Raw genomic sequence first — 57,671 nt, 5'->3', positions numbered from 1 at the left:
TCGGGCTGCTGCAGGCTAAGGTCAAGGTGGATTCCCGATAACCCCACTCGGGAATGACGGTGCAGTGACTCGGGAATGACGTGCGATGCACGCCTTGGGAGGTGGCCGCTTTGCTATATGGGGCTAGGGGAGTAAATGCCAGTCAGCCTTAACTGACTGGCATTACACCAATTAACGGTGCCGTTTTTTATGGCGATTTGTCTAACGAGAGTTCGCCAAGGTTTCAATGAAATCGCGTAGCATCTCCCAGAACTCCGCCACCGAGGCAATTTCCACTCGCTCGGCTGGCGAATGCGCACCGCGAATCAGCGGACCAAACGAAATCATGTCTAACTGTGGGTATTTACTTCCCAGGATGCCGCATTCAAGGCCGGCATGAATCACCTTGACCTCGGGTTCACGGCCCATTAATGCAGCATGCCGAGCGTTAAAGGTAGCAAGCAAGGGGCTTTGTGGATTAGGCACCCAGCCTGGATAGCCATTTTCCACTTTCACTCTGGCGCCCATCAGGCCAAATAGCGCCTGAAAACGTCCCGCCATCGCGTCAGTGGCACTATCATGCAGTGAACGCACCAGTGCACAAAGATGGAAACGTCCGTTTTCGACGTTTAATACACCTAAATTGTTCGAAGTTTCCACTACCCCCGGTACATCAGCACTCATGCGTTCGACCCCACAGGGGGCCGCATGCAGCGCAGCCAGCAGCATCGCACTGGCGTCCCGCGTTAGTGGTTCAGCGTCAGCCAGCTCCACGCGCTCAGCAGTAAGCGTCATATTGCTATCGCCACTGCCCAATTCAGCTTTTAGCGTACCAGCAAGCGTTTTCACCATCGCCAGCGCGGCGTCCAGCTCATCAGCAGGCAGAGCAATTTGCGCAAACGCTTCGCGAGGGATGGCATTACGCAGTGTGCCGCCATGGTAATTAACCAGTCGCGCACCAAAGGATTCCAATGCCCACAGCACGCGGACTAGCAGACGGTTCGCATTGCCCAGGGGTTTATCAATATCCATCCCCGAGTGGCCGCCTTTTAGCCCCGTCAGCGCCAGCGAAATCACCTGCTCATGGTCTTGCATCGCCGTGCTGGGGAGCTGCGCATTCACTACGACATCAGCGCCTCCCGCGCAGCCGATATAAACTTGGCCACGATCTTCACTGTCTAAATTGAGCAGCAATGCCCCTTCCAGCCAATTTTCAGCAAGATTGAGCGCGCCCCCCATAGAGGTCTCTTCCTCTAGCGTAAACAGTGCTTCTAACGGGCCATGCGTAAGCGCAGGGTCTTCCAATACGGCCAGAATAGCGGCGACACCAAGGCCATTATCAGCACCCAATGTGGTGCCATCAGCGAATAGCCAACCGTCTTTTTCATACGTCTGAATAGGATCGCGGGTAAAATCGTGGTCATGGCCTGCGTTAGCTTGCGCCACCATATCTAGATGGCCCTGCAGCACGATGCCTGGCGCGCTTTCACAGCCGGGCGTGGCTGGCTTACAAATGCGCAAGTTGCCAAACTCATCACGGTCGTGGGGTAGCCCCTGGGAATCGGCCCAGGCCTCCAACGTCGCCACCAGCGCGGCCTCATGACCAGAGGGACGCGGCGTATTACATAGTGTGCGAAAGTGCTGCCACACTAAACGTGGCTCGAGGGCTTCTAGATGTGCGTTCATGGAAACTCTTCATTATCGATAACCAGTTTACTTTACCCCTCCGGGCTACTGGGGAAAAGCGTGCGCTGTTCAATAATTTGTTGAGTCGCGCGACGAACCAGCCGCACTGACTCACCGTGCGCCTTTGCTAACGGCTGGTTTTGGAAGGCCCAGGTAACCAACTGCTGGTGGGCGATGTGCGCCTCTTGCCCTAACGGCCAATGGCTAGCCTCTCTGGCCAGCGCCTGAAGCGCCGTCCTTGCCAAGGCAGGGTCGCGGTGCGCATACGCCACATCGTCCACCGCCTGAAGCTCAGCGGTGCTAAGCGGCAAACGAGGCAAGGACGGCAACAGTAACGCGACGATCGGCGCGGGCAGTGTCGCTAATTCAAAGGCCAATAGCGTTATCAATGAGGCCGCAAAGGTATCACCCAGCGACGCCAGCACGGCTTGCCCTTCGCTGGTCAGCGCGCGCGCCACCATAATGGCGTACTCGCCGGTAGCCGCTTCTCGGGTGATGCCTAAACGAACAGGCGCAAACCCGAGTGCCAGCCAAAAACGTAGCAACGATGCTTCGGCACCAAAGGTAGCTCCGTAAAGCGCGATACCCTGCTGATGAGCGTTAGCTATATCCTCTTCTAACAGCCGGCGTCCTAACCCTTCACGCCGCCGCTCTGGATGAGTAGCAATGCGCGCTACTCGCCGCCAGCGAGAGGTTAACGCCTCACGGCTACCACTGTGAGCCGCCAACGATTGGGCCAGCAGATGGCCTTGAGGGCGTCGCTCACCACGCGCCACTTGCTCAGCAAGTGCAGCATTAAAGCCACCCTCTTCACGGGTCACCAAAACGGCCTGGGGTTCTTGTGATGCGATGATTGTGCGAATGGCGGTACCAGGGCCATCTAACAGCTGGCGTAAGTCACTAGGCGTGGTGCGATAGTGGGACTGCACCAGCAAGCCAAACAGCTTCGCTAACAACTCACGCTGCTTGGCTAACTGGGCCTGAGTCAACAGCATAGAGGCATTCTGGCAATGAGTACTGGCGTGTGCCTCAGGTAACGGAGCGTTGAGCAGTAGCAACGCTTGGATAGTCGCTTCTAAAGGATCTCCCACTGACCAGCGAACAGGGGTATCTAACGGTAACTCTCGCCATTGAGGAGCTGTTCGATTGAGCACCTCGCGAAAGCGTAGTGCAAAACCGCGCCCTGAGCCTTCATAGCCATGCACGGTGGTTGCAAACGCGATACGTGGAAAAGCAGCAAGCCAGTGGGCTAACATTGCCGCAGGAATGGCCGCTGCCTCGTCGACGAGTAAATAGCTGCCGCTACCGCCGAGTCTTGCCTGATCAACCTGTTCGTTAAGCGCATCAGGTGCAAGAAAACACAGTGAGCTGCCGCTCGGCAGTTCAAACCGCGCTGAGCTGAGGCGTTGGCCTTCCGGACATAGCGCTACTACGCGCGCAAACAAGCTTTCCACTGAACTGAGTCGAGGTGCCGTCACCACCAGTTGCGTCACGCTTTTTTGTAGCAGGCGAGCACAAGCAATCCCCAATGCAGCGCTTTTACCCCGCCCACGATCCGCGGTAATAACCAATGGCCGGCGGCGCTTTAGTTTTACTAGCGCATTCACTGCACGAGCCTGGTCAGCCGTCAAACAGTCTGCGTCGTCAAACGGAGCCGCACGCGAGTCTCGAATAGACAGCCTGGGCAGCGTGAGGCTACCGTCTACCTCCCAGCGAACAATAGTGCTCTCACCCGTCAACTGAAACGCTAACCGCTTAAGGTAATGAGCACTCAGCGAATCCCAACGCCACGGATAATCGGCAAAGCGGGCATAATCAGGATCAGGCTGTTCGCCCCAATTTTCTGGCGTGATAATGACCAATAACCCACCAGCACTCACGGTACCTGCTAATGCGCCGAGCGCATCTGGATCTAACCCTTGGGTACCACTAGCGTCTAGGACGATTAGCTGATGCTCCGCACCTAACCGTGTACGAGCTTTACCGGCTGGTAAACACGGCGCCACTGGCGTCTCATGCTCAGCGCCCACCCACAGCGGTGCCTGCCACGTTTGTGCATCCCACAACAGCTGCGCCTGCTGGCGGGCCTTATCAGGCGGCCCATATAGCCATACTAGCGCCCTCCAACTGCGGCGCTGCAAGCGGATGGCATGATGAACCAAGGCTGATACCTGCTTAATGGCAGCGTTGGGTTTGTCAACGCGGCAGCCTGATCTCATAGCAACTCCTGAGCTTGTGTTTTGCTTACAACTTTGGTTGTAGATTCGCGTAATTTTCAACGCTCTTAGAACTAACCATAAGGTTAAGAAAGTTACTAAAAAATATACAAATAATTGTTTTTAATGAGCTAAATTTCCCAACAAAACTTCTGCTACGACGTTAAATTCCTTGAGTTACTGATATTGCGCTGCAGCGGGGGGAGTGTGCTAGCTTAGCGAGGCAGCCTAGCGCTGTTTACTTTACGTAAACGTAAGCCACACTCACTGCACTTTCCTGCTTTCAGGTAATAAACACTAATAACGCCAACCGCCAAAGTACCAGGAAACATACAATGAAAAAGATCACTAAATTCGCACTAACCAGCCTCGCCGCTGGTGTCGCTTTCGCCGCTCTCACCTCCACTGCTCAAGCGCAGGAACAGTGGACAATGACGACTACCTGGCCCGAAAACCTTGACCTGATTAAGGTTGATCAGCACTGGGCAGAGCTTGTCAACCAGCTTGCAGGTGACGAAGTACAAATTAACTTCCGTGCAGGCGGCACGCTCATGCCTGGCACTGAAGTGTTCGACGCTACCGAAACCGGCGCTATCCAAGCCTCTGGCGATTGGCCAGGCTACTGGGCCGGCTTGAATCCAGCATTCTCTCCTCTGGCCACCACTACCAGTCTGTTTAACGGCGTGGATTACTTGAACTGGATTCAACAATGGGGCGGTTTTGAGCTCTATCAAGAAATCTACGGCCAGTACAACATGGTGTATTTGCCCTACGGCATTACCAACAACGAATCTGGCTTTATGGGCCGCACACCGATTGAGAGCATCGCAGACCTTGAAGGTAAGCGTTTGCGTCTATCGGGACGCGATCAGGGCCGGGTGCTCGAAGAGCTAGGCGGCTCACAGGTCACCCTGGCTGGTGGTGAAGTGTATCAAGCGATTGAACGCGGCGTAATTGATGCCGGTGAGTTCTCGACTCCAGGCGTTGATTTTAAAGCGGGTTTTGCTGAAGTTGCTGACTACTGGGCGACACCTGGCTGGCACCAGTCGGCAAGCGTTTTCGGCGTTATGATTAACAAAGACGCTTGGGATGCCCTGTCTGAAGAAACCCAGACTAAGCTAAAAATAGCTGCTGAAGCCACCATGGCTTGGTCACTTTCCTGGTCGGAGCGTGAATCTACCGAAGCGACCCAGAAGTTTATTGATGCGGGCGTCACCATTAACCAATTCTCAGAAGAAGACTTGGCGCGCATCCAGGAAATCACCAACGATGTCATCGTACGTGGCGCGTGTGAAAACTCCGACCACGCGAAGGTCTATCACTCCATGATTACCTATCTACAAGAGTACGCTGTATGGCGTGATGTTACTGCGCCATTCAACATGAGCCGTACGATGGACAACCTGCCCTCATTGGAAGAGATCGAAGCCTGCCTATAAGACGTTTAAGTGCCGCCCCTGCGCTGCAGGGGCGGTTATTGCTTAGCTGCGGAGACCTTCCATGAACGCGATTGCCAAGGCGATCGATGCAATTAACGAGCTGCTGGGCCGCATCATTGCACCGTTAATTGCCATCATTACTCTAATAGTGCTTTACGACATTGTGTCGCGCTTCTTCTTTGGCCGCCCTAGCGACTGGGCGTTTGATGTCACCAAAATGCTGTTCGGCGCTCACTTTATGCTGATGGCCGCCTATGGGTTGCGCCACCATGCCCACGTGGAAGTCGACGTTATTAAACGCCTGCTATCACGTAAAAAGCAGGCCGTACTCGATCTGCTCGGCTACTTGATATTCTTTGTGCCCTTCATTTGGCTGTTATTGACCTACGGCTGGCGCTTTTTCGAACGTTCATTCAGTCGAGGCGAAACGACCTACGGAATGGTCTCAATCCCGGTGTATCCGGTAAAAGGCGTTATCGTAGTCGCTGCTGTGCTTATCTTGTTGCAGGCGATTGCTATCGTTCTGCGCGCCATTATGCAGCTGCGTGAGGAGACGTCCGCATGAGTGCAGAACTACTGACGCTGGTGATGTTTGGAGGCCTTTTAGTTGGCCTGTTTATGGGTCACCCGCTTGCTTTTGTATTGGGTGGCATGGCGGTCATCGGCGCTTATTTAGGGCCGGGCATTAATACCCTGGGTATCATCATTAACAACGTCTATGGCAACGCCATGGACAACTATGTACTCGTGGCGATACCACTGTTTATTCTAATGGCGCGCTTCCTTAATGACTCAGGCGTCACCGAAAAAATGTTTGATGCCATGCGCTTGCTGCTGGCGAACCTTCGCGGTGGATTAGCGCTGACCGTGGTGGTTGTCTCTGTCTTACTTGCAGCGACCACTGGCATTGTCGGCGCGTCGATTGCCGTTATGGGCATGATTGCCTTAGTGCCGATGCTTAAGTATGGCTATAACAAAGAGCTGAGTGCTGGCGTCATCATGGCTAGCGGCTGTCTGGGCATTTTGATTCCCCCCAGCATTATGCTGATTTTGATGGCTAGCTACTCGCCTGTCTCCGTAGGCGCACTCTTTGCTGGCGCGTTAGTACCCGGCCTGATACTGGGAGTGATGTATGCCCTGTACGTGCTGGTAATCTGCTGGCTCAAACCTAGCTACGGCCCTAAAGTTCCGGCAGAAGAGCGCGCTGAAGTCAGCACAAAACAGCTACTGATCATGCTGGGCAAGTATGTTGTCCCACCAATGTCGTTAATTCTCGGCGTACTAGGGGCACTGTTTACCGGTGTGGCGACAGCGACTGAGGCATCCGCCATTGGTGTTTTTATTGCTTTCCTACTGTTTTTAATCTTCGGCGACCGCAAACTATCAACCTGTTACAACACGCTGATTGAAGCTGGCAAAACCACGACGATGGTGATGTTAGTGCTCGTCGGGGCCACCGCATTCACTGGGGTATTCTCGATTGGTGGCGGGATGACCGTGATCAGTGACTTTGTACTGGCCATGCCGGGCGGCACCGTTGGTGCTCTGCTATTAATGCTGTTCCTGGTATTCATTCTCGGCATGTTCCTTGATTGGACTGGCATTGTGTTGCTTAGCTTCCCTATCATGCTGCCAATCATTTCGCAGATGGGCGTGGATGTACTGTGGTTCGTCGTCATGGTGGCGGTGGTGTTACAAACCTCCTTCTTAACGCCGCCCTTTGGTTATGCGCTGTTCTATTTGAAAGGGGTGGCTCCACCTGGGGTCGAAATCGTCGACTTATATAAAGCCGTCGTGCCATTTGTGGCCATCATCCTTTTCGCCTGCATACTAATGGCTATTTTCCCTAGTTTGATTACGGGACTACCTAGTGTGCTGGTGGGCTACCAGTGATACCAAGCTACTGATGCCAAACGCACAACGTCCCCCCGCCTTGCGGGGGGATTTTTTTGATAGCCACAATGTTGGCTGCAGCCGCCTAACGCAAGTGATACTATTTGCAGCCGCTATTTTTTCGCATTGACGAGCCAAGCTGCCCCTCATCCAAGGAGACAACGACGTGTCTACGCCAGCTCGCCGCTCACCATCGGCCCTGCTTTCAGGTTTTGCGTCACGCATTTCACTATCGCTCAACCCTTGGTCAATCGCGCTTTTTTTGATCGCCCTTGTTGTCGCACTGCCTATTATTGTGGTTCTAAGCCATATTTTTGTGCCGACAGAGGGCGTTTGGCAGCACCTTGCAAGCACCGTATTACCACGCTACCTCTCTAATACGTTCTGGCTGGTGCTATGGGTTGGCATTGGCACTCTTATTACAGGCGCCGGGACTGCGTGGCTGGTGGTGATGTGCCGCTTTCCAGGCAAGCGCATATTTGAATGGGCGCTGCTGTTACCCCTGGCGGTACCAACGTATGTCATTGCCTACGCCTATACAGACTTTTTCCAAGTAGCAGGACCGCTACAAAGCATGTTGCGTGAATGGTTTGACTGGCGAGTGGGCGATTACTATTTCCCCAATGTGCGCTCACTAGGCGGCGCGGCAATCCTGATTACCTTTGTGCTTTACCCGTATGTGTATCTGTTAGCTAGGGCTTCTTTTCTTGAGCAGTCGGTATGTGTATTAGATGTAGGCCGTACCCTGGGGCGTGGCCCCTGGCGCTTGTTTGCCAGCGTGGCGTTGCCCCTCGCCCGCCCGGCATTAGTCGGCGGCGTTTCACTGGTATTGATGGAGACACTTAACGAATTTGGCGCGGTGCAGTTTTTTGGAGTAGATACCTTCACTACGGGGATCTATCGCACATGGTTTGGCTTAGGTGAACCCGTCGCTGCCGCTCAGCTAGCCGCTTGCTTGCTGACCTTCGTCATTGTATTGGTTCTTCTAGAGCGCTATTCGCGGGGTAAACGGCGCTACTTCCATACCACTAACCGCTATCAGCAACTACCGGAATATCAGCTGCGTGGCTGGCATGCAATGGGGGCTACCCTGGCGTGTTTGCTGCCTATTGTTATCGGCTTTTTGTTGCCCAGCGGCATTTTGCTCAATATGGCCATTAAAACGGGCGATAGCTTGTTCGGCACACGATTTATTGGCTTTGCTATGAATAGCCTGAGCCTCGCGACCGTTGCTGCATTGATTGCGGTAGGCTTAGCCGTACTTCTGAGCTACGGGGTTAGGCTCAACAATTCACCAAGCGCACGATTTTTCACCCGCATCGCCGCAATGGGCTATGCCATTCCTGGCTCGGTGGTTGCCGTAGGCATCCTGATTCCGTTTGCTTGGCTGGATAACTCGCTAAACATGTGGCTTCACGAACACTACGGAAAAATCATTGGTCTAGTGTTTAGCGGCTCAGCATTTATTTTGATTTACGCTTATGTCGTACGCTTTTTGGCCGTCTCGTTTAACGCGGTAGAAGCGAGCCTTGGCAAAGTAACCCCCAGCATGGATGCCGCATCCCGCACCTTGGGCCAAACCGCTGGCGGTACACTGCGCCATATTCATACGCCGCTGATGCGCAGCAGTCTCCTAGCAGCCGGGATTCTGGTATTTGTCGATGTGATGAAAGAATTGCCTGCCACGATTATCCTGCGCCCCTTCAACTTTGACACGCTGGCAGTACGCGCTCACAGCCTCGCCTCAGATGAACGCTTAGCTGAAGCGTCAACAGCCTCTCTGACCATTGTGGTAGTGGGCATCTTACCGGTGATTTTACTCAGCTTGGCAATGCGCCGGGCGCGCCCTGGGAGCCAGGCTGAGTAGTGGAAGCAAGCGCTGAACAGCAAAAATTTAACGCGGAAAGATAAATACCTGGGAGTGATCCAAGTCGATATCAATCGGCTGGCCCTCCTGGGGTAAAAACACGCCTGGCACACGGGCGTGAAGGTGGGCTTCCTGACCATCTTCTCCATGCGCACATAAGTGAATAAGGCTGGAACGCCCTAGCAGCTTAGCCATGACCACATGGCTGTGGCTATGCGACTCGACGGGCAAGTCACGCTCTTTGATACGCAGTGCTTCGGGGCGAATCATCACCTGAACGCTACTGCCTTCTGGCAACCAGCTGGCATCTACCGGCCCAACGGGCGTAGCGACAAAGCCCCCTCTAACAATGCCGCTTAACTCATTCACCTCGCCAAAAAACGTCACCACAAAGGGAGCCACTGGCGCACAATAAAGCTCACGGGGAGTGCCAGTCTGCACAATTTCGCCATCCCGCATTAGTGCGATGCGGTCTGCCATAAACATGGCTTCTTCAGGGTCGTGGGTCACTAGCAGGGTCGCAGAGCCGAGTTTTTTCAACACGTGCAGCGTATCGTCTCGGATGCGATCACGTAGCCGCGCATCCAGACTAGAAAAGGGTTCATCCAGCAACATTAATTTAGGCGTGGGTGCCAGCGCTCGCGCCAGCGCAACGCGCTGCTGCTGCCCACCTGACAACATATGCGGATAGCTCTCGGCGTAGTCGGCCATGCCGAGTTGAGCGAGCAGTTCCAGCGCACGCTCCCGGCGCTGGCTAGAGGGCAAATTTTTCAGACCGAAGGTAACATTTTCCAGCACGCTAAGGTGTGGGAACAAGGCTGAGTCTTGGAAAGCGAGACCAACATTGCGCTTTTCCGGTGGCACATGACGCTTACCGGGTGCCGCAATGGATAGACCATCAAGACTAACCGAGCCTTCCTGCACGACCTCTAAGCCCGCAGCAATCCGAAGCAGTGTGGTTTTGCCGCAACCAGAAGGGCCTAGTAAACACACAACCTCGCCTGGAGCGATATCAAGATCAATGCCTTTCACCACTTTATTAGCCGCAAACGTGTGCTGAATACCACGAAGCGACAGTGCTGATGCAGGCGCCGACACATCGGAAAGTGACACAGTGGCCGTCATTATTTCACCATTGTCTCGTCCACCCGCGACATGATAAACGCATGCCGCTGCGAACACGGTTGAAAGTTATTTGCATTCTATTTTCTATTGAGTAGAGATGCACGTTTCTTGCTAAACAGCAGATGCGTTTCATTAGCATTTAACTTGACGCCAACCATGAGAAGCGTTTCAATACGCCACGTCGCTAATGCAACTTATTATCATAAACATTCAGGGTATTTGTTATGAAAAAAGCACGTCTTACGGCTACCGTAGCTGCCATCATGGCAGGTTCTGCTTTTGCAGGTAGCGCGCTCGCTAACGAGGTCAACATTTACTCCGCCCGCCATTACGACTCTGATGAGATTCTCTACAAAGCGTTCACTGAAGAGACCGGCATCGAAGTTAATGTCCTGGAAGGCGACTCCGACCAGTTGATGGAGCGCATGCAGCGTGAAGGCATTGCTAGCCCTGCTGACGTAATGCTTACCGTTGACGCAGGCCGCCTATGGCGCGCCGAGCAGGACGGCCTTTTTCAAAGCGTAGACTCTGACGTGCTTAACGAGCGCCTGCCAGAATCAATGCGCCACCCTGAAGGTTTGTGGTTTGGCTTTAGCCAGCGCGCACGGGTTATTTTCTACAACCGTGAGAACTTTGACCCCAGCCAAATCACTTCCTATGAAGACTTGGCCGATCCGCAGTTTGAAGGCCAAGTATGCATTCGCTCTTCCAACAACATTTATAACCAGTCGCTGCTAGCGTCAATGATTGAGCATCATGGCGAAGAAGGTGCGGAAGAGTGGGCCCAAGGCGTTGTGAATAATATGGCGCGCGACCCAGAAGGCGGCGATACCGATCAGATTCTTGGCGTTGCGAGCGGTGAGTGTGACTTAGCAGTTGCAAACCACTATTACTATGTTCGCATGCTGCATTCCGATGAAGATGCCGACCGCGAAGCCGCGCGCAAAGTGGGGGTGATTTTCCCCAACCAGGATGACCGTGGCACCCACATTAACGTTGGCGGCGCTGGCTTAGTGGCTAACGCGCAAAACCCAGAAAACGGCATTCGTTTCCTGGAGTTCTTAGCCTCTGACGAAGCTCAGGAAGTACTGGCTGACCGTAACTACGAGTTCCCCGTCGTGGAAGGCATCAAGAAAAACCCGGTGCTGGAATCTTGGGGTGATTTCGCCAAAGACGATATCAACATCAGCATCCTGGGTGAAAATAACCCAGAAGCGATTCGTATTTTCGACCGCGTAAGCTGGCGTTAAGCTCTGCGGCTCTTAGGACTCAGGAGCCACAAGCCTAACTAAAAAAACACCTGCAGCTCAGCTGCAGGTGTTTTTTATTGGGGTGCCGGTAACGACCCCGTAACGCCGTTTAAGCCTTACTTAGCCTAGAGGGCTTAGCCTAGCGGGCTTCATGCTAGTGGTTACTAGTGAGCTTCATCCCAGTTGGCGCCGCTTTCGGCTTCAACAATCAGCGGCACGCTAAGCGTGGCAGCGGCTTGCATACGCGCCTGAACTTGCTCAATAAACGCCTCAACCTGCTTATCGGCCACCTCAAACACTAGCTCATCGTGCACCTGCATAACCATGAGGGCGTCAAAATCGCCTTCAGCAAGCCAAGCATCGACATCAATCATCGCTTGCTTGATGATATCTGCCGCCGTTCCCTGCATAGGCGCGTTAATGGCAGTGCGTTCAGCACCCTGACGGCGATTGCGGTTTTGCGAGTGGATCTCTGGCAGGTACAGCCGCCGCCCTAGCACGGTTTCCACAAAGCCATCTTCTGCGGCCTGGGTGCGAATACGATCCATATAGCGAGCAACGCCAGGATAACGGTCAAAATAGCGGTCGATGTAGGTTTGCGCCTGATTGCGATCAATATGCAACTGGCGCGATAGGCCCCAAGCGCTCATGCCGTAAATTAGGCCAAAGTTGATCGCTTTAGCGCTGCGCCGCTGGTCGGCAGAGACCTTTTCAAGCGCAGTACCAAATACTTCGGCAGCGGTCGCTGTATGGATATCGCGCCCTTCCGCAAACGCCTCTAAAAGCCCTTTATCTTCTGAGAGGTGCGCCATAATACGCAGCTCAATTTGCGAGTAGTCTGCCGCCACAATGCGGTAGCCTGGGCGGGCAATAAATGCCTGACGAATTTTGCGTCCCTCTTCGGTACGAATAGGGATGTTCTGTAAATTCGGGTCCGACGACGAGAGACGCCCTGTCGCCGTCACCGCTTGGTGATAGCTGGTATGCACTCGGCCAGTGGTTTTATTGAGCAGGCGCGGTAGCTTATCGGTATAGGTGGACTTAAGTTTCGCCAGCCCCCGGTGCTGCATAATCACCTTGGGCAAGGGGTAATCCAGCGCCAACTCCTCTAGCACCGCCTCTGCAGTCGAAGGTGCGCCTTTGGGAGTTTTCTTGATCACCGGAATTTTCTGCTCTTCGAACAGAATCTGCCCCAGCTGTTTGGGCGAACCGAGATTAAACTCACGACCGGCTAACTCGAAGGCTTCGCTTTCAAGCTCACGAATACGGCGCTCTAGCTGCTGGCTTTGCTCGTGTAGACGTTCGGCATCCAGTGCGACGCCATTGCGTTCAATCCGCGACAAGACGTTAATCAGCGGCAGCTCAAGATGATCCAGCACGTCCGCTAAACGCCCTTCCCGTTCCACCTGAGGACGCAGTATTTCTTGCAGCCGCAGCGTGATATCGACATCTTCACAGGCATAAGGAACCGCTTGCTCTAAGGCGATCTGGTTAAAGGTGAGCTGCTTGGCCCCCTTTCCAGCGATCTCTTCGAAAGAGATGGTTTTTTCGCCCAAATACTTTAGCGCCAGCGAATCCATATCATGACGCGTGGCGGTGGAATTCAACACGTACGAGGCTAGCATAGTGTCGGCAAGCGGCCCCACCACGCGAATATCATAGTTTGCCAGCACGGAAATATCGTACTTAAGGTTCTGACCAATTTTGGTTTTTTCAGGATCTTCCAGCAGCGGCTTTAATGCCTGCAGAACCTGTTGACGATCAAGCTGTGCGGGCGCATCCAGGTAGTCATGGGCCAGTGGAATATAGGCAGCTTCACCGGCCTCCAGTGCCAAGCCAACGCCGACAATATCGGCGTCCATATAATTCAGGCTGGTCGTTTCTAAGTCGAAGCAAAAGCGCTCGGCTTTTTTCAGTCGCGCTAGCCACGCATCAAACTCAGCTTGCTCAACGATGACATGGTCGTTTCGCTGGCTGGAAGCCGCGGCGCTATCAGTCACGTCATTAGCAGCGTTATCAGGTGCAGGCTCGCCCTTCTTTACGTCATCGACGCCCTCGTCGGTACCTGCCAGAAGCTCAGCCAACCACTGCTTGAACTCCATTTCTTTATAGAGTTCTACCAGCGCCTCGCGGTCGGGATGCGCAATATCCAAGTCATCCAGCCCCACGGGCAGCTCGCAGTCGGTCTTAATGGTTGCTAGCTGATAAGAGAGAAAGGCCTGTTCACGGTGCTCTTCCAGCTTCTTGGGTAACGTTTTCGCACCACGGAAGCTGAGTGTCTTGACGTGCTCAAGATCGCCGTAAATTGTCTCTAAACCACCTTCCATACCTTGCAACAGGCCAATGGCCGTCTTTTCACCCACCCCCGGCACGCCGGGAATGTTATCAACCTTGTCCCCCATCAATGCCAAAAAATCAATGATCAGCGAGGGTGGTAGACCAAATTTCTCTTTGACGCCTGTTTCATCGAGGGTTTCTTCTTTCATGGTGTTGACCAATGTGATGTGGTCATTCACCAACTGCGCCATATCTTTATCGCCAGTCGAGATCACCGCATCACGGCCAGCCTGGGTGGCATGATGAGCCAGGGTACCAATCACATCGTCGGCTTCGACGCCTTCAATGCACAGCAGCGGTAAGCCTAGCGCTTTTACACAAGCGTGCAGCGGCTTAATTTGGCTGCGCAGGTCGTCCGGCATGGGCGGTCGATGAGCTTTGTAGTCGCTGTACATCTCATCGCGAAAGGTTTTTCCTGGTGCATCAAACACCACCGCCATTGGGCTTTCCGGGTAGTCTTTGATCAACCGCTTGAGCATATTTAATACGCCTTTCACGGCCCCCGTAGGCTGGCCGTTGGAGGTCGTTAACGGTGGCAGCGCGTGAAAAGCGCGATATAGGTACGATGAGCCATCGACAAGCACGATTGGGGCACGGGCCATAACCAATTCCATTGTTAGCAACACAGTAAGAAGTCTATTAGCTATGATACGCGTTCACGGCAATGGCTGCAGAAACAACCGCTACGAATAACGCATTTCAAACTCACACAACGCTGCCAACTGACCCTGCAAGCCGCTACAATAATGGGCTTAGCAACCTGGGCGAGATTCTCATGGCTGTATTTACCCCGCTGAGCGACGTTCAGGTCGCCGCGTTTTTGGAAAAGTTTGATGTCGGCAGCTTCGTTTCGCTACAAGGCGTTGCCGGTGGCACAGAAAACTCGACGTTTTTTGTGACCACCGATCGTCGTGAGCTGGTGTTAACCCTGTTTGAACAGGGCGAACATGAAGAGCTGCCGTTTTTTGTCGAGTTGTTGGATTATCTGGATGAGCACCGTTTGCCGGTGCCCGGTACTATTCACGACCGCGAAGGGATTGCGCTACACAGTTTGGCAGGTAAGCCTGCTTTACTGTTTCCACGCCTACCAGGCAAGCATCCTAGCGCCCCCAACCTTGCCCAATGCCAAGCGCTGGGCAATACGTTGGGGCACTTGCATGTTGTCTCCCAGCGTTTTCCTGGCCATCGGCCAAACCCGCGCGACCTTCACTGGCTGCGAGCAGTGCATCACAAGGTGCTGACGTATATCAGCCCTGACGACCAAACGCTGATGAAAAATGAAGTCGATGACTTCGAAGGTGCCTTTAGCCAGCACGGCGAGCTACCGCAAGGAGCGCTTCACGGCGACTTATTCCGTGATAACACACTGTTTGAGGGCGACCAACTAGGCGGTATTATCGATTTTTATAACGGTTGCACCGGCGATTTGCTATTTGATCTCGCCATCGTCATTAACGACTGGGCAACCAATGAGGATGGCTCGCTGAATGCTGAGCGTTATGAAGCCATTCTGAGCGCTTACCAAGCACGTCGCCCTCTCACCGCTGATGAGCGTGAACTATGGCCAGCCATGTTGCGCATGACAGCGTTGCGATATTGGCTATCGCGCCTGCTGGTCGTCTATGTTGACCCACCAGCCCATGACCTAACGCCTCATGACCCTGAGCGTTTCCGAACCATTTTAAAAGCGCGCATTGCATTTGGCGCACTACCGCTCCCAGAGGTTTCTTGATGATCGAATCGGTGACCACCAGCGCCCAGGCCTTACGTGCCCGACGCACATGGAATATTGACCAATGGGGCAGTGGCTACTTTGATGTGGACGACCACGGGCAAGCCTTGGTTCGTCCGCTAGGTAGCGACGCAGAAGGCCCAGCATTGCCGCTTAGCGGGCTTGTGCGTCAGTTGCAGACTGCGGGTCTGCGGTTGCCGGTACTGGTAAGGTTTAGCGACATTCTGCACGACCGCGTAGAACAGCTGTGCGGTGCGTTTGATGTCGCGATGCAGGACATCGACTATCAGGGCGGCTACACAGCCGTTTATCCGATCAAAGTGAATCAGCAGCGCCGCGTGGTGGAAGAGATCCTCGCCACCTCCGAGCGGGGCAATGGTCGCGTAGGCTTAGAAGCAGGCAGTAAACCGGAGCTGCTGGCAGTGCTGGCGCTGTCGGATGGCGGCTCCTCGCTGATCGTCTGCAATGGTTATAAAGACCGCGAGTACGTTCGCCTAGCGCTGCTGGGTGAAAAGCTGGGGCATCGCGTTTACCTGGTCGTTGAGAAGCTGTCTGAGCTGGAACTTATATTAGAAGAGGCGCGTGAGTTGGAAGTCACCCCGCGTATTGGTTTGCGGGCACGGCTTGCCTCAGTGGGTAAGGGTAAATGGCAAAACACCGGCGGCGAGAAGTCAAAGTTTGGTCTGACTGCCAGCCAAATTCTTGACGTAGTCGCGACCTTGCGCGCTCAAAATGCGTTAGAGAGCCTACAGTTAGTGCACTTTCATCTCGGCTCGCAAATTGCCAATATTCGCGACATTCAGCGCGGTCTGCGGGAATGCGCCCGTTTTTACCAAAACCTGGTGAGCCTAGGGGCACCGATTGATACCGTCGATGTGGGTGGCGGTCTAGGAATCGACTACGAAGGTACTCGCTCACGTAGCTACTGCTCAGCCAACTACTCCATGCAGGAGTATGCACGTAACGTCGTTAGCGCCTTTGCGCAGCTGTGTCAGGAGGCTGACCTTCCCCAGCCTCATCTGATCAGTGAGTCAGGCCGTGCGCTAACGGCTCATCATGCCGTGTTGATCACCAACGTGATTGGCGAAGAGCGCGTTAATGATTCGCCTCCAGAGCGCTCTTCTCAGGAAGACCTCCAGGTGGAAGCCCTGTGGCGGGTTTTTGAGCAGTTAGCCGAAAGCCAGGAGCCCCGTGTCTTGGTGGAAGCTTGGCATGACCTTCTGCAAGCGGTTAGTGAGCTGCAAGACCGTTTCGTAATGGGCTTAAGTGATATCAATGCCCGTGCCGAAGGTGAACGGCTTTATATGGCAGCCTGTGCTCGCCTACGCGGCCAGCTTGATACCCGTAATCGCGCGCACCGGGAAATTATGGACGAACTGGCTGAAAAGCTAGCCGATAAGCTGTTCGTCAATTTCTCATTATTCCAGTCGGTGCCTGACGTCTGGGGGATCGAACAGATATTCCCTGTTCTGCCATTGAGCGGGCTAGACCAGCCCCCCACTCGTCGCGCAGTCATTCAGGATATTACCTGCGATTCAGATGGCCGCATTGATAGCTACGTGGATGGCCAAGGCGTGGAGAGCACACTACCGTTGCCCGAGTGGGCAAGCGATGACGAGCGTTGGCTAGGCTTCTTCCTGGTAGGTGCCTATCAGGAAATTCTTGGCGACTTGCACAACCTTTTCGGCGATACCGACTCAGTCGATGCCGCACTGGGTAAAGATGGCGAGTGGGTTCTGTCTAACCTACAGGCAGGCGATACGGTGGCCGATGTTTTAGCCTACGTGAATTTTGATGCTCGAGTGCTTAAGCAAAAGCTCACCGAGCAACTGATCACTAGCGGCTTCTCAACCCAAGAGCAGGCAAAGTTTGCCGCTAGCCTGAGCGAAGGCCTGGATGGCTACACCTATTTAGAATAGTACTTATAGAACCGTGCTTATAGAGCAGTGCTTTTAGAATAGGCCAACGAAAAAGCCACTGACATCGTCGGTGGCTTTTCGCATAACGGCTAACGCTTAGCTAGTGTTGGTTTTGGCATCATCGCCATCCAACTACTCTACTACGCTAGTGGTGATTTCTAACCCGCCGGTCAACGTTAAATGCAGCGAAGCCCCACGGGGCAATTCACCCACACCCGCAGGTGTTCCTGTCAAAATGACGTCACCCGGCTCTAGCGTGAAGTGACGGCTCATCTCTGCCACCAACGTCGGGATCGCGAAGATCATATCGGCACCTTCTCCGTGTTGACGCTCTTCACCATCAATCTCAAGGGTGAACACCAACGCGTTCCAATTGGGAACGCGGCTTAGCGGCAAGAACGGAGATAGTGGGCAAGCACCATCAAATGCTTTTGCTATTTCCCACGGGTGCCCCTTCTCTTTCAGCTTGGTTTGCACATCTCGCAGCGTTAAATCCATCGCCAGGCCAATGCCCACAATAGCACGCTCAGCTTCATCTTGGGTCGCGTGAGTCAGGGTCTCCCCCACCAAAAGCGCGAGCTCGACTTCGTAATGTATATCACCCCGTGAAAACGGCGGATCTAGGGGTTTAGTCAAGTCCACCACACTGGTGGCGGGCTTCATAAATAACAGAGGCTCACTGGGAACCGGATTATCCAGTTCTTTGGCATGGTCGGCATAGTTGCGGCCAACGCAGACGATTTTGCCCAACGCGTGGGGAAACTCCTGGCCATCGGTAAACTGTGGAACAAAACGCATGGCGGGTCCTCTCCTTCTCATTATGCGTGCCGCATTCGCAACGACAGGCGCAACAGTCTACCCCAGCTATGCGTATGTTCCACAACCTCTTCTATAGCATTTCATACATACCACCAGTGATACGTTAGATTATGCGTCGGGCGTCCAGCGATCATCAGGCCCATGCGCCAAAAAGCGAGGACGCTGCTTGGGAGCAGCAAACGGTGCAACACAGCGATTATCCGGACGGTTAAACACAAAGAATACGTTGCTGCGGGGGTCTGGCGACAAATTGGCATTAGACGCATGCAGCGTGTTGCAATCAAAGAGCAGCAATCCCCCTGCTTTACCTTTTGGCGCTTCAATACCATATTTTGCTACTAACTGAGTCAGCGCTTCTGGGCTGGGCACGCCAATCTCCTGTGCTTTAAGCGAGCTTTTGTGGTTATCCTCTGGTGTTTCCCCCAAACAAGGCACAAATTCCAAATGGGAGCCTGGAATCAGCATAAGCGGGCCATTAAATTCATGGTTGTCGGTCAAGATCAGTGAAGCGCTAACAGCATGCATACTCGGCATGCCGTCTTCCGCGTGCCACGTCTCGAAATCAGAGTGCCAATTAAACCCTTTACCTGCAAAACCTGGCTTATAGTTAATCCGTGACTGATGCACATATGGATTAGCACCAATGATCTGCCGGGCTGCACCTGCCAAGCGTTCGTCACTGGCCAGTTGACCTAATCGTTCAGAAAGCCTATGCACGGCAAACAACGAGCGAATATCGTGGCTTTCTGGCTCAGTAACGCTGAATTCTTGATCGCGATAAGCACTATTACTCATCAATAATGTCATTTCATGGCGAAGTGCCTCCAGCTCTTCACCTGAAATGAGGTTTGGAATAAACAAAAAACCTTTGCGTTCAAACTCATCCAGCTGCTCTGAGGATAGCGGCCCTGATAAATTTCGACCTTTAACCACCGCATCGCGACGCGGCTGAGTTAGCGAAGCTGGAGCTGCTGCTAGGCGCGTTGGGTACTCATCTTTCACCGCTGTACGTCGCGCCGACGGCATATCCAACATTTCATTATATTGCTTATAGACAGTAATCGTTTTGAGAGAATTGTTGCTGACTGTCATCTAATCCACTCCTTGTATGATTAAATTTCAGACCGATAAAACATGTAGCGGCTTCCGCTTTCACATAACACAGCCAATAGGGTAGCTAAATACTTAGCCCTTGCAACCGCCACATCTTCATTTTATAACGTGTGTTATGAAATTTCTTTAAGCACTCTCAAACAAGACCTAGCAACGACTTTAAAAAACCATTACAGAAAAATATATCCATAAATAAAATCGCTATAAAACCGACACATCTTATCATTTTCTTCAAATTTAAATGCCTGATATCAATCCGAGTTTTACGAATATTTTTTCTGCTCAAGCGCCCTTACACAGGGTAAGTGGCATAGTGAATTTGGCCACCTCATTAGAGGTACCAATATGCACCAAGACATCATTAGGTGGCACCACATCATGAAAAACTCACACTCTTACATCAGGGCACTCTTATTATACTAACTGAGACAATGACATTAAAATTAATCACATTTTAGTCATCACATCATCTTCATATCGCATTCAGCCTTTCACAGCTCCAGCAAACTGGTGTGTTATAAAAAAACAATCAAGCAGCGATGAATAAAAAAAAGGTTTACTATTTATATAAAGCATTAAAACAAGAGCAGACTCAGGTTGTTAACAAAGTATCGGACAGAAGCTAAGGTAGCAAAACATTATCAATCCGATTATTATTTTATGACGCAAACCTAGGGAAGGTCTGAATAACTGCCGATATTCATCAACGCAGGGGACTTTCACCCCCAAGTCATCCTGAGGCACCACCCTCAGGAATAGCGCCTATTAAGGCGCTGCGCGCCATGCCTGGCGCACCATAAAAAAAGCGCCCTAGGAAACCCTAGGACGCTTTACACGCCTGCCGGTGCTCTATTCAGCAGTGTTCAAACGCTTAGTGCGGCGCTTTTTCAGCAGCGGTAAACCAAGCGATAGCACAGCGATGACCAGTAACGACAGTGAAATCGGCTTGTCGATAAAGGTCGTCCAATCCCCACCGGAGATCTGCAGCGCGCGACGCATGGACTCTTCCATGATGTTGCCAAGAATGAGCGCCAGAATCAGCGGCGCGGCAGGGAAGCCGAACAAGCGCATTCCCAAACCAACCAAGCCAAAACCAAGCAGCAGTAATAAGTCGAACACGCTGAAGCTCATACCGTACACACCGATCATGCAGAAGATCAAAATCAGTGACAGCAACAATGGCTTGGGCAGATCGAGAATCTTGGCGATCAGCGGAATCAGCGGCAGGTTAAGCACCAGTAGGAAGATATTGCCGATATACATACTGGCGACCACGCCCCAGAACACATCAGGACGCTGTTCAAGCATCATCGGGCCAGGATTAACGCCCATCACCAACAGTGCGCCAAGCAGTACGGCGGTGGTGCCAGACCCCGGCACCCCCAAGGTTAACAGCGGTACAAACGAACCGGTGCACGCCGCATTATTTGCCGCTTCTGGCGCAGCAACGCCTTTGATGTTGCCTTTACCAAAGGTATCGCCGTCTTTGGCAATGCGTTTTTCCATGCTATAGCCAAGAAACGAGCCGATGGTCGCGCCGGCGCCCGGCAGTACACCGGTAAAGAAGCCCAATACTGAACTGCGGCTAACAGGGCCTGCTATCTGCTTGACTTCACTGCGGGACAATTTCAACGACCCGATCGCGTTACGTGGCGCTTCTTTACCACCACCTCCGCGCAGCAACATGTAGAACACTTCGGCTAACGCGAAGATACCCAGCGCGACGACCAGAAAGTCGATACCGTCGAGCAGGTGAATAGAGCCAAAGGTAAAGCGCTCGGTGCCGGTTTGCATATCAATCCCGACAATCGAGATCATCACCCCGATAACAGCGGCAATTAAGCCTTTAACCAGCGACTTATCGGATAGCGACACAACCGCGGTTAAGCCCAGCACCATCAACGCGAAGTATTCAGCAGGGCCAAAACTTACCGCGACTTTGGAGAGCAGCGGCGCAATTAACATCAAGAAAACAACGGAGATGGTACCGCCAACAAAGGAGGAGTAAGCGGCAATCGCCAGCGCCTTACCTGCCAACCCTTGCTTGGCCATCGGATAGCCGTCAAAAGAGGTCGCAACCGTTCCCGCCACACCGGGGGCGTTCAGCAAAATAGACGAGGTGGAGCCGCCAAAAATAGCGCCGTAATACACCCCGGCCATCAAGATCAGCCCTGAAGAGGGCTCCATAGCGAAGGTAATCGGGATCATCAGCGCCAACGCGCTGATCGGCCCAAGGCCGGGCAACATGCCGATAATGGTGCCAGCAAAGACACCGGCAAAGACGTAAGCGATATTGATAGGCTCAAGCGCGATGCCAAAGCCGTACATTAGATTGTTAAAGGCATCCATGGGAGTGTCTCTCTTTTAAACCCGCTAACAGTGGGCAAGCGCGGCCTGGTTAAAACGGCAGCACGCCAGTGGGTAGGTAAACATCCATTACCCGCGTCATGGTCAAATACAGCGCTAACACCACCCCAAGCGATGTTGCCAGATTGACCCCATGGCGGCGGTAGCCGTAGTAAGCGGTTAGGCCAACACACAGCAGCGTTGAAGCCAGCACAAAGCCTAACGGCACAAGCAGGAACGCGTAGGCCGCAATGGCGATGGCGGTGACGATCACCCGCGCCCAAGGCGTTAGCAGTAGCGGCCCCTGGGTTTCGGCTTGATCAATCTGATCGGCACCCGCAATAGGGCCCGGACGCTCAAAAAACAAGCACGCCGACAGCAATAGCAGAGAAACACCTAACACTTTTGGAAATAGGTCAGAATCCACTGGGCGGGGCAGCGGAAAGTTGGGGATTTGCCAGGCCATTGCCAGATAGGCAGCCGCCACTAACGCCAACACAAGCGCTAGCCATTGGTTGGTATTGAATCGAGTCATGGGAAAGCTCTCCGAAGACGTCATTGCTGAACAGCAAGACCCTTGCGGTATCAGACGGAAGATCCCGGTGGCACGCTGCCACCGGGGGAGCCTTTGGGACGAGCGCTTACTGGCGCATCAGCCCCAGGTCGGTCAACACGCTGCTAAACTGCTCTTGTTGCTCATCCAGGAAGGTAGCGAAGGCGTCGCTATCCTGGTAGGCATCAATCCAGCCCAGCTGGTCGCTTGCTTCGCGCCATGCATCCGTTTCGAGCATTTCGGCGAAGAGCGTCTCGTAATATTCAACCGCCTCTTCAGGCATTTCCGGCGCGCCCATTACGCCACGCCAAATATCGAAGGTGTAGTCGTAGCCCTGCTCTTGGTAAGTGGGTACATCGGCCAGTCCACCGCCCAGGCGCTCTGCGGAAGACACGCCCAGCGCGCGTAGCTGGCTACCTTCACCCAGCTGACCTACCGCTTCACCGGCACCGCCAATAACTGCCTCGATATGGCCACCCATCAGGTTAGTCATGGCATCGCCACCACCTGAGAAGGGAATGTAGTTGACCGAGGAGGCTTCCATACCCGCCGCGGAAGCAAGACCGGCAACCGAGATGTGGTCCATCGAGCCCGGCGCACTACCGCCACCCACGCTTAAGCTAGGGTTCTCTTTGAGCGCTGCGAAAAGATCATCCAGGTTTTGATACTCGGAGTCTGCCGCCACCAAAATAATCGAATAGTCGGTATTGATGCGCGCAATCGGGGTGAAATCAGTGTGGTCGTAACGCGATGCGCCTGCCAGGGGAACTAAAATCATCGGCGGGCTGGTAGCGAAAAGTTTATGCGGATTGCCGCTATCACGGGCTACCTGAGCCCAGGCAACTGCACCGCCGCCGCCAGGTACGTTAATGGCTGCGAAGCTTTCGTCGGCCAGCTCTTCTTGCTGAATAACGCGGAACATGGTGCGCACTAGCGTGTCCCAGCCGCCACCGGGGTTGGCCGGTGCAACAAACTCAATCGAACGGCTCGGTGTCCACTCTTGGGCGCTGGCGGACGTTGTCATGGCAAAGGCTGCCATCGGTAAAGCAAGCACGGCAAAGCGCTTTAGGGGAAGCATGGTCATGGGCGTTCTCCACATTAGCTATGTTGTTATATTGGCTGTGTTATAGATGGTTGTTATCTACGTATCTTTGTGTGGTTACGCCCTGCACATTAGAAGACCGCTACTCCTCGCGACAAGCTTATGACCATTAATGGCAAAAAGTGCTTTTTGTGCGTTTTGTTCATTTTGTTCACGGCCGGTTAGAACGGCTTGTTTACAGCGATTCCAGCCATGTTGAGGAAGACTCAAGCAGCCGATAGCGCCGCTCAGGGCGACCGACATCGCCATAGCCAATTTCTGCATTAACCGCTTGTTCAGCCACTAAAAACTCCAAATAACGCCGCGCTGTTGAACGGCTTGCGCCCATTGCCTGCGCTACCTGCATCGCCGTTTGGGAATCATGTTCGGCTGCCAGCGACTCCACCACACGACGCAGGGTCAAACGGTCAATGCCCTTAGGCAGCGTGCGCGTAGCTTGCCGCGCAGATTCACCTGGCTGTAAGCGAGCAAGCACTTGGTCCAGCTCGTCTTGACTCATTTCAGCCCGGTTCGCCAATGCCTCTCGCTCGCGACGAAAACGTGTCAGCATTTGTGTCATACGCGCCGCTTCAATCGGTTTAATCAGATAATCAAAGACGCCACCACGCAACGCTTCGCTGATGGTTTCTACTTCGCGGGCGGCTGTCACCATGACGATATCCACATGCACATAGTCGCGGCGAATCGCCCATAGCAGCTCCAGACCCTCTACATCAGGCAAGTAAGCATCTAATAAGATGAGCTGAACAGCATCAGCATGCTGGGCCATCAGGGCTTTTGCTTCACTGCCGTTACGTGCCAGCCCCACCACATAAAAGCCGTCGCTCTGCTCAATAAAAGCCTTATGGATATCAGCAATGCGAAAATCGTCTTCGACGACCAAAATACCGTACTGCGCCGCAGACATAGTGTTTCCTCTTCCTGGCGTCGTTATTATGATTTAAGGCGTTGTGGCGACTTGGTCGCAAAGCGAACGATCCAGCACGGCAATAAAGCACGCGCCGCCTAGCTCGCTCTCTTCTAATGTCACCTCGCCGCCATGCTGACGGCACAACCGCGCGACCAGTGCTAATCCAATGCCACGATGTTTACCGGTTTTGGTAGAAAACCCATCTTGAAAGATCGACTCCGCATGCTCGCCGGGCACACCTGAGCCGTTATCCTCTACCTCAATCAACAGCTGCTCGCCCAGATCCGTAAAGAACAGGCGAACTTTCGGTGTGTCACTGTTTGGACCATTAAGCGCTGCATGACAGGCGTTATCTAATAAGTTGCCCACAACGCTAATCATGACCTCCTGCCCAGTGACCGTCAGTGGGCAAGAGAGCGAGCTCTGCTCATCAATTTCCAGCGCAACTCCCAACTCCCCTGCTCGCGTCAATTTACCCAACAAGATGCCGCTGAGTACCGCGTCAGCTACGTGACGCATTAAAAAGCTCATTTGCGCCTGGGCACGTTCGGTTTCATGATGAATCAACGCTAGCGCCTCATCAACGCGATTAAGCTGCAAGAGACCAGAAATGGTGTATAGCTTGTTGGAAAACTCGTGGGCCTGGGCACGCAGCATATCCACATCACGGCTTGCCCGGGTAAGTGCCTGAGAAAGATCAATAATTTCCCGGCGACTGCGAAATGTCGCAACGGCGCCTTCGATCTCTCCTTCGTGCAGAATGGGCACTCGATTAGCCACCACAGGATGGTCGCCCAGCCACATTTCCTGGTCAAACTCTTGCTCGCCGTGCTTTAACACCTCGATCAAGCGCGAGTTGGGCACCACCTCACGAATTGGTTGCCCCAGCAAGACCTGTTCATCCGATAGCCCTAGAAAACGGCGGGCCTGCTGATTCACTAAGGTGATCTGGCCATCGCGGTTAACCGCCAGAATACCTTCGTGGATAGATTGCAAGATGGCCTCTTTTTCCATGGCCAAGCGGGCTATTTCATAAGGTTCTAAACCAAGGATGACTTTTTTAAGGTGCTGCGACAGCCAATAGGCCCCGGCAAATCCTAGCAAAATCATCAGCGCCACTAACGCCCACCCCAGGCTGGTATAGCGAGCCACATCCATATCGACTCGTTCTAGCATAAAGCCCACCGAAACTACCCCGATGATATTACCCTCTTCATCCCAGATAGGCGTTTTGCCGCGCATGGCGGTGCCTAACGTTCCGGTAGCTTCCGATACGTATGACTGACCGTAAATCAGCACCTGATCGTTATCCCCGCCCACCATTGGCTGACCAATACGCTCAGGCACGGGGTGCGAGTAGCGAATCGACTGGGCATTCCCCACCACCACATAACGGGCACCGGTTTCATGGCGAACGCGTTCAGCAAGCGGCTGGATAATCAGCGAAGGGTCGGGGGTCGAGAAAGCATTAACAATTTGCGGCATGCCCGCGACGGTTTTGGCCACTGCCAATGCCCGTTCGCCCATTTGGTGGGTGATAATTTCTGCTTTACGGTGGTTCAGATAGGTGCCTTGCGCTAGCAACATACCCGCCAGCAGAAAGCCGACCAGCAGCATGACTTGCAGGCGAAAACTTCGCTTGTACCAGCGGCGTTTGGCACGAGTACGGCGCCAGCGCTGTAATTCGGCCAACGTACGTGGGCGTGGGGCGGTCATAAAGGAACTCACTAGGCGCGACAGCGTCATTATGGCATGCAGCGCCAAGCGGCGTTAGCCGTTGCGCTTTTTCGACTATTTACTTATTTAGCAGCCACTGATTTTGTTTTTATCGATATACTCAGCGCTTTTAAAGCGTGCATGACGAACTCTCATCCTGCAACATCGCAGCCGCTCACAAAGACCGCTACTCAGGAGGAGTTACTTGTTGAGTTTATTAAGAAATGTCTTATTAGCTAGCTTGTCGCTATGGGCAACTTCCGCCGCTGCTTATCCATTTTACGCCCCACCACCGCCACAAGATGATACGCCGGTGTTTAGCGGCGATGCCGAACTTGGTTTTACCCACCTTTCCGGCAACACCAATAGCCAAACATTGATCGGCAAGACACGGCTGACTTGGCTGACGGGGGATTTCACTCATTCGCTGCGCGGTGAAGTCCGCAATGTGAGTAAAAACGGAGAAACCAGCGCTGAGCAATATTTAGTAGCAGGCAGGGAGCGTTTTGATTTTAGCGGCCCCCACTATCTGTTTGGCTTTGCCCGCTGGGAAAAAGACCGCTTTGCCGGCTACGACCAGCAGCTTTCTGCCATTGGTGGCTATGGGAGGCAATTGCTAGCGGGTGAACAACATTCACTATCGTTAGAAGCAGGCCCTGGCTATCGTAATGACCGATTACGCGGCGCTGATAATGAGCAATTGGCAGTTGCTTATACAGCACTCGACTATCAATTTGGCTTCTCAGATTATGCGGATATCGTTCAAGAAATGTCGGTGGAATATACCCGTCAGAACACTACAGCGCGTTCATTAACGGCACTAACGGCTCGACTAAATTCACGACTTTCGCTACGCCTTTCCCATGAAATCAAACACAACTCGCAGCCGCCTGAGGATACTAGCGAACGTACTGACAGCACCACCAGCGCATCACTGCTCTATCACTGGTAGCGCGCCGCTGCTTTCCTGTCACACAAAGAAATATTTTTTATTATCAGTGGTTTACAAAAAACGCCGACCAATTGCGGCTGCCATTAACCTATTCATCATGGTGCATCTCGCTTATTTTTCGCACTATTTTTATGCAATCCTCCTCGGGCATTAGACTTTGGTCTATATACAAGATATACTGTCCACAGTTTCCTGTCCTCGCGCCATTCATTGAATGGCGCTTTTTTTTGTTTCGAAAATCGGATGCTTTTAGGCATTACGCCTACTCACGCACGGTTTAGTTAAGCTCAATGCTCTGCTTACCCATCCCCTGATTAAACATACTCCTGATTAAACATAGGTGTTCTTAATGAACCACCCTGCCAAGACAAGCGAGGGCACTATGCGGTTTTCCCTCGGCGATCCCATCGTACTGGTGCTTAGCATCGGTTTCATCGTGGCGTTTCTTGCCCTCTCCTTTTATGACATTGATCTTGTCGCCAACTCAATCAGCGCCGGCTTTGCTTGGACAGCCCTAGTGCTAGGCAGCTACTTTCAATTGTTACTGTTACTGACTTTTTTTATTGCCATTGGTCTAGCAGTTACGCCAGCGGCAAAAGCCAAGATTGGCAATCTTGATGCACCAGAAATGAGTACCTTTAAGTGGCTATCGATTATTCTGTGCACATTGCTGGCAGGAGGTGGGGTCTTCTTCGCCGCCGGAGAGCCGGTCTATCATTTTGTGGTAACGCCTCCTGCCTTTGACACCGAAGCGGGCACCGCCGAAGCCGTCTCAAGCGCCCTTGCCCAATCGTTCATGCACTGGGGCTTTTTGGCCTGGGCGGTACTTGGCTCGCTAACCGCGGTGGTGCTTGCCCACGCTCACTATGTGAAAGGCCAGCCACTGCAACCACGCACACTGCTTTACCCGGTTTTTGGCGAGCGGCTTATGCGTGGCCCGCTAGGTAGCGTGCTAGACGCTTGCTGCGTGATTGCGTTGGTAGCAGGTACTGTCGGCCCCATCGGATTTCTAGCGACTCAAGTAAGTTTTGGCTTGCATGAGCTGTTCGGTCTTCCCGACGGCTACCTCGGGCAGCTTATTATCCTTGCGGTACTAGGTTGCATTTACGTGCTCTCTTCGATGAGCGGTGTTCATAGAGGCATTCAACTACTTAGCCGCTTTAACGTACTGCTGGCACTTGCCATTGGCGCGGTGATCATCGTGTTTGGCCCTACGCTGTTTTTGGTCAACACTTATATGTCGAGCATGGGCGCTTACATTAGTAATTTTTTCACCATGGCAACCATGACCGCCGACACCGCTCCCGCTTGGTGGATGCAGTGGTGGACCGTCTTTTTCTTTGCCTGGTTTATTGGCTATGCACCGCTGATGGCGATTTTCGTGGCACGTATTTCACGCGGACGCAGTATTCGCGAAATGATTCTTGCCGTGGCGGTACTCGCCCCGATTGCGACGACCGTATGGTTCACTCTGCTGGGCGGCTCAGGCGTTTATTATCAGCTCACGGGCGTCATTGATCTGACAGAAGCACTGAATAATTTCCAGTTTGATGTCGCGACGCTTACCGTGGCCCAAGCGCTCCCCGGCGGCACCTGGATGGCACTGGCAATTTTGTTATTGACGACAATTTTTGTGGCCACCACAGGTGATTCGATGAGTTATGCCATTGCCGTAGTGGGGGCTGGCCATGATGACCCAAGCCCATACGTACGTGCTTTCTGGGGGATTGCCATGGCGCTAATGGCGGCGGTGCTGCTGTATATGGGAGCAGGGCAAATTGGTGCCTTACAGCAATTTATCGTGATTACCGCGATTCCCGTTTCACTGATTTTACTGCCATCGCTGTGGAATGGCCCCCAGGCAGCCTATGCCATGGCGCGCGAACAGGGCATTATCGAGTAACGGTTGATAGTCCTTATGCGGCCCTGATGTTATAGCTCTGATGTTATAGCCCTAATGTTATAGACCTTCCAGCAGGCGCAGAATCATCTGCGGCTGCTGGTTGGCTTGAGCCAAAATAGCGATACCGACCTGCTGCAGAATTTGCGCGTGAATTAGATTAGAAATTTCACGGGCATAATCCGCGTCTTGGATGCGCGACTGAGCAGCAGACGTATTAATAATGTTGGTATTGAGTCCATCGATCACACTTTCGAAGCGATTTTGTACCGCGCCTAAATAACTCCGCTGGCGATCCACCTGTTTAATGGCGCCATCTAGCGCCTTAAGCGGGTTATCCGTTGCGTTGCCATCATCTAAAACACTAAAGCTTTCCAGCCCCAATGCCTGCCTATTCATGGCTGCTAAGCGCACCGCAATGCTATCGCCATCGTTAGCACCCACCTGAATATTTACCTCTTTGCTACTATCAAACAAGCCAATGCCGTTGAAGTTACTCTGTTCGGCAAGACGATCAATCTCATCTAGGCGCTGATTGATCTCATTTTGAATTGAGTCAAGATCATCGGGAGCATTAGTGCCGTTAGCCGCTTGAACACTCAATTCACGAATACGCTGCAAGTTATCGTTAATTTGATTGAGCGAACCCTCTGCTGTTTGCACCATGGAAATGCCGTCATTGGTATTGCGAATGGCTTGCTCCATACCACGCAGCTGAGCCCCCATGCGATTGGCAATCGCCTGACCTGCCGGGTCATCCTTGGCACTATTGATACGTAGCCCAGAAGAAAGACGCTCCATAGCGGTCTGCATCGATTGCTGACTGCTACGCAGATTATTCTGCACGATAAGAGACATCAGATTGGTGTTTAGGCTTAGCAACGCTCGTCTCCGAGGCAGGTCAGCCTGCCCAACAGTAGGAGGCTACACTGCTATTATCGGCCGCAACGCAAAAATCATGAGCATGCTCGTTGTTTAAGTGTCCGGCGGCTGGCAGCCAGCACTTCATCTACCGGGCGACGCACGTAGCTATGCTGGTAGTACCCCTCATCGATGACTTCGCCATCCCACGCCACAATATCCAAGTCCATGGTTCTCGGCCCTGATTTAATCGGGCCTCGCACACGTCCGAGACGATTTTCCACCTCTTTTAAGTAAGCGCGAAAAGCGTCGTGATCAAGAGATGTACGCACAAGTAAGGCTGCATTCAGGAAGTCCGGCTGGTGTTGGTAGCCAACCGGCGTTGTGCGAATCGCTTCTGAGCTGGCTATCAGCTCACACTCGCTGCGCAAAATAGTCAGTGCTTCGTGAAAGTGGTGTTCCGGCTCAATATTGGTACCGAGAGAGATTAAGCATTCATGGAGGGGCGTATCTGGCGTAGTGTTTAACGATGAGAGTGGCATAGCTGCATCCTAATCTTGTAGACCCTACTTTAGAAACCCGGCGCTTAGCGTCAAAATTCGAAGGCGGCTGTCAGGTCATATTGATGATACGTAAGATTAGCTTGCCTGCTATTTTGTTCAAGCTATGTACAAGATATTGACAAACGCTACGCTCACGCAGAAAGTCATACTCAACGCTAACGTTAATCCACTTGGGGAACTTGCATGAGTTCATCAGCTGCACTGATCACTGGCGGCGCAACACGTTTGGGACGCTATTTCGCCGAAGCCCTAGCGGCTAAGGGCTATGATATTGCCTTACATGTGAATAGCTCACGGGGTGAAGCCGAAGACGTTGCCAAGACGATTCGCGCCAAAGGACAGCGCTGCGAAATACTGCCATGCAATTTCCTGAGCGACTCTCTTGAAGAACTTGTGACAGCCGCCAAACAACACTTCCCAAACTTAAATGTGCTTCTTAATAGCGCCTCTGCATATGAACCTGCTCCCATTTCAGGCACCGACATGGCCATGCTGGAAACGCAGTTTAGGGTCAATATGTTTACACCGTTGCTGCTCACACGTTACTTTGCAGACGCCGTCGATAGAGGCCAGGTCATTAATATTATTGATAATAAAGTGGCCTATCACCAGTACCCGTATGCCGCGTATCTATTATCGAAAAAGAGCCTTTCTGATATGACGCGTATGGCAGCGCTAGAGTTTGCACCACGCCTGCGTATTAATGGTATTGCTCCCGGCGTGGTACTGCCCGCTTCTCAACGCACCAGCGACTATATTCAGTGGCGAATTGAAGGTATACCCGTTAAGCACCAGGGTGATCCCGCCCACCTTGTACAAGCGTTGCACTATTTATTAGACAATGAGTTTGTTGCTGGGCAAATTCTATTTGTCGATGGGGGTGAGTCGATCAACCTTGAAGGGCAACATTCCGAAAACTATCCAGGCTGAAAGCATTCCAACCTATCTTTCAAATCTATCTTTAAAACTTATCTTTAAAACCTGTCTTTAAAATCTGTCTTTAACGCCCTCTTACGCCATACGCTGCCGATGCTTATTAAGTCATTCGGCAGCTTTTCGTTGACGGTACGTTAAGCCCTGCACGATTTAATCAAAGGTCACATTTCCCACCTTCCATGGACAGAAGAGTTGTCTGTAGACTCGTGAAAGTCGCCTTATTTCAGCTGGCATGCAACCCATCTAGGCGACTATTCCAACAATAAAAAGGAAATTCTCATGGAAAAACTCGCGCAACGACTGGGGCTGCGCACGGACCCCACCATTTTTTTTACTTCGGCTGGCTTGATGGTGCTGTTTCTTGTCGCACTCATTATTGCCCCCGAGACGATCGGAAGCATTTTTGCTGCTGGCCGCAGTTGGGTGGTTACCAATCTTGGCTGGTTCTTTATCTTTGGGGTTAGTTTCTGGCTGGTTTTCCTACTGTGGATAGCACTCAGCCGTTACGGCAATATTCGCTTGGGCGACGAAGACGATCGGCCGGAGTACGGCAATATTTCCTGGTTCACGATGCTGTTTGCCGGTGGTATTGGCACAGTGTTGATGTTTTGGGGGGTGGCCGAGCCGGTCTTTCATTTTGCCAACCCGCCTCATGGCGATATTGAGCCACATACGGTAGAAGCCGCTCGTGAAGCGATGGGCTTTTCGCTTTACCACTTGGGCTTGCATACCTGGACCATTTTCACCCTGCCAGGGCTAGCCTTTGCCTACTTTATTTACCGCTACGACCTCCCTGTACGCGTCAGCTCAGTGTTCTATCCGCTGCTCAAGGAGCGTATCTACGGCCCAATCGGTAAAACGATCGATATCTTTGCGGTACTCGGAACGCTGTTTGGGGTGGCCGTTTCTATCGGGCTAGGTACCTCTCAAATTAATGCAGGGCTAAGCGAACTTTTTGGCGTTGCTGATAGCGTGACCACTAAAGTCATTATCATCATCGTGTTAACGGCAGTCGCAGTAGCCTCCATTGCAGGCGGGCTGGATAAAGGCGTGAAGCTGCTTTCCAACATCAATATCGGCATGGCCGTAGGGTTGATGTTGTTTGTCTTGTTTACCGGTTCGACCGTCTTTCTTCTGCGCGGCATTATCGAAACGCTCGGCATTTATATTTCCAACATCGTGCCGTTGTCGTTCTGGAACGACACGCTAGCGCAATATACCCGTGAAGAAGGCAGCTGGGGCTGGCAGGGTAACTGGACGGTCTTTTACTGGGCCTGGACAGTGACGTGGTCTCCCTTTATCGGCTTGTTTGTTGCTCGTATTTCCAAAGGTCGTACCATCCGTGAGTTTGTCCTTGGTGTGCTGTTTGCACCTTCTGTGTTTACGCTGGTGTGGTTTGCTATTTTTGGCTGGTCGGCCATGGAAATCGATGGTATCGGCGCGGCCGCTCGCGAACAGCTGGGCGACCAGGCCGGTATGATGACGGCCGCTGTCATGGAGAGCGTGCCCTTAGCAATGTTTGCGTTCTTTGAGAACTTCCCCGCTGCTACGCTGATTCAAGGGCTTGCCGTCGTTATCGTGGCAATCTTCTTTGCTACTTCGTCGGACTCCGCGTCGCTGGTCATCGACCTACTGTGTACCGGTGATACGGACCCCGGCCCAATTCATCAGCGGGTATTCTGGGGCGTCTCGGAAGGTGCCGTTGCAGCCATGCTGATCGTACTCGCAGGGGATGCGGGACTAGTAGCGCTACAGCAAGTGATTACCGTCATCGGTCTGCCTATCTTTATCATGGTCTTCGCCATGGTCTTTGCACTGATGAAGGCGCTGATGAAGGAGAAGATCAAAATCGTACGCCCCAAAGGAGCGCCCGAACTGGATAACCTATAAAGGGTTCTAACGTTCTGACGAATATGAATTACAGCGGATGTTTCAACAACAGTGCCGCCCTTTTGGGCGGCACTGTTGTTTAGTTAGCCGTTGTCAATAACCGGCATTCTATTACACACCGTCTACATCACCATGATCAGGTTTTAGATGATCAGACTCATTGGTGTCCTGAACTGACTGATTGGATAGCTGTTCGCTTTCCTGATGGATTGGCGATGTTTCTACCTTTTTACGTTCAGCGGTGGAGTCCAACACGCGCACATTGGCGGGCGGTGTTTTGCCACCTTTCGTTTCACCAAAATAGAGCGTGGTATGCGGGAATGGAATCTCGATACCTGCTGCATCAAAGCGCAACTTCACTAAACGGTTATAGGCACGCCCAACACCCCACTGATCGCCCGGCGTCGTCTTGATCACCACACGAATATTGACAGAGCTGTCGGCCAACGCGGTAACGCCTGCCACTGTCAGGTCAGCCAGCAGTTTATGGCTGTGCTCCTCGCTCTCCTTCAGGTCTTCGAACGCCAACTGCAGCTGCTCAATTGCTTCATCGATGCTCTCGTTATAGCCGATACCGTATTCACCGACGTGGTTACCGTACTCACGCATATAGTTCGACACAGTATCAACGCTGGAGAACGGCACGATATGATAAGTGCCAGACAAATCACGTATCCCTACCGAACGAATACTTAATCGCTCAGCGGTACCAGTGATACCGCCTACCGTTACCACATCACCGGTGTTCATGGCGTTCTCTACCTGAATAAAGATACCGGTAATAACATCCTGAACCAGTTTTTGAGCACCAAAACCAATCGCTAAACCCAGCACACCGGCACCAGCAATGAGCGGCCCGATATTAATGCCTATTTCCGACAACACGATCATGCCGGTAATTGTCACCATGGCAATCACTAAGGCATTACGGAACAGGCTCAACAGCGTTTTAGCACGCGCAGAGGGTTCGCCATGGCCGGTTTCTGGGTTGAGCTTATGCTCAATCAGGCTTGCTAGCCCCAGCCACACACCGAACGCAACGATCAAGATTATGGCGACGCTGGTAAGTTTCCCGACGAGGTTCGCGCCACGTTCGGAGGCGTACCATGCCGCTAGGTTAAACACTCCCCAGGCATCCAAGACGACCATAACGACCGCTATTAATAGCACGGTACGCAGCACACGCAGGGCATTGGGCACATAGCTATTTAAGCGCACTTCCAGCATCGGCAGTTTGCGACGCAGATCATCGGATAGCCGAATACGCCGGCCAATCGTTTGCGTAAGGAACGCCGAGCTCAACAGCCCGATGACCACGGCGGCCAATGTTTTCAAGGTGGCAAACAGCACAAACGGCAATGCATCCCCAGGGCGTAACAAGGTAAGCACAAACACCATCAGGAAGTAGAGCAACGCAAACAAGTGCCAGGTTCGAGCAAACAAGCGCAGCGACACGCGACTAGCGGTCATCGTCGCTCGCGCTGCCATCTGGTTAAGATTGTCACGCAGGCGTACACGGTTTTTAAGCACGACGCCAACCGCGTAGATGAAGGCCAGCAACATAATAAAGGTGCCGACGGCTTGGCCTAGGGTTGCCGCGATATAGAAATTAACCAGCGGCACGACCACCATCAAGCCATAGCCGACCATGCCAATTAAACGCGCTAACCAGCGATTCCAGTAGGACGCTTCTTTTGCTGAAATAGGTAACAAGCGCAGCCCTTCATAGCGTGAAGAGAACAGCATACGCATACCGGCTTTCAGCAGTTCAATCACCAAGAAGGCGTTTAGAAATAGTGAAGCGCGGGTAGAAAGTTCGCCTGTTTCCCCCACCGCAAACGCCGCCACCAAGTTACCGCCAACGTAAGCAAAAGCAACCAACAACACATCTACGACGGCAGCAATAGCGACACATAACACCAAACGCAGCACGGGCGTTAAACCACTGCCCTGCTGAGACCAGCCGCTGATTTTAGTAAATAACGGTTTAGCCAAACGGCGGCAAAGCAAAAATATCGCGAACGTCGCAACAATCACGATACCCAAATTAATTGCCGCACTAACAAACGCGGCCATGTCGAACGAGCTAGCGCCTTGGCCGGTAAATAGGTCGCCCACCACGGCCACTGCCTGCTCTATCTGTCCGCCAACATCACCAACCACACGACTGGTTAGCTCTGCAAGCTGACGGGGCAGTGATACATCCTCAGGGGCAAGGTCACTCCCCTGGGCGGCTGCTTCCGGTGATAACTCACTAGTCAGTTCATTGGGTAACACTGACGCTTGATTTCGCAGCAGCTCAATCAGTTCTTGGCGCGCTTGCTCATCTTCCAGCAGATCGGCAAGTGCCGAATAAGAGGGCTGCTCCTCTGCGTTAGCGGTGTCTTCGCTTCCCGCACTCAACGTCGTTTGAGCGAGTGCAGGCGTTGTCAGAAAGGCGAATAGCATCAATAACCAGACGCCTAGCCAGGGGAATAAACGTAATGGCGTCACACCTAAACCTCCCTTTGGATGAATCTTTCACTCAATGTCATTGCTAACTCTTTTATGCACATCGTTTCATGCACATCATAGTGCACGCTATTCATATTGCACTCTCGGCGAGTGCAAGATTTGTATAATTGATAAACAGGGTAACATGAGAAAAAGAGCGTGGCTCGCCACTCGCCGCGTCAATATTTGTGACATCAACGCGAGTTAAGCTGGCATCATCTGTCGATTTATCCGCACAGCGGCGCCAGCCATTGGTGGGCTAGCGCCAACAACAGTGCATAGCGCGCCCCTTTGGCCACCACAATCCAGAGCAACGCACGCCACCAGGGCAATCTAAAGATACCTGCGAGTACAGTAAGGGGGTCACCCAGAACGGGTGCCCACGAAAGCAGCAAGCTAACTTCACCAAAACGTTTGTACCAACGCTCTGCGCGCGCTAATCCAGTGGGTGACGCGGGGAACCAGCGACGATGTTGAAACTGGCGGGCATAACGTCCCAGCGCCACATTGACCATACTGCCCAGGGTGTTGCCAGCGGTGGCGACGAGCCAGAGCCCAACCGCGGGCTCGCCTAAGCACCACAACCGTGCCAGCCACACCTCTGAGCCGCCAGGCAGTAAGGTGGCGCTAGCCAACGCCACCCAGAATAGGCTAAACATAATGAGTGCCGTCTTTGTCAGTCACTGCAGGTGCGCAAAGCGCCGCTTATCGGGGCAGTTGGCCACCCAGCTGAAGGGTGATTTCGTCGGCGATGGTGCGCACTAACGCACCTAGTGCCAATAGGCGCTCTTCAGGAATACGCGCCATGGGTCCAGAGACTGAAATAGCCGCCAGCGGTGTGCCATGCTCATCGTGAATACAGGCGGCCACGCAGTGTAAACCCACCGCATGCTCCTCGCGGTCGCAGGCAAATCCCTGAGCACGAATAGTCGCCATTTCGATCAACAGCTCATCGGATTGATGCAGGGTATTTTCAGTCACTCGGGCAAGGTCGTAACCTTTAAGCAGCGCGGTACGCTCGTCTTCACTCATCCAAGCCAGTAGGGCTTTGCCCACCCCAGAAGCATGCAGCGGCGCCCGCGAGCCTAGACGAGTAATCATCCGCATCATCTGCGGCGACTCATGCTGGGCAAGAAAGACCGCCGTCGCACCATCCCGAATCCCCAGATTCGCTGTTTCCCCCGTTTCTGCGGTTAAACGGCGTAAAAAGGGCCGACTTTGGGCGACGACATCACGCGCTTCTAAAAAGCTATTACCAATGCGGAAGGTTTTAACATCAATGCGCCAAAGTCCCTGCTCACTCTCTTGCGTCACGAACCCCTGGCTTTGTAGCGCTTGTAACAATCGGTGAGTGGTGGATGGCGCGAGATCAGCCATTTCCGCCAACTCCGATAAAGCTAACCCTAATGGGCTTGCCGACAAATGCTCTAACAGCGTGAGGCCACGTACTAATGATTGGCTGTGCCCACCGCTCGCCTTGGTGGCCCCCGCCGGACGTCCGACTGACCTACGCTTTACGTCACTCACCTTACTTTCTCCTGAAAGCGCCTCTCCTGAAGGCATAAAGTGAGGGAGGATAACGCGCCAGCGGGGCCGCTGTCGCGTTTACGGAAACAAATTCCACCAATGATATCTCAAGCGTTGCTAGCGATGGCGCCACTGGGGTGGGCGCTTGGCGATGAAGGCATCAATACCCTCAGCTGCATCATCTGCCAACATGTTGCACGCCATGGTTTCGCCAGCAAACGCATAGGCTTCCTCTAACGGCATCGCTAGCTGCCGTGCGAACATGGCTTTGCCAGTGCGCACCGCCACTGCGCTCTTGGCGCAGATGCTCGCAGTGAGTTCGCCCACGGCACTATCGAGTTCGCTCTCTTCGGCAACCCGGTTAATAAGCCCCCAGTCCGCGGCCTGAGAGGCACTGATGAATTCTCCGGTCAGCAACATTTCCATCGCCCGCTTTCGCGACACATTACGCGACAGTGCTACTGCAGGTGTCGAACAGAAAAGCCCCACATTGATTCCTGATACGGCAAATCGGGCATTGCTAGCTGCCACAGCCAAATCACAGCTAGCGACGAGCTGGCAGCCAGCGGCCGTCGCAATGCCCTGAACTTTAGCAATCACAGGGACAGGCAAGTTAACGATGCTCTGCATCACCGCGCCACAGCGAGCAAACAGTGTTTGGTAGTAGGCTTTATCAGGGTTCGCACGCATCTGCTTTAAGTCATGCCCTGCGCAAAATGCCTTGCCGTTCGCAGCCAACACCACGCAGCGCACATGCTCATCCTGGGCAATGTCATCAAGCGCACGTTGCAGCGCCGTCAACATATCCTCAGACAATGCATTAAAGCGTTCAGGCTGGTTTAACGTAAGGGTCGTTACCCCTTGATAATCAGTGCGTTGCAGAAGTTCTGAAGACGCCAGTGGCGCATCTGAAGAGGCAGACATAGAAAGCTCCTAGACAGTCGAGAGTTGCTCAGTCTAGCGCGTACAAAGGCTAATGTTGGCGAGATACGACCAAAGAGGCCTCCTGAAGAGCAGGAGGCCTCGTGAGTTACGTGTTTGCGCGGTTGCCCTTGCGCTGGTTATAGCCTAGAGGATGGGGTTCACCACGGGCCTTAGCCAGTTCGATTTGGCGTTGACGCTCTCGGGCGGCAGCGCGGGTTTTTTCGGGGAGTGAGTCGATGCAGTGAGGGCAGCTGATGCCCGGCTCGTAGGCCGATGACTGCATATCATCAAGCGAAATAGGCATACGGCAAGCGTGGCACTGCTCATGCTCACCTTCGCTAAGGTCGTGGCGCACGGTGACGCGGTTATCAAACACGAAACACTCACCACGCCATAAGGACTGCTCTTCCGGGACCTTTTCGAGGTAGTTCAGCACACCGCCTTTAAGATGATAGACCTCTTCAAAGCCCTCTTTCAGCATAAAGCTGGAGGCCTTTTCACAACGGATGCCACCGGTGCAAAACATCGCGACTTTCTTGTGCTTTTCTGGGTTGTAGTGCTCACGCACGTACTCAGGAAACTCACGGAAGGTGGTCGTTTTCGGGTCAATCGCCCGCTCAAAGCTACCAATCGCCACTTCGTAATCATTGCGGGTATCAATCACCAGCACGTCCGGGTCGGAGATCACGTCATTCCAATTTTCCGGCTCCACGTAGGTGCCAACGGTGTCGTTAGGATCAATATCCGGCACGCCCAGGGTGACGATCTCTTTTTTCAGTTTCACCTTAGTACGGTAAAACGGCGTTTCGTCACAGTAGGACTCTTTGTGGTCGATATCGCTTAAGCGAGGGTCGGCGGTCAGCCAGGCCAGCAGGGCATCAATGCCTTCGCGAGTGCCCGCCACGGTGCCGTTAATGCCTTCTTTAGCCAACAGCAGCGTGCCTTTAACGTTGTTATCGACCATTGTCTGACGCAGTGGCTCACGCAGGGCTTCAAAGTCGTTCAGAGTGACAAACTTATACAGTGCCGCGACCACAATGGGCGGCATTTGGGTGGTTTCCGTCATGGAATACTCCTGGTAGTCGCCCTCGCAAAGGGCGGACCGGGTAAATAAACGCGCATAGTTTAGCAAACAATTCAGGCAAAGTGCTGCTCTGCCTGACAATGACTAGGGCGCGCTGAGCAATCGTCGATTTATTCGATCTGACCATCTAAAAAGCTTCACCCCACGCGCCCGTCGAGCGGGCGTATATTGGTGTTATTCCTACGACGTTTTCGGAGAACACCATGCACATCCGTCGTTCTAACGAGCGAGGCTATGCCGACCACGGCTGGCTGCGCTCTTTCCACACCTTTTCGTTCGCCAACTATGTGGACCCTAACCATATGGGATTCCGCGCGCTGCGGGTAATTAATGAGGATCGAGTCACCGGCGGCCAAGGTTTTGGCGCCCATCCCCACCAGGATATGGAGATCATCTCCTACGTGCTGGAAGGGGAAATGGAGCATAAGGACAATATGGGCAACGGCGAGGTCATGCGCCCAGGCGATGTACAGCGTATGTCCGCAGGTACTGGCGTATTGCACAGCGAGTTTAATCATTCAAAAGAGAACGGGCTGCATTTCCTGCAGATTTGGATCGAGCCGGCCAAACGCGGCATTGCCCCTAGTTATGAGCAGAAAGCCTTTCCAACCGCTGAACGCCAGGGACAGTGGCGCTTAGTCGCTTCTCAAGATGGTCGCGAAGGCTCGGTGAGCGTTAACCAAGACGTTAACCTTTACGCTGGCTTGTTCGACGCTGGCGAGCAGGCGGCGGCCCCACCATCACGCTATGCCTGGTTGCATGTGGTAAAAGGCACGATTGACGTTAACGGCGAAACCCTTGGCTCTGGAGATGCCGCCGCCTTTCAACCGGGTGAAACATTTAGCCTAACCGGCGGACAAGCAGCCGAAGTGCTGCTGTTTGATCTAGCCTAGCGCAACCTCAGCCCTGAAACGAAAACGGCCCCGAAAGTAGGTAATGCCATTCAGTTAAGGCTGACTGGCATTACCCCCTAGCCCCATATAGCAAAGCGGCCACCTCCCACAAAGCGTGCACCGCGCGTCATTTCCGAGGCACCACACCGTCATTCCCAAGTCACCGCACCGTCATTCCTGAGGCACCGCACCGTCATTCCCAATTCACCGCACCGTCATTCCCGAGTGGGGTTATCGGGAATCTACCTTGACCTTGGCCTGCAGCAGCCCGAAACCCCAGGTCAACATGGATTCCCGCTAAGGGCCTGCGGGAATGACGAAGGCGGCTCGGAGGGCTGGGGTGAAGTCATCGTCAGGCACTTATTAAATAAAGCCAATCGGCGTTTTTTTGCCTTCAGAAAGAAAAAAGCCAGTCAGCCTTAACTGACTGGCATTAGCCCCGTAAGTAGGGCCTTTTTTGTTGATCACGCTGATAACAGCGTTTAACTATTATGTGACGAGTACAGCGCGCGAATTTTCAGCGTGTGCTCAACTTTCTTCAACGCTTCTAGGGCCTGTGGGCCGTAGGCTTTATCGACATCAATGACCACGTAGCCCACTTTGTCATTGGTTTGCAGGTACTGACCTGAAATGTTGATGCCGTTTTCAGACAGTACGCGGTTAATTTGCGATAACACGCCCGGCACGTTGTCATGAATGTGCAACAGACGATGCTTATCCGGGTGAGCGGGCAGTGCTACTTCGGGGAAGTTAACAGAAGTAACCGTGGTGCCATTATCCGAATACGTAATCAGCTTTTCAGCCACTTCAATACCGATATTCTCCTGAGCTTCCAGGGTAGAACCACCGATATGAGGGGTTAAAATCACGTTATCCAGGCCGCGCAACGGGCTTTGGAACTCTTCATCGTTGCCCTTCGGCTCTACCGGGAAGACATCAATGGCGGCACCGTTAAGCTTGCCCGCTTTAATCGCCTCGGCCAGAGGCTCAATCTCAACAACGCTACCACGGGCTGCGTTAATCAGGATGGCGCCCTGCTTCATGGTTGCGATCTCTTTCTCGCCAATCATCCAGCGCGTAGCAGGCAAGTCAGGAACGTGCAGGCTGACCACGTCAGAGCGTGCTAACAGTTGCTCCAGACTCGCTACCTGATTCGCGTTACCCATGCCTAGCTTGGTGATCACATCGTAATAGATAACGTTGAAACCAAGCGATTCTGCCAGCACTGAAAGCTGCGCACCGATGCTACCGTAACCAACGATACCCAGGGTTTTGCCCCGCGCTTCGTGGGAGTTTTTCGCCGATTTCAGCCAGCCGCCCTGGTGGGCGCGAGCATTCTTCTCGGGGATACCACGTAGCAGCATGATGGCTTCTGCCAGTACCAGCTCTGCAACTGAGCGGGTATTCGAGTACGGCGCGTTAAAGACCGCGATACCGCGCTTAAGGGCTGCCGTTAAATCAACTTGGTTCGTGCCGATACAGAAACAGCCAACGCCCACCAGCTTTTCTGCCGCGTCAAATACGCGCTCATTGAGCTGCGTACGCGAACGAATGCCGATGAAGTGCACATCGCGAATCTTTTCGATCAGCGACGCCTCATCTAGCGATGTCGGCAGGTGCTCGATGTTCTCGTAACCTGCGTTGTGAAAATTGTCCACCGCGCTTTGGTGGACGCCCTCGAGCAGCAGGATCTTGATCTTGCTCTTGTCCAGGGACGTTTTGGCCATGGCTGAATCAACCTCTATGGTCGGCGGCATGCGCCGTGTATCGGTTCACGGGAGGTGCATATGGTAGCACAACCACAGCCGCTCTCGGCGTCTTGAGATGATGAAAAGTGTGCGTTTACAAGATGAACCAGACGCAAGTAGCAGAATTGACCCGGGATGAGGGCAGACGCCACCCCCTTAGCTCGGTGTATACTGGGCGTTTATTTTTTGATAACACGGCTATAGCCACAGTCGCCGCCCTTAATCAGCGTCAGGGCGCCAGCAAAATAGTAGGCCTTACCCAATGAGCGATAACACTCCACCAGCGCAAGATTTCGCCGCAACGGTTTCACAGCTTGAAACCATTGTGGAACGCCTTGAGTCCGGCGAACTCTCATTGGAGAACGCTCTGACCGCGTTTGAGCAAGGCGTGCGACTCACGCGTGAAGCCCAGCAGCGGCTCGACAACGCCGAACTAAAAGTTCGCGCACTAAGTGAAGACCGCGATGGTAAGCTTGACATTACCTCTTTCGCGACGGCGCCAGAAACGGACAATGCCACAGGTCACGGCAACGACAGCGAGGAAACGCCGCCATGGTAACAACAGCTAATGCTTCTCAACTGGCGACGCTGCGCCAGGCGAGTAACACACGGGTGGATGCCACACTTTCAGCCTTGTTTGACTCCCAACCAGCCGTCGCGCCACGCCTGGAAGCCGCTATGCGTCACGGCCTATTGGTAGGTGGTAAGCGCTTGCGGCCACTGCTGGTATATCTCGCAGGTAATGCGCTAGGGGCGCGGGACGACGCATTGGATGCCCCTGCAGCAGCCATTGAGCTGATTCATGCGTACTCATTGATTCATGACGATCTGCCTGCCATGGACGATGACGACCTGCGTCGCGGCCAACCCACTGTGCATAAAGCGTTCGATGAAGCCACCGCAATTTTAGCGGGAGACGCACTGCAAGCACTGGCCTTCGAGGTACTTGCCAGCCAGCCTCATCCACGGCTTGGCAGCATGGTCACCACGCTGGCCGTTGCCTCTGGCCGGGCAGGAATGGTCGCAGGCCAGGCACTCGACTTAGCCGCCGTAGGTGGCCATCCGGACGTGGATGCCTTAGCTCATATGCATGCCCACAAAACTGGCGCGCTGATTGTGGCCGCAGTGCGCTTAGGCGGCTTAGTCGCAGTGGATGAAAACGATCCTCGGCTTGCCGCTCTGATTCGCTACGCCCGCGCCATTGGTCTAGCCTTCCAGATTCATGACGATGTCCTTGATGTGACGGGCGATACCGTCACACTGGGTAAAATCTCTGGCGCTGATGCTGCACGTGCCAAGCCGACTTACCCTAGCTTACTGGGACTTTCCGGCGCACAACGCAAAGCAAATATGCTTATCGAAGAGGCCATTGCCGCCCTCGCCCCGCTTGGCGAGCAAGGCGCACCGCTGGCCGATCTTGCCCACTATATGATCGAGCGCGACCACTAAACGATGTCCATGACCCTGTCCATGAAAACATGCCTATGAAGCTGTTCGACGAGATTCCCCGCGAGCGCCCGGCAACGCCGCTGCTCGACTCTTTTGATCATCCCGCTGCGCTGCGGGCCATGAATGCTAGGCAGCTTGCCCAGTTGGCTGACGAACTACGTGCCTACTTGCTATACAGCGTGGGTGTGACAGGCGGCCACTTCGGTGCAGGCCTGGGCGTTGTGGAACTGACCGTAGCGCTGCACCACGCATTTCATACGCCCAAAGACCGTTTGGTGTGGGACGTAGGCCATCAAGCGTATCCGCATAAAATTTTAACTGGGCGACGCGAAGCGATGCTCAGTATTCGCCAGCATGGCGGCCTAGCAGCGTTTCCCCGCCGCGCAGAATCTGATTACGACACCTTCGGTGTTGGCCACTCCAGCACGTCGATTTCAGCCGCCCTGGGGATGGCGTTAGCCGCCCAGGCACAAAACGACCCGCGTCGTGTGTGCGCCATTATTGGCGATGGCGCACTCACTGCGGGCATGGCGTTTGAAGCGCTGGCCCATGCGGGCCACGTTAACGCCAATATGCTAGTGGTGCTGAACGACAATGAGATGTCGATCTCGGAAAATGTTGGCGGCATCGCGACCTATCTAGCCCGTGTACTGTCTAGTAAGCCCTTCCTTAAGATGCGTGAAGAAGGCAAAAAAGTGCTCTCCCATCTGCCGGGCGCACTCGAACTTGCCAAGCGCACCGAAGAGCACATGAAAGGCATGGTGAGCCCTGCCACGCTATTTGAAGAAATGGGCTTTCACTACATCGGCCCGATCGATGGCCACGACCTGGAGGCGCTCACCGAAACATTGCGCAACCTGCGCGACCAGGATGGCCCTCAATTTCTGCATATCAAAACAGTTAAGGGTAAAGGTTTTCTGCCCGCCGAAGCTGACCAGATTGGCTACCACGCCATCACTAAGCTAGAAAAGCCCAGCGCCACTGCCAATGCGCCACTGGTGAAGCCAGCGGCAGCGCCCAAGGCCCCGGCTAAGAAAAAGTACTGCAACGTGTTCGGCGACTGGCTGTGCGATATGGCAGCCACCGATTCACGGCTGATGGGAATTACCCCCGCCATGGGCGAAGGCTCGGATTTAATTCGTTTCTCCCAGCAGTATCCTGAGCGCTATTTTGATGTCGCGATCGCCGAGCAGCATGCCGTAACGCTCGCTGCGGGCATGGCCTGCGAGAGCATGAAACCTGTTGTGGCGATCTATTCCACGTTCTTACAGCGCGGCTACGACCAACTTATTCACGATGTGGCCGTACAGAATCTAGACGTAACATTTGCGATTGACCGCGCAGGCCTTGTGGGTGAAGACGGACCAACGCATCACGGCAGCATGGATTTGTCTTTTTTACGTTGCATTCCAGGCATGGTGATTTTAGCCCCTGCTGATGAAGCAGAGTGCCGCGCCATGCTTAGCGCCGCTTACCATCACCCAGGCCCAGCAGCGGTTCGCTACCCACGTGGCACAGGCCCGGGCGCAGCCATTCCTGAACACTTAGAGCCGCTGCCCATTGGCCAAGCACAGCTACGCCGCGATGCTGGGACTGAAGGTGTGCGTATTGCATTGCTGGCATTTGGTAGCGTCAACAGCGCCGCCGCTGAGGTTGCCGAAAAGCTCGACGCAACGCATATCAATATGCGCTCTATCAAGCCACTGGACCGAGACACCGTGCTGCATGCCGCCGATGAACATGAGCTGCTGGTCACTCTGGAAGAGAACGTGATCGCCGGTGGCGCCGGCAGCGCAGTGAACGAGCTGCTGCACGCGGAAGGCGTACAAATCGAAGTGCTTAATTTAGGCCTGCCTGACACCTTTGTTGAGCACGGCACCCCCGCAGAGTTGCTACGCGACTGCGGCCTGGATGCCGACGGTATCGAGCGCGCTATTCGCGCTCGTCTCCCGTAACTTTTAACTTTTCAACGGTTGATAACACCATGCTATTTTTGATTATTTTGTTTGGCCTGATTGGCCTTGCTGTCGGCGGCCCCATTGGCCTGCTGGTAGGCGGTGGGTTGGGCTGGTGGCTAGGGCGACGCATTAGCCGCCGCTTAAACGCTGCCCGCACACAAATCCAAGAAGGCTTTTTAGAGTCGATCTTCTCGGTAATGGGTTGCTTGTGCCAAGCCGACGGTAAAGTCACCGATGGCGAGCTTGGCGTGGCCGAAAAGCTGTTTGACCAAATGCATCTTCAAGGCGAACAGCGTGCCAAAGCGCGAGCCGCCTTCGAGCGCGGACGCGCCGACGACTTCAACCTAGATGCAGAACTGGCGAACGTTAACCGATTGACCCAGCGCCAACCGGTTTTACGCCAAGTGTTTTTGCAGGTTCAGTTAACCGCTATCGCTGCCGACGGCGTGCTGCACCCTGCCGAGCACGAGATGATTTTGCGCGTGGCCCGTGGGGTTGGCTGTAGTGAAGCGGAAGTTCAGCAGATTGAAGCCATGCTTCACGGTGCCGCCGCGAATTCGCAGGGCTCCAGCGAAGAGGCATTGAAAGACGCCTATCAAGTACTAGGAGTGAGTGAAGACGCCAGCGACGCTGAAATCAAAAAAGCGTACCGCCGCCTAATGAGCCAAAACCATCCCGACAAACTCGCCGGTAAAGGGTTGCCTGAAAGCATGCGTGAAGTGGCCCAGGCACGCACCAGCGAAATTGGCAACGCTTACGAACGCATCCGTAGCGCCCGAGACCAGTAGCTCGACAGGTTTCCAAGCACTCGCTACATTAAAGCTTCACCGCGCTGCTTAGGAGTCGCCTAATGATAACGAACTACAGTTTTCCGAACTCTCGCTCGCTGCGGGTTACCTGGACACTTGAAGAGCTTGGCCTGGAGTACCGCTGCCGGCATGTCGCATTGGATAGCGGCGAGGGACAAACTGCTGAGCACCTAGCCCGCCATCCAGATGGCAAGGTGCCAGTGATTGAAGATGGTGAGCTAACGCTGTTTGAATCGGCACCTATCTGCCGTTATCTAGCCGAGCAATACGGTGATGGCAGCCTTCTGCCAGAAAGCGCCGCTGAGCGAGCGCAGGTCGACCAGTGGCTAAGCTTTATCGTCACCGAAATCGAGCAACCGCTGTGGCTTCAGGCCAAGCATAAATTTGCCCTCCCCCAAGATAAGCGCGTGCCTTCAGTATTGCCCACCGCCGCCTGGGAATTTCAGCGGGCACTGCTAGCACTAGAACGCCGTTACCAGGGCCAGGAGACGTTAGTCGGCGAGACGTTCACCCTGGCAGATATCTTCCTTACCCATACATTAACGTGGGCAGCCAGTATGAAACACCGACTGCCTGAACCCCTAGCGGTCTACCGCGCACGTCACGCTGAGCGCCCAGCGCTAGCCCGTGCCATGGAAAAAGAGCAAGAAGCGGCAGTTGATCGCTAGGTAACCGACCCATGAGGTAGAACAGCGCTGTAGACGGCAAAGTAGTGGCAAATACTTCCGGCAATCACAAACAGATGCCAAATAGCGTGATTGTAGGGAATGGCACGCACGGCATAGAAGATAACCCCTAGCGTGTAGATGATTCCCCCTGCGGCAAGCAGAGCGATGCCGGTCACCGACAAACTGGCCGCCATCTCTCTAGAGGCCAGGACGATCATCCAGCCCATCAGTAAATAGATAGCCACGCGGAGTACCGCGAAACGCTGTGGCCAGAGCAGTTTGCAGCCAATCCCCACTAGCGCTAGCGACCACACGGCGGTAAATAACACCCAGCCCGTGGTGCCACGCATATTAACGAGCAGAAAAGGCGTATAAGTGCCCGCGATAAGCAAGTAAATTGCGCAATGGTCAAGCAGCTGGAAGCGTTGCTTCCAGCGCCGATGAGCAATGCCATGATAGAAAGTCGAGGCAGTATAAAGCAGGACTAGCGTGGTGCCGTACAGGCTCAGGCTGACAATTTTCCAAGGGTCGACGTGGGCGGCTAAGCTCGCTACTACCAGCAGTACGACCATACCCACCAAGCTGAGCACAGCACCAACCCCGTGGGTAATGCTATGTAACCACTCTTCGACAATGCTGAACTCGCCTTGCTCTTGAGGCAGCACGTCATGCCGTTGTTCATCTAGAGCTTTCAGCCTGGGGCGCTCCTGATATGCCACGCCCCACCATTATCACTCCATGCGTTCAATACCTACAACGCTGGCGCAGGTAACGTGGCTTTAATGACTTATCATCCAAGGCCGTGCGGAAGGGAACATTTTATTACCTTCCGCCGTATAAAATACTTGGGGCTTATGACGTTCTTGATGACAACAGCCTTTTTCGTGCTCACTATGCTGGTTGCCATGCCTGGGCTCATGTGCGGCTTTTTCATTCCGCGCAAAGGCACTGCGCCGCGCTGGATCCATCGTTAATAACTGAGGGGCGACCAGCAGTACTCGTGGTGACAAGGTTCCACACGTTGGGCAAGCGCAAGCATCACCTACTTCGCGCAGTGGAACCAGTTCGTGGAACAAGCCATGGGTAGCACACTTATAGTCATAGAGAGGCATACCACTTTCTCCTTGTTAGCATCCATTTTAAACAGGCAGCGATACTGGCGTGTCGCTGCCTTTCTCAATGCAGCGGTGGCTAAGCGCTCTACTTATCTTTGGAGAGCGGCAGATCAGCCCCCTGGGCAACCTGCGCTCCAGGCCCATTGGCATTCGGCTTCACATCAATATCAAAAATATCCGTTGGCAGCCAAAGTGTTGCGCAAGCATTGGGAATATCGACAACGCCACTGATATGCCCTTGTACGGGCGCGCAGCCTAGCAGCGAGTAGGCTTGAGCACCGGTGTAACCAAACTTTTTGAGATATTCGATGGCATTGAGAACAGCCTGACGATAAGCCACATGTACATCCAGGTAGTGCTGTTTACCCTGCTCGTCTACCGACACCCCTTCAAAAATCAGGTAATCATCGTATTTCGGCGTGATAGGGCTTGGCTTGAAAATAGGGTTCTTGATGGCGTACTTCTCCATCCCGCCTTTGATCAGGTTAACCCGCAAGTGGATCCAACCGGCCATCTCAATAGCGCCACAAAAGGTGATTTCCCCATCACCTTGGCTAAAGTGCAGGTCGCCTACCGACAAGCCACCATCTTTAACGTAAACGGGAAAATAAATTGTCGACCCACGCGATAAGTCTTTGATATCACAATTACCACCATGTTCACGGGGCGGTACTGTTCGCGCGCCTTCAGCGGCAGCTTGTTGCTTGGCAGTGCCTGACAATTTACCCATATGCGCCGTATCGGCGTAGGGCAGCGCGGCTAACTGAGGGATACGGTCAGGCTCGGTATCGTAAAGTGCTTTTTCCCGCTTATTCCATTCAGCCAACATCTCTTTTGAAGGTAGGCAGCCAATCAAGCCGGGATGGATCAAACCAGCAAACTCGACACCAGGAATATGTCGGGATTTAGTGAACATGCCATTAAAGTCCCAGATCGACTTTTGAGCCTCTGGGAAGTGCTCGGTTAAAAAACCACCGCCATTCTGTTTAGAAAAAAAGCCATTGAACCCCCACTGACTCTCCTCAAAGGTACCAATATCAAGAATATCGACCACCAACAAATCACCAGGCTCAGCACCTTCAACCCCCACAGGACCTGATAAAAAGTGAACCTGGGTTAAGTCCACATCGCGCACATCGTCGGCGCTATCATTGTTATGGATTTGCCCGCCAGTCCAGTCATGACACTCAACGATAAAGTCGTCGCCAGGCTTTACCATGCAGGCCATGGGTATATCGGGATGCCAGCGATTATGGATCTGTTCGTTCTCGTAAGGTGATTGTTTAAGGTCAATTTTAATAATTGTTTCAGCCATAACAAACCTCTGTCACGTAACGTAGGATAGTCAGCGTAGAGAAGATCGTTTCCCCTACCCCACTATGCAAAATAGTCACTCAGACAGTTATAAGCTAATTACATCTCGACTATTACGCAGCCTTAACGAAACTCAGCCGAGTATCTGCTCAACAAATACTCAGGAGAGCGGGCTTTAGAAGCTTTCAGACAGAAGAGCGGTTCAGCAGTGTGACAAAAGGGCTTAGTCACCCTTTACGTTCAATATCGACGTCGCTGGCCTGGGTAAAATCGTCCAGCGCCATCATATGGCCAAGCTTGCCCGCTTTGGTTGAGAGATAGTGCTCATTATGGGGATTTAGGCCTGTGGTAATCGGCAGGCGCTCAACCACGTTCACGCCATCCCGGGTTAAGGCATCCACCTTACGAGGGTTGTTGGTCATCAGTTTTAATGCCGTGATACCCAAGTGGTTAAGCATCGGCACACACAGGTCGTAGCGACGCATGTCCGCACCGAAACCAAGTTGCTCATTGGCTTCAACCGTGTCTGCACCTTGATCTTGCAGATGATAAGCACGGATTTTATTCAGCAGCCCAATACCTCGCCCCTCCTGGCGCAGGTAGAACAGCACGCCACGACCTTCTTCGGCAATACGCTTGAGCGCTTCTTGTAGCTGATAGCCGCAGTCGCAGCGCATGGAAAACAGCGCATCGCCGGTTAAACATTCAGAATGCACGCGCCCCAGTACTGGCTCGCCGCCGCTCACATCACCTAGCGTTAAGGCGATATGGTCTTTACCCGTAGCTTCGTCTTCGAAGCCGTGCATGGTGAATGTGGCCCAAGGGGTGGGCAGCCGGGAAGCGGCAATGAAGCGAATGGTCACAGGTTACCTCGTCGATTAACCAAACCAGCTAACCACACCGGTGTTGGAAAAATAAGAAAACATTCTACCAGGAAGCAGCGGTAGCCTCACGGTCTCAACAGGGAGAGGCGTTTTTAAGTACGTTTTTCAGTACAATTGCCGCCTTCAGACACAGTTATCTTCAAGTACCGTTATCTTCAAGTACAATGACTCCCTTACAATGCGGGCAAACTTCTCAAGAGCAAGTGTTTATGACCACCACACCTTTGCAAAACGACCGTTTTCTTCGTGCGCTGGCTCGCCAGCCCGTCGACCGCACTCCGGTGTGGATGATGCGCCAAGCAGGCCGCTACCTGCCAGAATATCGCGCCAGCCGCGCCGATGCTGGCAGTTTTATGGATCTGTGTCGCAACCATGACCTAGCTTGTGAAGTAACGCTACAGCCCCTTGAGCGTTACCCGCTAGATGCCGCCATTCTATTCTCCGACATCCTCACAATCCCAGATGCAATGGGGCTAGGGCTCTATTTCGAAACCGGTGAAGGCCCTAAATTCAGAAAAACCGTACGCACCCCAGAAGAGGTTGCAGCGTTAACGGTACCCAACGCCGAGCGCGATCTCGATTACGTGATGCGTGCCGTATCGACCATTCGTCGTGAGCTGAACGGCCGCATGCCGTTGATTGGCTTTTCGGGTAGCCCCTGGACGCTAGCCACCTACATGGTGGAAGGCGGCTCCAGCAAAGACTTCCGTCATCTGAAAACCATGCTTTACGATACGCCAGACACCATGCACCAGTTGCTGGATACCCTGGCACAGTCGGTAACCGACTACCTAAACGCGCAAATTCGCGCGGGCGCTCAAGCGGTACAGATTTTTGATACCTGGGGCGGTGCGCTTTCAACCCCCGCCTACCTGGAATTTTCGCTGCGCTACATGGAGCAAATTGTCTCCGGCCTGATTCGTGAGCACGATGGTCGCCATGTGCCGGTTATTCTGTTTACCAAGAACGGCGGCCAATGGCTGGAACACATCGCCTGTGCCGGAGCCGATGCCCTGGGCATCGATTGGTCCACCGAGCTTTCCGACGCCCGCTCCCGCGTGGGCCATAAAGTCGCGCTGCAGGGCAATCTCGACCCCAACGTGCTGTTCGCCCGCCCCTCGGCCATTCGCGCCGAAGTGGCTCGCGTACTGGAGAGCTACGGCCACGGCCCGGGCCACGTCTTTAACTTGGGCCATGGCATCAGCCAGTTCACCAACCCTGACCACGTCACCGCCTTTATGGAGGCGCTGCACGATTTAAGCCCGCAGTATCATCAAGGCATTCCTACCCAAACGAACGCCCCGCGCCCAGGAGCAAAGTAATGAGCGATTTACGCGACGACCAGTGGTTTACCGAAGTATTTGATAGCCACGGCAGCGCTTTCTCGCTGAAAGTCACTGAGAAATTGCTGGATGTGCAAAGCCCCTACCAGCACCTGGAAGTGTATACCACGGAGACCTACGGCAACCTGATGGTGCTCGATGGCTGCGTGATGCTGACCGATCGCGACAACTTCCTCTATCACGAAATGATTGCCCACCCGGCGCTGTTCACCCATCAAGACCCCAAGCGGGTAGTGATTATTGGCGGCGGCGACTGCGGCACGCTGAAGGAAGTGCTGCGTCATCCGGGCGTTGAAAAAGTGACGCAAATCGACATCGATGAAGAAGTTACCAAGGCCGCCGAGCGTTTCTTCCCAGCGCTGGTAGAAGCTAACGGCGACCCGCGTGCCGAGCTGCTGTTTGCAGACGGTGTGAAGTGGGTAGACGACGCTGCCGACGAGAGCATCGACGTGCTGATTATCGACTCTACCGACCCGGTCGGCCCCGCCGAAGGGCTGTTTAAAACCGACTTCCTGAAGCGCTGCCACCGTATTCTAAAAAATGGCGGCGTGATGGTGCAGCAAAGCGAATCACCGCTTTACCACAGCGGCTCTATTATTCGCGAACTGCGTAACGATATGCGTGAAGCGGGCTTTGATAGCGTGGCCACACTGCCCTTCCCACAGCCGGTTTACCCTTCTGGCTGGTGGAGCGTCACGCTGGCCGGTAAAGCGACCAGCGTTGAAAGCTTCCGCGAACAGGCTGCCGCTGAGCATAAAATGCCGCTACAGTACTACACTGGTGATGCTCACCGTGGTGCACTATCGCTGCCGCCTTTTATGCGTAAAGCCTTCGCATAACTTAGCGCCTGCGAATAGCCAAAAAGCCGAGCATTGCTCGGCTTTTTTTATGTGCTTACGTTTACTTGCCCTTTCACGTTAAGGAATAACAAATGAAAACCGTTCGTTGGTTGGGAGTAGGAATTGGTGTTTTAGTACCTGCGATGGCCATGGCCAGCACGCTGGAAACCGTTCAAGAGCGCGATAGCGTGCGCTGCGGCGTCAACGCTGCCCAGCCAGGCTTTTCGTCATTAGATGACAACGACCAATACCGGGGCCTGGATACCGATGTATGCCGTGCCATAGCCGCTGCGGCGCTTGGTGACGCGACAAAAGTAGATTTCGTGCCACTCGACTCGGTAGAACGTTTCACCGCGCTGCAGTCTGGCGAAGTCGATGTCCTATCACGCACCACGACCTGGACCTCAAGCCGTGACACAACGATGGGGATGAACTTTACCGGCGTAAGTTACTACGATGGCCAAGCCTTTATGGTGGCCAGCGATCTAGGCGTGCAAAGCGCCAAAGAGCTTGATGGCGCGGCAGTTTGTACCCAGTCCGGCACCACCAGCGAACTCAATCTTTCTGATTACTTCCGCATCAACGGCATGACTTATGATGCTGTCGTTTTTGATGCGCCTGAGCAGTCTATTGCCGGCTTTGAAGCGGGCCGTTGCGACGTTTTAAGCTCCGACGCTTCCCAACTGTATGCCCAGCGGATGCAGCTTGCTGATCCCGACATGGCGGTCGTGCTCCCTGAAATTATCTCGAAAGAACCGCTAGGCCCAGCCGTTCGTCAAAATGATGACCAATGGTTCAATCTTGTGAAGTGGTCGCTGTTTGCCATGCTAAATGCGGAAGAGCTGGGCATTACACAAGCTAACGTAGATGAACAGCTTAATTCGGAGAATCCTGATGTCATGCGCCTGCTTGGTCAAGATGGTGACTTTGGCGAGCCAATGGGCATCAATACCGATTGGGCGTACCAAATCATCAAGCAGGTGGGTAACTACGCCGATATCTTTGATAGAAACGTTGGTGCCGACTCTGATTTCAAGATTGCCAGAGGCTTAAACGCCTTGTGGAAAGATGGTGGCATTCAGTACGCACCCCCTATTCGTTAACCCTGTTCATCCTTCAAGCCCGTTAATCCATCACACTGAGCGACACTATTTTTTAAGCTAACAGCCACATTAGCGACTATGCATCAAAATAGAGCAATCACTAGTCGCTAATGTTTCTTTTTGCACCAATACTTTCGTATACAGCAGGCATTTTGCGTTGAAAAGCGCTGAATTTGACGACATATCCTTTCTGGCACCTTCCTTGCTAGCTTCTAGTGTCATGCATCTGCATGCATAACGACATTAAATCGAGTAAGGGGAACGACCATGATGAATAAAAAACACTTGGTACTGCTGGCCTCCGCGGGTGCTATCACGTTGGCCGGTGTCGCCACTGCTCAAGCTGATACGTTAGAAGACACGATGGAACGCGGCGCCGTACAGTGCGGCGTCAGCGACGGCCTGCCAGGCTTTTCCGCCCCGGACGATGAAGGTAACTGGCAAGGACTCGACGTTGACGTATGTCGTGCCGTTGCCGCCGCCGTTCTCGGTGATGCTGATGCGGTGAACTACATTTCCCTGAACGCCGTAGAGCGCTTTACGGCCCTGCAGTCTGGCGAAGTCGACGTACTATCACGTAATACCACCTGGACCACCACTCGTGACACCACCCTGGGCCTCAACTTCACTGGCGTGACCTTTTACGACGGTATCGGCTTCCTAGTTAACCGCGATCTGGGTCTGAGTGGTGCAGACGAATTGGATGGTGCCGCTATTTGTATTCAGTCTGGCACCACTACCGAACTCAACGTAGCCGACTACTTCCGCGCCAACGATATGCAGTTCGACCCCATTGTATTTGATACCTCTGAACAAACCGTGGGTGGCTTCCAGTCTGGGCGCTGTGATGTATTAACCTCGGATACGTCTCAGCTGGCGGCACTGCGTATTCAGCTAGATGAACCGGACAGCGCGGTCATTCTACCCGACATTATTTCCAAGGAGCCTCTGGGCCCTGTGGTACGTCAAGGCGACGATGTATGGTTTAACATCGTGAAGTGGTCGTTATTCGCCATGATTAACGGCGAAGAGTATGGCGTCACCAGCGAAAATGCCGAAGAGATGCTCAGCTCTGAGAATCCTGATGTTGCCCGCCTACTTGGCCAAGATGGCAACTACGGTGAAGGTATGGGCTTAGAAGCCGATTGGGCCTACAACATCCTGAGCCAAGTCGGTAACTACGGTGAAAGTTTTGAGCGCAACGTCGGTATGGGCTCTCCGCTTGAAATTGAACGTGGTGTTAACGCCCTCTGGAACCAAGGTGGCTTCCAGTACGCACCGCCGATTCGCTAAGCGTCTCGTTTGACCCCGGCCCGCCGCCCCATCCTTCCAAGGGCATCGGCGGGCCATTTGATTGACCGTCCGTATCGCGGAGACGCCTTCCATGTCCGTAAGCCCTAACACTCGTCCCGCTGGCCACAAGCCGCCGTTTTGGCGAGATCGCGCCAAACGTGCGCTTATTTTCCAGCTACTCCTCGTCGCCGCTGTGGCAGCCTTTTTGTTCTACATTGTCGGTAATGTCCAAGACAACTTATCCGCACGTGGTATCACCACCGGGTTTGGTTTCTTGGGCAACACCGCAGGTTTTGGGATTGTGCAGAGTCTGATCGACTACTCATCTCAAAGCACTTATGGCCGCACCTTCTTGGTCGGCTTACTGAATACGTTGCTGGAGGGTGGCCTAGGGGTATTGGCCGCGACCATCATTGGCTTTATTGTGGGCATCGCCCGCCTGTCGCCTAACTGGCTGCTAGCGCGCTTAGCCACTGCCTATATCGAAACTTTCCGCAATATCCCGCTGCTACTGCAAATATTCTTCTGGTACTTTGCGGTATTACGCACGATGCCAAGCGCCAGAGATAGCCTGGCATTTGGTGAAGTCATCTTTCTCAACGTACGCGGACTGTATTTACCCCAACCGCTGTTTGAGTCTGGCTTTGGCTTGATCCCTCTTACCTTCCTTGTCGCCATTGTTGCCAGTATTGCCCTGGTGATATGGAACAAGCGTCGCCATGAAGCCACAGGCAAACGCCTACCGGCTTACTGGATCTCGTTTTTACTGATTTTTGGCTTACCGCTGTTAGTGCTAGTTGCCACTGGCGTGCCAGTCACCTGGGAAATGCCGGAACTACGCGGCTTTAATTTCCGTGGCGGTATTACGGTAATCCCTGAGTTCCTCGCGCTTTGGCTGGCACTGTCGATTTATACCGCCTCGTTTATTGCTGAAATTGTCCGCTCTGGCATTCAGGCAATTTCGCACGGGCAAACGGAAGCTGCACAGGCACTAAGCCTGCCACGTAACCTGGTACTTCGTCTGGTGGTTATCCCTCAGGCACTGCGCGTCATTATTCCGCCGCTAACCAGCCAGTACTTGAACTTGATTAAGAACTCGTCGCTGGCAACCGCCATCGGTTATCCCGACCTTGTCTCGGTGTTTGCAGGCACCACGCTGAACCAGACCGGCCAAGCCATTGAGGTCATTGCAATGACCATGGCGGTCTACCTAACCATCAGCCTGCTGGTGTCCATGTTTATGAACTGGTTCAACGCCCGAGTGGCACTGGTTGAACGCTAGGCCGACGGTGAGGATATTTACATGATCCATAATCAAACAATCATTAAAGAGCGGCCAGCCCCCAGTAGTTCTGTCGGGGCGGTTGCCTGGCTACGTGCCAATCTGTTCAACGGCCCGATCAATACTATCTTTACCCTAATCGGGCTTTACATACTCTATTTGCTTGTCGTTCCCACCGTTCAGTGGGCGTTTTTGAATGCTGATTGGATCGGCACCACACGAGATGACTGCTCTCGGGAAGGGGCTTGCTGGGTATTCATCAATGCACGCTTCACCCAGTTTATCTACGGCTTGTATCCCCGTGAGGAAATCTGGCGAGCCAACATCGTCTTTGCTGGTTTCTTTACGCTGATAGCCTGGCTAGCTATTCCCCGCCTGCCCCTCAAACGTTGGGTGGCGATATTCGCGCTCGTCGGTTTCCCCATCGTTGCCTATGTGCTGCTGCACGGCGGCTACTTTGACATGCCTCGCGTGCCTACGCATCGCTGGGGTGGCTTACTGCTAACCCTGCTGCTGGCCACCGTCGGTATGGTGGGCGCACTGCCTATCGGCATTGTGCTGGCGCTGGGGCGGCGCTCCAATATGCCCATCGTGAAAAGTTTCTGCGTCGTATTTATCGAGTTCTGGCGTGGGGTACCTCTGATTACGGTGCTATTCATGGCCTCGGTAATGCTGCCGCTGTTCCTACCCTCTGAAATGAATGTAGACCGTTTAGTACGGGCGCTGATCGGCCTAACGCTATTCCAAAGCGCCTACATGGCCGAGGTGATTCGTGGCGGCCTGCAAGCCATTCCAAAAGGCCAGGAAGAGGCTGCTGCTGCGCTTGGCATGACCTACTGGAAGCGTATGGGGCTGATTGTGCTTCCTCAGGCGCTGAAAATGATGATTCCCGGCATTGTGAATACCTTCATTTCGCTGTTTAAAGACACCACCCTGGTCATGATCATCGGGCTATTTGACCTATTGGGGATCGTGCAAGCGGCGCTGGCCGACTCACGCTGGCTGGGCTTCTCACTGGAAGGCTATGTCTTTGCCGCCTTCATGTTCTGGGTCTTCTGTTTCAGCATGTCGCGCTATAGCCAGTATTTAGAGCGCAAGCTACACACCGGTCATAAGCGCTAACGCCGCTTTTATTAACGATTTTTTAGCAGGATAAAGACATGACTCAAGCAGCTACCGACATCTCTGGCACCCCGACTTCTGATCTAATGGTTGAAATGCGCGGCGTTAATAAATGGTACGGCGATTTTCACGTGTTGCGCGATATCGACCTGGAAGTAAAGCGCGGCGAGCGTATTGTTATTTGCGGGCCTTCAGGCTCGGGCAAGTCAACCTTGATTCGCTGCATTAACCATCTGGAAGAGCACCAGCAAGGCGATATCGTGGTAGGCGGCGTACCGCTTACCCAAGACGTTAAGCGTATCGAGCAAATCCGCCGTAGCGTGGGCATGGTATTCCAGCACTTCAACCTCTTCCCTCACTTAACCGTGCTGGAAAACTGCTGTATAGCGCCCATGTGGGTGCAAAAAAAGCCGCGTCGCGAGGCGGAAGAAATGGCCATGCAGTACTTAGAACGGGTGCGTATTGCTGAACAGGCGCTTAAGTACCCGGGTCAGCTTTCCGGCGGCCAGCAGCAGCGGGTCGCCATTGCCCGCTCACTGTGCATGCACCCTGACGTCATGCTATTCGACGAACCAACGTCGGCGCTTGACCCAGAAATGATCAAGGAAGTGCTAGACGTCATGGTGGAGCTTGCCAATGAAGGCATGACCATGCTGTGTGTGACCCACGAAATGGGCTTTGCCAAAACCGTTGCCGACCGGGTGATTTTTATGGACCAA

At 53.5% G+C, this 57,671-nt stretch carries 47 protein-coding genes (1 of these 47 only partly in view); 24 read left to right on the top strand and 23 right to left on the bottom strand.

Annotated elements, in window-relative coordinates:
- Nucleotides 1-201: 201 nt before the first annotated feature.
- Nucleotides 202-1,665 carry an aminoacyl-histidine dipeptidase gene (locus INT21_RS20140; RefSeq protein WP_193061876.1) on the bottom strand — a complete coding sequence of 488 codons (1,464 nt, stop codon included), beginning with the start codon at nt 1,663-1,665 and terminating at the stop codon, nt 202-204.
- A gap of 32 nt (nt 1,666-1,697) precedes the next feature.
- A complete protein-coding gene (locus INT21_RS20135) occupies nt 1,698-3,884 on the bottom strand; it encodes a GNAT family N-acetyltransferase (RefSeq protein ID WP_193061875.1) in 2,187 nt (728 codons plus the stop codon).
- Nucleotides 3,885-4,216: 332 nt separating this feature from the next.
- Between INT21_RS20135 and dctP the strand changes: the two genes are divergently transcribed.
- The 4 genes from dctP to INT21_RS20115 all read left to right on the top strand — a co-directional run bounded on the left by dctP (nt 4,217) and on the right by INT21_RS20115 (nt 9,080).
- Nucleotides 4,217-5,320, top strand: a complete 1,104-nt coding sequence (gene dctP, locus INT21_RS20130) for a TRAP transporter substrate-binding protein DctP (RefSeq protein WP_193061874.1) — start codon at nt 4,217-4,219, stop codon at nt 5,318-5,320.
- A gap of 61 nt (nt 5,321-5,381) precedes the next feature.
- The gene (locus INT21_RS20125; RefSeq protein ID WP_038478240.1) at nt 5,382-5,885 is read left to right on the top strand and encodes a TRAP transporter small permease subunit; all 504 of its coding nucleotides are present in this window, start codon (nt 5,382-5,384) and stop codon (nt 5,883-5,885) included.
- On the top strand, nt 5,882-7,213 hold the full coding sequence (locus INT21_RS20120) for a TRAP transporter large permease (protein ID WP_038478243.1): 1,332 nt from the start codon (nt 5,882-5,884) through the stop codon (nt 7,211-7,213). Before INT21_RS20125 ends, INT21_RS20120 begins: the two co-directional genes overlap by 4 nt.
- Before the next feature lie 166 nt (nt 7,214-7,379).
- Nucleotides 7,380-9,080, top strand: coding sequence for an ABC transporter permease (locus tag INT21_RS20115; protein ID WP_193061873.1), 1,701 nt, complete (start codon nt 7,380-7,382; stop codon nt 9,078-9,080).
- Nucleotides 9,081-9,107: 27 nt separating this feature from the next.
- Here INT21_RS20115 and INT21_RS20110 read toward each other — a convergent pair whose 3' ends face one another.
- On the bottom strand, nt 9,108-10,205 hold the full coding sequence (locus INT21_RS20110) for an ABC transporter ATP-binding protein (protein ID WP_193061872.1): 1,098 nt from the start codon (nt 10,203-10,205) through the stop codon (nt 9,108-9,110).
- 224 nt (nt 10,206-10,429) lie between these two features.
- Here INT21_RS20110 and INT21_RS20105 point away from each other — a divergent pair, with 224 nt between their 5' ends.
- Nucleotides 10,430-11,455 (top strand): Fe(3+) ABC transporter substrate-binding protein, encoded by a 1,026-nt coding sequence (locus INT21_RS20105; RefSeq protein ID WP_089039833.1) that lies wholly within the window; start codon nt 10,430-10,432, stop codon nt 11,453-11,455.
- 164 nt (nt 11,456-11,619) lie between these two features.
- Here INT21_RS20105 and polA read toward each other — a convergent pair whose 3' ends face one another.
- On the bottom strand, nt 11,620-14,394 hold the full coding sequence (polA, locus tag INT21_RS20100; protein ID WP_193085615.1) for a DNA polymerase I: 2,775 nt from the start codon (nt 14,392-14,394) through the stop codon (nt 11,620-11,622).
- Nucleotides 14,395-14,567: 173 nt separating this feature from the next.
- Between polA and INT21_RS20095 the strand changes: the two genes are divergently transcribed.
- Both INT21_RS20095 and speA read left to right on the top strand, forming a co-directional pair.
- Entirely contained in the window at nt 14,568-15,524 is a 957-nt protein-coding gene (locus tag INT21_RS20095; protein WP_089040948.1) for a homoserine kinase, read from the top strand.
- Nucleotides 15,524-17,443, top strand: coding sequence for a biosynthetic arginine decarboxylase (speA, locus tag INT21_RS20090; protein ID WP_089039835.1), 1,920 nt, complete (start codon nt 15,524-15,526; stop codon nt 17,441-17,443). Before INT21_RS20095 ends, speA begins: the two co-directional genes overlap by 1 nt.
- 132 nt (nt 17,444-17,575) lie before the next feature.
- On the opposite strand, the gene INT21_RS20085 is transcribed toward speA, so the two are convergent.
- The 7 genes from INT21_RS20085 to INT21_RS20055 form a co-directional block, all read right to left on the bottom strand.
- On the bottom strand, nt 17,576-18,241 hold the full coding sequence (locus INT21_RS20085) for a fumarylacetoacetate hydrolase family protein (protein WP_193061870.1): 666 nt from the start codon (nt 18,239-18,241) through the stop codon (nt 17,576-17,578).
- Nucleotides 18,242-18,370: 129 nt separating this feature from the next.
- On the bottom strand, nt 18,371-19,354 hold the full coding sequence (thpD, locus tag INT21_RS20080; protein ID WP_193061869.1) for an ectoine hydroxylase: 984 nt from the start codon (nt 19,352-19,354) through the stop codon (nt 18,371-18,373).
- 870 nt (nt 19,355-20,224) lie between these two features.
- The gene (locus tag INT21_RS20075) at nt 20,225-21,724 is read right to left on the bottom strand and encodes a tripartite tricarboxylate transporter permease (protein ID WP_146942373.1); all 1,500 of its coding nucleotides are present in this window, start codon (nt 21,722-21,724) and stop codon (nt 20,225-20,227) included.
- A gap of 49 nt (nt 21,725-21,773) precedes the next feature.
- Nucleotides 21,774-22,256 (bottom strand): tripartite tricarboxylate transporter TctB family protein, encoded by a 483-nt coding sequence (locus tag INT21_RS20070; RefSeq protein WP_038479364.1) that lies wholly within the window; start codon nt 22,254-22,256, stop codon nt 21,774-21,776.
- Nucleotides 22,257-22,362: 106 nt separating this feature from the next.
- Nucleotides 22,363-23,358 (bottom strand): Bug family tripartite tricarboxylate transporter substrate binding protein, encoded by a 996-nt coding sequence (locus INT21_RS20065; protein ID WP_193059673.1) that lies wholly within the window; start codon nt 23,356-23,358, stop codon nt 22,363-22,365.
- Nucleotides 23,359-23,551: 193 nt separating this feature from the next.
- Nucleotides 23,552-24,283, bottom strand: a complete 732-nt coding sequence (locus tag INT21_RS20060; protein ID WP_125752775.1) for a response regulator — start codon at nt 24,281-24,283, stop codon at nt 23,552-23,554.
- Between the two features lie 33 nt (nt 24,284-24,316).
- Nucleotides 24,317-26,002, bottom strand: a complete 1,686-nt coding sequence (locus INT21_RS20055) for an ATP-binding protein (RefSeq protein WP_193060711.1) — start codon at nt 26,000-26,002, stop codon at nt 24,317-24,319.
- A gap of 208 nt (nt 26,003-26,210) precedes the next feature.
- Here INT21_RS20055 and INT21_RS20050 point away from each other — a divergent pair, with 208 nt between their 5' ends.
- Both INT21_RS20050 and INT21_RS20045 read left to right on the top strand, forming a co-directional pair.
- A complete protein-coding gene (locus INT21_RS20050; RefSeq protein WP_193060710.1) occupies nt 26,211-26,954 on the top strand; it encodes a DUF481 domain-containing protein in 744 nt (247 codons plus the stop codon).
- 349 nt (nt 26,955-27,303) lie between these two features.
- Nucleotides 27,304-28,857, top strand: a complete 1,554-nt coding sequence (locus tag INT21_RS20045; RefSeq protein ID WP_193060709.1) for a BCCT family transporter — start codon at nt 27,304-27,306, stop codon at nt 28,855-28,857.
- A gap of 57 nt (nt 28,858-28,914) precedes the next feature.
- Here INT21_RS20045 and INT21_RS20040 read toward each other — a convergent pair whose 3' ends face one another.
- Together INT21_RS20040 and folK are read right to left on the bottom strand one after the other, a co-directional pair.
- The gene (locus INT21_RS20040) at nt 28,915-29,736 is read right to left on the bottom strand and encodes a flagellin N-terminal helical domain-containing protein (protein WP_319022085.1); all 822 of its coding nucleotides are present in this window, start codon (nt 29,734-29,736) and stop codon (nt 28,915-28,917) included.
- 74 nt (nt 29,737-29,810) lie between these two features.
- Nucleotides 29,811-30,257 (bottom strand): 2-amino-4-hydroxy-6-hydroxymethyldihydropteridine diphosphokinase, encoded by a 447-nt coding sequence (folK, locus tag INT21_RS20035; RefSeq protein WP_193060707.1) that lies wholly within the window; start codon nt 30,255-30,257, stop codon nt 29,811-29,813.
- A gap of 204 nt (nt 30,258-30,461) precedes the next feature.
- Between folK and INT21_RS20030 the strand changes: the two genes are divergently transcribed.
- Both INT21_RS20030 and INT21_RS20025 read left to right on the top strand, forming a co-directional pair.
- Complete coding sequence (locus INT21_RS20030) at nt 30,462-31,208, top strand: SDR family oxidoreductase (RefSeq protein ID WP_193060706.1); 747 nt, start codon at nt 30,462-30,464, stop codon at nt 31,206-31,208.
- A gap of 285 nt (nt 31,209-31,493) precedes the next feature.
- Nucleotides 31,494-33,104: a BCCT family transporter gene (locus INT21_RS20025; protein WP_089040319.1), complete on the top strand. Its 1,611-nt coding sequence runs from the start codon at nt 31,494-31,496 to the stop codon at nt 33,102-33,104.
- Between the two features lie 111 nt (nt 33,105-33,215).
- Here INT21_RS20025 and ybiO read toward each other — a convergent pair whose 3' ends face one another.
- From ybiO to trhO, 5 genes are all read right to left on the bottom strand, one after another.
- Nucleotides 33,216-35,597 (bottom strand): mechanosensitive channel protein, encoded by a 2,382-nt coding sequence (gene ybiO, locus INT21_RS20020; protein ID WP_193060705.1) that lies wholly within the window; start codon nt 35,595-35,597, stop codon nt 33,216-33,218.
- Nucleotides 35,598-35,824: 227 nt separating this feature from the next.
- Nucleotides 35,825-36,256, bottom strand: a complete 432-nt coding sequence (locus INT21_RS20015) for a YqaA family protein (RefSeq protein ID WP_193060704.1) — start codon at nt 36,254-36,256, stop codon at nt 35,825-35,827.
- Nucleotides 36,257-36,302: 46 nt separating this feature from the next.
- Entirely contained in the window at nt 36,303-37,124 is an 822-nt protein-coding gene (locus tag INT21_RS20010; RefSeq protein WP_089040316.1) for an IclR family transcriptional regulator, read from the bottom strand.
- A 117-nt stretch (nt 37,125-37,241) separates the two neighbouring features.
- Complete coding sequence (locus INT21_RS20005) at nt 37,242-38,048, bottom strand: enoyl-CoA hydratase (protein ID WP_193060703.1); 807 nt, start codon at nt 38,046-38,048, stop codon at nt 37,242-37,244.
- Nucleotides 38,049-38,154: 106 nt separating this feature from the next.
- The gene (trhO, locus tag INT21_RS20000) at nt 38,155-39,114 is read right to left on the bottom strand and encodes an oxygen-dependent tRNA uridine(34) hydroxylase TrhO (protein WP_193060702.1); all 960 of its coding nucleotides are present in this window, start codon (nt 39,112-39,114) and stop codon (nt 38,155-38,157) included.
- A gap of 221 nt (nt 39,115-39,335) precedes the next feature.
- Here trhO and INT21_RS19995 point away from each other — a divergent pair, with 221 nt between their 5' ends.
- Nucleotides 39,336-40,025, top strand: a complete 690-nt coding sequence (locus INT21_RS19995; RefSeq protein WP_193060701.1) for a pirin family protein — start codon at nt 39,336-39,338, stop codon at nt 40,023-40,025.
- Nucleotides 40,026-40,507: 482 nt separating this feature from the next.
- On the opposite strand, the gene serA is transcribed toward INT21_RS19995, so the two are convergent.
- Nucleotides 40,508-41,752, bottom strand: a complete 1,245-nt coding sequence (gene serA / locus INT21_RS19990; protein WP_193060690.1) for a phosphoglycerate dehydrogenase — start codon at nt 41,750-41,752, stop codon at nt 40,508-40,510.
- Nucleotides 41,753-42,035: 283 nt separating this feature from the next.
- Here serA and INT21_RS19985 point away from each other — a divergent pair, with 283 nt between their 5' ends.
- The 5 genes from INT21_RS19985 to INT21_RS19965 all read left to right on the top strand — a co-directional run bounded on the left by INT21_RS19985 (nt 42,036) and on the right by INT21_RS19965 (nt 46,657).
- On the top strand, nt 42,036-42,332 hold the full coding sequence (locus INT21_RS19985) for an exodeoxyribonuclease VII small subunit (protein WP_172422333.1): 297 nt from the start codon (nt 42,036-42,038) through the stop codon (nt 42,330-42,332).
- Nucleotides 42,326-43,222, top strand: coding sequence for a (2E,6E)-farnesyl diphosphate synthase (gene ispA / locus INT21_RS19980; protein ID WP_193060689.1), 897 nt, complete (start codon nt 42,326-42,328; stop codon nt 43,220-43,222). Before INT21_RS19985 ends, ispA begins: the two co-directional genes overlap by 7 nt.
- A gap of 29 nt (nt 43,223-43,251) precedes the next feature.
- On the top strand, nt 43,252-45,177 hold the full coding sequence (gene dxs, locus INT21_RS19975) for a 1-deoxy-D-xylulose-5-phosphate synthase (protein WP_193060688.1): 1,926 nt from the start codon (nt 43,252-43,254) through the stop codon (nt 45,175-45,177).
- 29 nt (nt 45,178-45,206) lie between these two features.
- Nucleotides 45,207-45,968, top strand: coding sequence for a co-chaperone DjlA (gene djlA, locus INT21_RS19970; protein WP_193060687.1), 762 nt, complete (start codon nt 45,207-45,209; stop codon nt 45,966-45,968).
- 62 nt (nt 45,969-46,030) lie between these two features.
- Entirely contained in the window at nt 46,031-46,657 is a 627-nt protein-coding gene (locus tag INT21_RS19965) for a glutathione S-transferase family protein (protein ID WP_193060686.1), read from the top strand.
- On the opposite strand, the gene trhA is transcribed toward INT21_RS19965, so the two are convergent.
- The 4 genes from trhA to ribA form a co-directional block, all read right to left on the bottom strand.
- Nucleotides 46,654-47,352 carry a PAQR family membrane homeostasis protein TrhA gene (gene trhA / locus INT21_RS19960; RefSeq protein WP_193060734.1) on the bottom strand — a complete coding sequence of 233 codons (699 nt, stop codon included), beginning with the start codon at nt 47,350-47,352 and terminating at the stop codon, nt 46,654-46,656. The genes INT21_RS19965 and trhA overlap by 4 nt on opposite strands.
- Before the next feature lie 84 nt (nt 47,353-47,436).
- Complete coding sequence (locus INT21_RS19955) at nt 47,437-47,769, bottom strand: FmdB family zinc ribbon protein (protein ID WP_038479420.1); 333 nt, start codon at nt 47,767-47,769, stop codon at nt 47,437-47,439.
- Between the two features lie 88 nt (nt 47,770-47,857).
- The gene (gene fmdA / locus INT21_RS19950; RefSeq protein ID WP_089040306.1) at nt 47,858-49,087 is read right to left on the bottom strand and encodes a formamidase; all 1,230 of its coding nucleotides are present in this window, start codon (nt 49,085-49,087) and stop codon (nt 47,858-47,860) included.
- A gap of 226 nt (nt 49,088-49,313) precedes the next feature.
- A complete protein-coding gene (ribA, locus tag INT21_RS19945) occupies nt 49,314-49,949 on the bottom strand; it encodes a GTP cyclohydrolase II (RefSeq protein WP_030071109.1) in 636 nt (211 codons plus the stop codon).
- Between the two features lie 230 nt (nt 49,950-50,179).
- On the opposite strand from ribA, the gene hemE reads away from it, so the two are divergent.
- From hemE to INT21_RS19910, 7 genes are all read left to right on the top strand, one after another.
- Nucleotides 50,180-51,292: a uroporphyrinogen decarboxylase gene (gene hemE, locus INT21_RS19940; protein ID WP_089040305.1), complete on the top strand. Its 1,113-nt coding sequence runs from the start codon at nt 50,180-50,182 to the stop codon at nt 51,290-51,292.
- Entirely contained in the window at nt 51,292-52,152 is an 861-nt protein-coding gene (speE, locus tag INT21_RS19935; RefSeq protein WP_038479432.1) for a polyamine aminopropyltransferase, read from the top strand. Before hemE ends, speE begins: the two co-directional genes overlap by 1 nt.
- 92 nt (nt 52,153-52,244) lie before the next feature.
- Nucleotides 52,245-53,255, top strand: coding sequence for an amino acid ABC transporter substrate-binding protein (locus tag INT21_RS19930; RefSeq protein ID WP_193060685.1), 1,011 nt, complete (start codon nt 52,245-52,247; stop codon nt 53,253-53,255).
- Between the two features lie 267 nt (nt 53,256-53,522).
- Complete coding sequence (locus tag INT21_RS19925) at nt 53,523-54,548, top strand: amino acid ABC transporter substrate-binding protein (RefSeq protein WP_193060684.1); 1,026 nt, start codon at nt 53,523-53,525, stop codon at nt 54,546-54,548.
- A gap of 91 nt (nt 54,549-54,639) precedes the next feature.
- On the top strand, nt 54,640-55,830 hold the full coding sequence (locus tag INT21_RS19920) for an amino acid ABC transporter permease (RefSeq protein ID WP_193085614.1): 1,191 nt from the start codon (nt 54,640-54,642) through the stop codon (nt 55,828-55,830).
- A gap of 21 nt (nt 55,831-55,851) precedes the next feature.
- Nucleotides 55,852-56,952: an amino acid ABC transporter permease gene (locus INT21_RS19915; RefSeq protein WP_193060682.1), complete on the top strand. Its 1,101-nt coding sequence runs from the start codon at nt 55,852-55,854 to the stop codon at nt 56,950-56,952.
- 86 nt (nt 56,953-57,038) lie between these two features.
- On the top strand, nt 57,039-57,671 hold the 5' portion of the coding sequence (locus INT21_RS19910) for an amino acid ABC transporter ATP-binding protein (RefSeq protein WP_009723183.1). Its footprint extends 96 nt past the window's final position; the window shows 633 of its 729 coding nt (coding positions 1-633); the start codon lies at nt 57,039-57,041; the stop codon falls past the right edge of the window.

The sequence above is a fragment of the Halomonas sp. 3F2F genome (genome assembly GCF_014897805.1).
In the GTDB taxonomy this organism is placed as follows: Bacteria; Pseudomonadota; Gammaproteobacteria; order Pseudomonadales; family Halomonadaceae; genus Vreelandella.
The sequence above is the reverse complement of the archived record's forward strand: the minus strand, read 5'-3'. Positions and strand labels throughout refer to the sequence as shown.

Excerpts from the sequence above, each read along its gene's own strand:
- INT21_RS19925 (WP_193060684.1), top strand. The coding sequence starts at position 53,523 with ATGATGAATAAAAAACACTTGGTACTGCTGGCCTCCGCGGGTGCTATC.
- INT21_RS20070 (WP_038479364.1), bottom strand. The coding sequence starts at position 22,256 with ATGACTCGATTCAATACCAACCAATGGCTAGCGCTTGTGTTGGCGTTA.
- INT21_RS19915 (WP_193060682.1), top strand. The coding sequence starts at position 55,852 with ATGATCCATAATCAAACAATCATTAAAGAGCGGCCAGCCCCCAGTAGT.
- dctP (WP_193061874.1), top strand. The coding sequence starts at position 4,217 with ATGAAAAAGATCACTAAATTCGCACTAACCAGCCTCGCCGCTGGTGTC.
- INT21_RS20025 (WP_089040319.1), top strand. The coding sequence starts at position 31,494 with ATGGAAAAACTCGCGCAACGACTGGGGCTGCGCACGGACCCCACCATT.
- INT21_RS20055 (WP_193060711.1), bottom strand. The coding sequence starts at position 26,002 with ATGACCGCCCCACGCCCACGTACGTTGGCCGAATTACAGCGCTGGCGC.
- djlA (WP_193060687.1), top strand. The coding sequence starts at position 45,207 with ATGCTATTTTTGATTATTTTGTTTGGCCTGATTGGCCTTGCTGTCGGC.
- INT21_RS19955 (WP_038479420.1), bottom strand. The coding sequence starts at position 47,769 with ATGCCTCTCTATGACTATAAGTGTGCTACCCATGGCTTGTTCCACGAA.
- INT21_RS20125 (WP_038478240.1), top strand. The coding sequence starts at position 5,382 with ATGAACGCGATTGCCAAGGCGATCGATGCAATTAACGAGCTGCTGGGC.
- INT21_RS20120 (WP_038478243.1), top strand. The coding sequence starts at position 5,882 with ATGAGTGCAGAACTACTGACGCTGGTGATGTTTGGAGGCCTTTTAGTT.
- INT21_RS20085 (WP_193061870.1), bottom strand. The coding sequence starts at position 18,241 with ATGCGTTTTGTTCCACAGTTTACCGATGGCCAGGAGTTTCCCCACGCG.
- INT21_RS20135 (WP_193061875.1), bottom strand. The coding sequence starts at position 3,884 with ATGAGATCAGGCTGCCGCGTTGACAAACCCAACGCTGCCATTAAGCAG.
- hemE (WP_089040305.1), top strand. The coding sequence starts at position 50,180 with ATGACCACCACACCTTTGCAAAACGACCGTTTTCTTCGTGCGCTGGCT.
- speA (WP_089039835.1), top strand. The coding sequence starts at position 15,524 with ATGATCGAATCGGTGACCACCAGCGCCCAGGCCTTACGTGCCCGACGC.
- INT21_RS20065 (WP_193059673.1), bottom strand. The coding sequence starts at position 23,358 with ATGACCATGCTTCCCCTAAAGCGCTTTGCCGTGCTTGCTTTACCGATG.
- INT21_RS19995 (WP_193060701.1), top strand. The coding sequence starts at position 39,336 with ATGCACATCCGTCGTTCTAACGAGCGAGGCTATGCCGACCACGGCTGG.
- INT21_RS20140 (WP_193061876.1), bottom strand. The coding sequence starts at position 1,665 with ATGAACGCACATCTAGAAGCCCTCGAGCCACGTTTAGTGTGGCAGCAC.
- fmdA (WP_089040306.1), bottom strand. The coding sequence starts at position 49,087 with ATGGCTGAAACAATTATTAAAATTGACCTTAAACAATCACCTTACGAG.
- INT21_RS20105 (WP_089039833.1), top strand. The coding sequence starts at position 10,430 with ATGAAAAAAGCACGTCTTACGGCTACCGTAGCTGCCATCATGGCAGGT.
- INT21_RS20075 (WP_146942373.1), bottom strand. The coding sequence starts at position 21,724 with ATGGATGCCTTTAACAATCTAATGTACGGCTTTGGCATCGCGCTTGAG.
- INT21_RS20060 (WP_125752775.1), bottom strand. The coding sequence starts at position 24,283 with ATGTCTGCGGCGCAGTACGGTATTTTGGTCGTCGAAGACGATTTTCGC.
- INT21_RS20015 (WP_193060704.1), bottom strand. The coding sequence starts at position 36,256 with ATGTTTAGCCTATTCTGGGTGGCGTTGGCTAGCGCCACCTTACTGCCT.
- INT21_RS20005 (WP_193060703.1), bottom strand. The coding sequence starts at position 38,048 with ATGTCTGCCTCTTCAGATGCGCCACTGGCGTCTTCAGAACTTCTGCAA.
- speE (WP_038479432.1), top strand. The coding sequence starts at position 51,292 with ATGAGCGATTTACGCGACGACCAGTGGTTTACCGAAGTATTTGATAGC.
- INT21_RS20110 (WP_193061872.1), bottom strand. The coding sequence starts at position 10,205 with ATGACGGCCACTGTGTCACTTTCCGATGTGTCGGCGCCTGCATCAGCA.
- INT21_RS20095 (WP_089040948.1), top strand. The coding sequence starts at position 14,568 with ATGGCTGTATTTACCCCGCTGAGCGACGTTCAGGTCGCCGCGTTTTTG.
- INT21_RS19965 (WP_193060686.1), top strand. The coding sequence starts at position 46,031 with ATGATAACGAACTACAGTTTTCCGAACTCTCGCTCGCTGCGGGTTACC.
- ispA (WP_193060689.1), top strand. The coding sequence starts at position 42,326 with ATGGTAACAACAGCTAATGCTTCTCAACTGGCGACGCTGCGCCAGGCG.
- INT21_RS19985 (WP_172422333.1), top strand. The coding sequence starts at position 42,036 with ATGAGCGATAACACTCCACCAGCGCAAGATTTCGCCGCAACGGTTTCA.
- INT21_RS19920 (WP_193085614.1), top strand. The coding sequence starts at position 54,640 with ATGTCCGTAAGCCCTAACACTCGTCCCGCTGGCCACAAGCCGCCGTTT.
- polA (WP_193085615.1), bottom strand. The coding sequence starts at position 14,394 with ATGGCCCGTGCCCCAATCGTGCTTGTCGATGGCTCATCGTACCTATAT.
- serA (WP_193060690.1), bottom strand. The coding sequence starts at position 41,752 with ATGGCCAAAACGTCCCTGGACAAGAGCAAGATCAAGATCCTGCTGCTC.
- thpD (WP_193061869.1), bottom strand. The coding sequence starts at position 19,354 with ATGACAGTCAGCAACAATTCTCTCAAAACGATTACTGTCTATAAGCAA.
- INT21_RS20030 (WP_193060706.1), top strand. The coding sequence starts at position 30,462 with ATGAGTTCATCAGCTGCACTGATCACTGGCGGCGCAACACGTTTGGGA.
- folK (WP_193060707.1), bottom strand. The coding sequence starts at position 30,257 with ATGCCACTCTCATCGTTAAACACTACGCCAGATACGCCCCTCCATGAA.
- trhO (WP_193060702.1), bottom strand. The coding sequence starts at position 39,114 with ATGACGGAAACCACCCAAATGCCGCCCATTGTGGTCGCGGCACTGTAT.
- dxs (WP_193060688.1), top strand. The coding sequence starts at position 43,252 with ATGCCTATGAAGCTGTTCGACGAGATTCCCCGCGAGCGCCCGGCAACG.
- INT21_RS19930 (WP_193060685.1), top strand. The coding sequence starts at position 52,245 with ATGAAAACCGTTCGTTGGTTGGGAGTAGGAATTGGTGTTTTAGTACCT.
- INT21_RS20045 (WP_193060709.1), top strand. The coding sequence starts at position 27,304 with ATGAACCACCCTGCCAAGACAAGCGAGGGCACTATGCGGTTTTCCCTC.